Below are 56,322 nucleotides of genomic sequence, written 5' to 3'. Positions count from 1 at the left end.
TTGTCCTGCTCTGTCTCAAGGTGAAGAAGACGACAACGTACCGCGACCTCGTTGATGAGCTCATCGAGATGCCTCGCATCCGTGAGGCCCTCGGCCTTGAGTCGATCCCTGCACCCTCGACGCTCTGCAAAGCGTTCGGCCGCCTGGAGATGGCCGTCTGGCGGGTGTTACTGAACGTCTCGCTCGCGGACTTGCCACTGAACGGGGTCACCGGCATCGATGCATCCGGGTTTGAACGGGCTCATGCTTCAACTCACTACACGAAGCGAACAAACCTCACCATCCAGCAGTTGAAGACAACACTGTTGGTCGATACAAAGACCAACGCCGTTCTCGATATTCACGTGACCACAACGCGGAAGCACGATACGCAAATCGCGCCACAGGTAGTGAAACGGAACAGACAGTCCATCGCGGTGTTGACCGGTGACAAGGGATACGACGACCAGAAACTTCGGCGGCTCGCCCGTGAGCATGATATTCGACCACTAATCAAGCATCGTGAGTTCACCTCACTCCACAAGGCGTGGAATACACGGTTGGACAACGATCTCTACCACAGACGGAACATGAACGAGACAGTCAACGCGGCGATCAAACAGAAATTCGGGGCCTTCGTGCGGTCGCGTCTCTGGTGGAAGCAGTTCCGCGAACTCGTTATCAAGTGCATCGTTCACAATCTGGAGCGAAGCCTCGCTATTTCACACGAGGAGTCCGACTGTCCATAATTTCGAGAGGAAGGGGCTGCTGAATACAGAGGGTAAAGTCAGCAGCGGAGTACCCGTTCCGGAGGTTTCCGTAGCCAGATGAGTGTAGAGACGTTGTACACCGTTAGCATATAACCGTGTGTACATAGGTTTATACTGTGAGGAGGTGTACAGTTGTACAGAGAGCGACCTACCTGGCGGTGGGGTTGTCCTTACGACGGGGGCTGATGCTCTTCACGAATAGTGACTACAATGACAGCAGAAGAACTTACGCCGGGAAACGGGATGAAGCGTCGGAACGTACTGAAGACCGCAGCGGTTATCGGAGGTATCGGGGCGTTCGGAGTACCGGCATTCGCTGGGAGTGCGGCCGCCAGTTCACACGCTACGGTGACCGAGACAATCTATCTCAGCCACTCGGTCGATGCCGAGAACGTCACCAAGCTGTTCAGCGTCGACCTCGATAGCACGGCCGGTGAGGCTGTACTCACCCAGGTGACATCCATCGGCGGGAACTTCCAGAACGTCGACGCCATCGCCGCGACCCCGGACGGCGAGACGGTGATGTTCGTTGACCGGAACACGACCCACCTCGGCGAGTACGACGTCAGTGGCGATTCGTTTTCCGACAAGGGAGCGATTAACGGCCTGCCGACGCTGTCTGTCCTGGCCGCGTACGGCCTCGATGGTAACCTGTACGTCGCGAGTAACAACACGAACAAGCTGTACACGGTTGACGGCAACGTATCGCCGCCCGTGGCGACCGAGGTTGGGACGATCGACGGGGCGACCGTCAACGGGGCGGACATCGTCGTCGACTCGACGGGGACGATGTTCCTCCACACGAACAACAACGACACCCTGTACACCATCGACTACCAGAACCCCGATGGGAACGGGAACATCGCAGCGACCGTCGTCGGGACTGACGCCGGGTCGTCTTTGACCGGGCTGGCAGTCCGCGCTGCTGGGACGGGCGATCTCGTCGGCTCCAGCCGCGCCGACGACGCCATCGTCGTTCTCGACAAGAGCAACGGAAGCCGGACTGCCACGCTCGACATGACGTTCAACGGGAACGCCTACAGCTACACCAACGGCGATATGGCGACCGGCACCATCATCGACGAAACCTGCGACGAATGTACCAGCGACGAACTCCTCGCGAAGTACGAGTTCGCCTGCACCGAAGAAGTGGATGACGAGTGCGTCGACTACGACTTCGTCTTTGAGGACGGGGACGGCAGCCTCGTGACCTACGAGCCGGGGAGCTTCGAGAGCAAAGAGGACGAGGCGTTCGAGCCCGTCTCCGCGACCTTCGGCACGGACTACTGCACCGTCTACGCAGTGGTCAAGGCCGGTCGGGAACTGGCGGTTCAGGAACTAGTCGCCGAGGATGGCGAGGTCACCGCCCAGAACATCGGCAAGTACGCCATCAGCTTCGTGGCCTTCTACTGCACCGAGGAAGCGGCACAGGACGCTGCGGACGCGTTCCCCTCGAACGGCAACGGAAGATAAGCCCGAGGTCAAGGATCGTTCCTCCGCATTTTTGAGTAGACTGGCGAAGGAGGAGGCGCGAACGTACGTAGCGGATTCGCTTCGAACTCGGACAGATACCTAAATTGCTGGAACAGGAGGGACTGGAGATACCGCTCTGAGAGAGACGCGCCCTCTATTCAGCAGGACTGCTGAAACCTATCATCGAATGAGGGTTTCAACAAGGCCAAACGGCGTTACGCGTCGTCTCGATCGACGACGACGGTCCGTCCCGTGAGCCGGTCGGGGGAGAACCGATACAGATCGATGTCGAGGTCGGACTTCCCGTCCGCCCAGATCTCGAAGAGCGGCCGACGCGTCTCGCCGTACTGTGCGATCGTCTCGGGCGTCAGCTCGTCGAGGTCGACCCGGTGAAGCGTGCCGACGCCGACGACGCTGGCGTACTCGTCGCCGTCCTCCTCGTACACCACGACTCGGGCCGTCGGGTCCGACCTGAGGAACTCTCGTTTTTCGCTGTTCGGGGTCGACACCAGCCGGAGGAACGCGTCTCGCGACTCCGTGTCGAAGCCGTACGAGATGGGGATAGCGTAGGGCGTCTCGTCGCGCGCGAGCGAGAGCACGCCGGTCTCGTGTCGGGACAGAAACGCGTCGACCTCCGCGGGGGACATCTCGGCCTCGCTGTTCGTCGCCATACGCACACCTCTGTGTACGTCGGGATAAAGGATACGAGACGCGAGAGACTAGACGACGGCGCGACCTCTGGATGGCGGCACGGCGGCGAAACAGCGGGGCTGCGGGACGACAGCGCGGGGGGAGCGGCCTGCCGAGCCGCCGACGGCTCAGGAGAGGCGGTCGGCCGTCGGCGTACTCGTGGCAGAAGGGTTGTCGATGTCGGCCTCGGTGACGGCCGCGCCGCAGACGACACAGCCCGCGTCGAGCAGCGTCGCCCGCATCGCGCCGTCCACCTCGATCGACCGGCGACACTCCGGGCAGACGAAGGTGTGTCTCTGTGCGTCGGTCATACGTACACATTCGATCCGAACGCTCATCAAGGATGGATCGGATTCCTGTCGGTTCGGAATTCGATCACCCGACGACGCGATCGCGCGGCTGCGGCTCGACCGGGGCGGCGATCGCGGTCATTCGAGCACGGTCGAGAGCAGTTTCCGCTGTGCGGCGGCGACGTGCTCTGAGAACGTCGAACGATCGATGCCGAGGGAGTCGGCGACCTCGCCGGCGTTGGCTCCCTTGGGGTGGTCGAAGTATCCCGCCTCGTACGCGGCGGTGAGCACCTCTCGCTGCCGTTCGGTCAGATCGCTCCGGTCGACGGTGACGAGGTCCGACTCCTCGGGCGTCGAAGACGACTGGAGCAGCTGTAACACCTTCATGTCGGCACACGACTCCTGAAACCCGTCGAGAACCGATCGGAGGGTCGGGAGGTCGGTGGCGTGAAACGTGACGATCAGCCGCCCGTCGCGTATCGTCGTCTCCGAGGCGGGGATCCCGTGGCGGTCGAGCACCGTGAACGGCGAGTCGCCGCGGCACGGCGTCTCGAAGCGATACGCGGCCTTGGTGCCGTAGTCGAACACCACGTCCGCGTCGCCGGAGACCCGGAGGTCGCGGTCCGTGATGAACTCGTACGCGACGGTGTCGGCGTCGCCGTTGGGGCCGCTGCGGGCGACGCTGTAGATCGGCGTCGAGCCGTCGACGACCTCCGCGAACGGCGACGGCGGCGACACCGGAAGCGAGACTTCCGCCCTAATTCCGGACCCCATTCACGTTCGTCCGTGTTCGCCGGCGGTCAAAACGTTGACGACGCGGGGGGTACGTCCGGGGCGAGAGGTTCGAACGCCGAGAGGCTCGAACGTCGACGCTCCGCCCGCCGCCTCCGCGCGATCTTATAAAACACCCCGTATATACAGGGGCGGTGTTGGGGTGTGTGGAAGCGCTATCTACGTACATGAAGCGAAACGCTCCGCACGCGACCGGATCGATCACGGCGACCGAGGGCGACGAGACGCTGGACGAGTCGTTCGACCTCCTCGCGGACCCCGACTGCCGCGCGATCCTCCGCGCCGCCGACACGGCCATGACGACGAGCGAACTCGCGGAGACGTGTGACATCGCGCTCTCGACCGCCTACCGCAAGGTCGAGCGGCTGAGCGACACGCCCCTGTTGGTCGAGGGCGTCCGATTCGATCCGGACGGCGACCACGCGGCGGAGTACACGCGGGGACCGAGCGACGCCACGATCGAGTTCACCGGCGACGGCGTCGCGCTGACGCTCGACCTCCCCGACACGTCCGAGCCGGCCGCCGGCTTCGAGACGACGGGCGTGTCGGCCGACTGAGCGCCGGGCGAGCACGGAGCGTGCAGACGTCGAGCGGCCGTCTCGCGCGTCCGGCTCCGTTTCGTTTCTGATAATTCCGGAAACAGCCTTATTATTACGCACAGACGCGGTTCCGATATGTGTCAGCGGCTGGACCCCGGAACACTCATCGACCTCGCACAGGACAAGGTCGTGGTGCTCGACGCCGACGGGGTCTACCGATACTGCAACGCGGCCGTCGTCGACCTCCTCGGCTTCGATCCCGAGGAGCTGATCGGCGCGGACGCGTTCGATCTCGTCTATCCCGAAGATAGAGAGTGGGTTCGAACCGCCTTCGACGCGATCGTCGCCGGCGAGCGCGAGGCGGACGAGCCGTTCGAATACCGGTACGGCACCGCCGACGGCGGCTGGGTCTGGCTTCGGACGACGGTCCACACGCCCTCGGAGACGGGGATCGACGGCTACGTGTTGACGTCGCGCGACGTCACGAAGGAGGTGGAGTCGCGGCGGCGGCTGGAGACTATCGCCTCGGTGTCGGCGGACGTGTTCTGGATGTTCTCGGCCGACTGGAGCGATCTGCTGTTCGTCAACGGCGCGGTCGAGGAAGTGTACGGCGTGCCCGTGGAGACGCTCGAACGGGAGCCGGAGAGCTTCCTGGATGCGGTCCACCCCGACGACCGGCCGTACGTCGAGCGCGCGATGGACCGCCTCTCGAACGGCGAGTCCACCCACGTCGACTACCGGCTCGGGACCGAGGAGGGAGCGACCACGTGGGTCCGCGTGCCGGGAGAACCTGTCGTCGAACACGGGGAGGTGGTCGCAGTCACCGGGTTCGCGCGCGACGTGACGGAGGAGTATCGGCGGGAGCGACAGCTCGCGGTGATGGACAACCTGTTGCGTCACACGATCCGGAACGACATGAACATCGTCGACGGCACCGCGGCGCAGATCGCCGACCGGGTGGCCGACGCGAGCGAGTCGAGCGACGACGCCGACGGCGACCACGCCCGCGACGCTGCGAGGCCGTTTCCCGTCGACGCCGCCGAGGCCGTCACGGACCACGTCGAGACGATCCGCCGAGTCGCCGACGACCTGCTGACGACCGCGGAGAAGCAGCGCGGGGTGATCGAGATGCTCCGGCAACGCCGGTCGCCGCACCCGGTCTCGCTCTGCCCGGCCGTCAAGGCCGCAGTCGAGATGGCCGCCGACGACGTCCCGGGGCCGGTCGCCGTCGACTGCGAGGAAGCGGCCGACGCGGGCGCGGACGAGACGGGCGTGCCGGGATCGACCGACGGCGGGACCGTCGATCCGTTCGACTCGGGTCCCGGCGAGGCGGGCGACGCCGGAACGGACGCGACCGAGTTCGAGTCGAGCCCCGGCGGCTCCGAGGCGGGCGCGGGCGGCTCCAAGGCGAGCACCGCCGACGAGGAGGTGCCGCGGCTTGCCGCCTCGTGTCCGCCCGACGCGTCCGCGTTCACCCACCCGGAGATCGACTACGCGATCGCCGAGCTTGTCGACAACGCGGTCGAACACGCGGAGTCGACGCCGGCAGTCCGGATCGACGTGTCGGTCGCGGCCGATACCGTCGACATCGCCGTGTGGGACAACTGCGAGCCGATCCCGCCGGAGGAGCGGTTCGCGGTCACCGACCGATGGGAGATGGACGACCTCAATCACACCGACGGGATGGGGCTGTGGCTCGTCTACTGGATCGCCGACAGGTCCGGCGGCGACATCACGTTCGACACCCACGAGGGAGGCAACGTCGTGACCCTCTCGCTGCAGAACGCCGACTGCGACGACGCCGAGGACGCCGCCGATCCGACCGGGGGCGACGGCCTGGGGCCGCCCCAACGGCTGAACGCGGTCTCGAACGACTGACGAGCCCTCTGGGGGACCGACAACGCGGACGCGGCACGCCCGGCGAAGGTGGACGCGGCACGCCCGGCGAAGGCGGACGGCGGGCGGGACGGTGTCTCGGACGGCGTGAGAGAGAATTCGAGACGTCGGGCCGGCGAGTAACTCGGATCGCGAACCCGCTCCCACCGATCTTAAGCCACCGGTTCGCGTAGGCGATCGTTGATGGGTACGCTCAACGAGCTGTTCGACCCGGACCGGGTCGCCGTCGTCGGCGCAACCGCCCGCGAGGGAGCGGTCGGTCGCGCCGTCACGTCGAACCTGCTCGACGACTTCGACGGCGACACCGTCCCGGTCAACCCGAACTACGACGAGGTGCTCGGGACGCCCTGCGTCGACGGGGTCGGCGAGGCCGACGCCGACGTCGCCGTGATCGTCGTGCCGCCGTCTATCGTGTTGGACGCGATCGAGGCGTGCGGCGAGGCCGGCGTCCGCAGCGTCGTCGTGATCACCGCCGGGTTCGGGGAGACCGGGGAGGATGGGGCCGCGAGAGAGCGCCGTCTCGCGGAGCTAGCCGACGAGTACGACCTCAACCTCGTCGGCCCCAACAGCTTGGGGATCATGTCGACCCCCTCGGGGATGAACGCGACGTTCGGTCCGGAGAACGCCTTACCCGGCGGGCTCTCCTTCATGAGTCAGTCGGGGGCGTTCGTCACCGCCGTGCTCGACTGGGCCAACGACAACGGGATCGGCTTCAAAGACGTCGTGTCGCTCGGCAACAAGGCCGTCTTAGACGAGACGGACTTCGTCTCCCACTGGGGGGAAGACGACGAGACCGACGTCATCATCGGCTACCTAGAGGGGATAGAGGACGGCCGCGAGTTCATCGACACCGCCCGAGAGACCACGCAGGAGACGCCGATCGTCGCCGTGAAGTCGGGGCGGACGAGCGCCGGCGCGCAGGCCGCCTCCTCGCACACCGGGACGCTCGCCGGCTCCGAGAAGGCGTACGAGGCCGGGCTCGATCAGGCGGGCGTCATCCGCGCGGAGTCGGTCGACGAGCTGTTCGACGCCGCCGGCATCTTAGGCAGCCAGCCGCTGCCCGACACCGACAGCGTCGCGGTCGTCACGAACGCCGGCGGTCCGGGCGTGATGGCGACCGACGCGGTCGGCGACGCCGACCTCGACATGGCCTCGTTCACCCGCGAGACGAGCGACCGGCTCGCCGACGCGATGCCCGCGGAGGCGAACATCCACAACCCGGTCGACGTGATCGGCGACGCCGACGTGGATCGGTTCCGCGAGGCGCTCGAGATCACCGTAAGCGACGACAACGTCGGGGCCGCGCTCGTGTTGGCCGCGCCGACGGCGACGATCGACTTCGGCGACCTCGCGGACGCGATCGAGGCGGTCAGCGAGGAGATGGACGCCCCCGTGGCCGCCTGCCTGATGGGCGGCGACCGGACCCGCGAGCCGAAACAACAGCTGCAGTCGAAGGGGATCCCCTGTTACTTCGACCCGGCCCGCGCGATCGACAGCCTCGCGACGCTCGCGGAGTACCGCGACATCAGGACGCGCGAGTACGCGGACCCGATGACCTTCGACGTCGACCGCGAGCGCGCCCGCGAGATACTGGAGACGGTGCGGGAGCGCGACGATAACCGCTTAGGCGTCGAGGCGATGGAGCTGCTCGACGCGTACGGGATCGCCACGCCCGCGGGCGAGATCGTCGACTCGCCGGAGCGCGCCCGGGAGGTCGCGGCCGGGATCGAGGGGAACGTCGTGATGAAGATCGTCTCGCCAGACATCCTGCACAAGTCCGACATCGGCGGCGTCGCCGTCGGGGTCGAAGACGCCGACGTCGCGGACACCTACGAGACGCTGATAACCCGCGCGCGAAACTACCAGCCCGACGCGACCCTCCTCGGCGTACAGGTCCAGGAGATGGTCGATCTGGACGGCGGCGTCGAGACGATCGTCGGCATGAACCGCGACCCGCAGTTCGGCCCCCTGTTGATGTTCGGGCTCGGGGGTATCTTCGTGGAGGTGATGGAAGACACCACCTTCCGCGTCGCGCCCGTCTCGGAGCCGGAAGCGAGGGAGATGACAGAGGAGATCCAGTCTGCGCCCCTCTTGCGCGGAGCCCGCGGGCGCGACCCCGTCGACGTCGACGCCGTGATAGAGACGATCGGTCGGCTCTCACAGCTCGTCACCGACTTCCCCGCGGTCCTCGAACTCGACATCAACCCCCTCGTCGCACTGCCCGACGACGACGGCGGTACGAACGCCGCCGCCGTCGACGTGAGACTCACCGTCGACCCGGAGGAACTCGACCCGGAGGAACTCGACTCGGAGGAACCCGACCAATGACAGACACACCCACGACACTCGTAACCGCGACCGGAGAACACGTCGGAAAGACCGCGATCACCGTCGCCCTCGCGCGGCTCGCGGCCGACCGCGACCGCAGCGTCGGCTACATGAAGCCGAAGGGGACTCGGCTCCAGTCCAACGTCGGCAAGACGCTCGATCAGGACCCCATGCTGGCCCGCGAGGTGCTCGGATTAGACGCCGAGATGCACCAGATGGAGCCGGTCGTCTACTCGCCGACGTTCGTCGAGGGCGCGATCCGCGGCACCGAGGACCCGGACGCTCTGCGCGACCGGATCCGAGAGGAGTACGAGGCGCTCGCGGCCGACCGCGACCACATGTTCGTCGAGGGGGGCGGGAGCTGGACCACGGGCGGCGTGGTCGACCTGACCGACGTCGACGTCGCGGACCTGCTCGACGCGCGCGTCGTCCTGGTCGCCGAGTACGCGTCGCCGAACGACCTCGACGACGTCCTCGCGGCCGCCGACGCCTTCGGCGACCGGCTCGCCGGCGTCGTGTTCAACAAGGTCTCAGACGACGCGTTCGACTCGCTCGACCAGGACGGGATCCCGTTTCTGGAGTCGAGGGGGATCACCGTCTTCGGCGCGATCCCGCACGAGAAGGAGCTCGCCGGCGTCACCGTCGGCGAACTCGCCGACGAGCTGGGCGCGGAACTGCTGACCGACGCGCCGACCGACGCGTTCGTGGAGCGGTTCCTCGTGGGTGCGATGGGCGGCGACGAGGCGCTCCGGTACTTCCGGCGCGCGCGCGACGCCGCCGTGATCACCGGCGGCGACCGCGCTGACGTCCAGACCGCGGCACTCGACGCCTCGGGCGTCGCGTGTCTCGTTCTCACTGGGGGCCACCGACCCTCGGGGGCGGTGCTCGGCAAGGCCGCCGACGCCGGCACCCCCGTCCTCGCGGTGAACACCGACACCGTCACCACCATCGACCGGGCGGAGGGCGTCGTCCGCGGCGGCCGAACCCGCGACGCGCGCACCGTCGAGCGGATGGCGACGCTGCTCGACGCGCACGCCGACGTCGACGGGCTCCTCTGAGACGGGGCGGCCGGCCGGTTCCCGACGGAACCCCGGATCCGGACGTCTCCGGAGGATCCCGTCGCCGTCGACCGACACGGGCGAACGTCTGACATACTGTTTTCAGGGAGGACGACGTAGGCCGCGTATGACCAGTCTCTCGGAGGCGTACGGCGGACGGGGACGCTCCGAGGTCGATCCGCGTCGGCTGTACCTCGGCGTGGGCTCGTTCGTCGTCGGTGCGCTCCTGCTCGTCGCCGGAATCCTCGTGGCCGCGGAGGTGCTCCTCCCGAGCGGCTACGGCTCCGGCGCGGCGCGGCGCGTCGGCGGCGTGCTCGGCGGCGTGGGCGTCCCCCTGTTGTTGCTCGGCGTGATGACCGTGCTCCCGGCGAACCGAACCACGCGGGCGACGGCCGTGATCGGGGCCGCAGTCATGTGTCTCGGCGTTGCGCTGTTCGCGTACGCGTACCCGTACCACTGGGTCGGCGGCCCGCGCCCCGAGTTAACTGACCTCACGCTACCGACCGCGGGACTGTACTTCCTCGGCGCGGCGACCACGATGTGGAGCGTGTTCGTCGGCGTCGCGAACTTCAAGACGCGGAACGACCCCGGCGGGACCGTCACGATGGAAGTCACGCACAAGGGCGAAACGAAGGTGATCGAGGTCGGCCGTGACCAGCTCGACGGGATGGGCGGCGTGGGGCTTCTCGGCGGGACTCCGGACGGTAACGTCGAGACGCAGACCAACCGGCCGGACGAGCCCGATCGGTCCGGCGGCGGGTCGGTCACCGAGAGGACGGCCGGGAACGGGGCGGCGAGCGAGAGAGGCCGAGACGCCACCGCCGAGCCGGCTGGCGGGAACACGAGCGACCGGTCGGCGAGCCCCACCGGCGGCGTTCCCGGCACCGGACCCGGCTCCGCCGGCGTCAGCGACGGCGGGAGCAACCCGACCGCGATCAGGTCGCCGCTCGACGACGCGCAAGCCGCCGGACCCGACGGCCCCGACGCCGCGCCGTCACAGCCCGGGGCGACGGGGGAGGCGTCGCCGCGCGACGGGCCGGGTGACACCTACTGCGGGAACTGCGCGCAGTTCGACTACGTCCGGACGGACCAGGGAATGCAGCCGTACTGCGGGCACCACGACGAGCTGATGGACGACATGGACGCGTGCGACGAGTGGACTCCCCGGTAGCGGGAGACCAGCGCCCGGAGCGATCCGGAGACGTCAGGGTCACCGTTCAGGTCGGCTCGGCCGAGGGGAGCTGCGACTCGGCGACCGCGAACGCGAGCGTGCTCAACACGGCCGTGAGCGTGCCAGCCGCGAGCGCCATCGCGAGGTCCGACAGCGTGAGCGCGGTCACGCCCGGGGCGGCGGGGAGGAAGAACCCCGAGACGGCGTACAACACGACCGCGATAGACAGGACGTAGAAGGGCGCGTTGAGGTAGCGCCACCGGAAGCGCCCGGCGAGGTACTCGTCCGTGATCTGGCCGAGGCTGGAGGTGACGCCGGCGACCGCGAGCCACTGCACGAAGCCGTGGACGAACGCGGCCGCGTCGATCCCGACGGTCGTCTGGCCGCCGCGAGCCGCCGTGACGGCGTCGATCGTGTCGAACCCCTGAACCCCGCCAATGACGATCAGCGCGAGCGCGACGACGTATGTCACGAGCGTCACCCGCCCGGTGTAGAGGACGTTTCGGACGGTCGAGGCGGTCCGGTCCACCGAGTCTTCGAGGCCGAGACCGCGGAACAGCGAGTAGAGACCGACGACGCCAGAGAGGATCCCGAGCACGGCCGCGCCGGCGACGTCGAACAGGTTCGCGACGACGACGAGCGGGTAGATCAACAGGAGGACGCCGAGCGGGACCAAGATCGTGCCGCGGGTCTCGGGGTCGGCGAGGACCTGTTTGATCGTGTAGTAGAGCGATTCGAGGTCTTGGGCCTGCCGGACGACGACGCGGCGCATCCCGTCGATCGGCATCCGAGACCGGATCACGGGGAGCACCGACTCGTCTTGTGCGCCGTCGGTGATGACGACCGCGGACACCTCCTCACCGGTCGACAGCTCCGCGAGCACCCGGTCGACCTCCTGTCCGACCGCGCGGTTGGCCTTCACGTCGGAGCCGTCGACGCCGGTGACCGCGGCGACCTCGACGGTCTCGCCCGCGCTGGCGAGTTCGTCGTAGACGTTCACGCCCTGAAACAACACGTTCACGTCGGAGTCCTCCGGATCTGCGGTCGCGAGCGCGACCGCGCCCTCCGTGACTTCGTCGACGCCGACGACCGGGGTCGGGATCCCGGTCTTTCGGCCGAGGTCGTCGTCGAGGTCGACACAGAGGACGAGCAGCATCGGGCGAGGCTACGAGAGGCCCCGGCATATGCTTTCGGCTCGCCGGTGTCCGGACGTCCGGACGGGGACTCGTGACCTCGGCGTCGACCCGGTCGTCCCGGTCACCGCGGCCTCACTCGGTCGGGTGTTCGACGCCGTTCAGCAGCCGCCGCACGTTGTCGCCGTCGCTGATCGCCCGGGGGTACCCGCCGAGACAGATCACGAAGTCGCTCCCGTCCGCGATCGGTTCCGTGACGTGGAGCGTGATATCGATGGTCGCGCCGTCGTCGGCGAGTTCGGCCTCGGCGTCGTAGGTGACAACCGTCGCCTCGCCACCGAGCACGTCCGTGGCGTACTCGGACGCTCGCTGGAGGTTTCGGACGCCGTCGTATCGGTTCTGGACGAGCATCGCCAGCTCCTCGGAGTCCATGTCAGCGACCGGGTTGAACGTCTGTTCGAGCACCTCGACTTGCGGGGTCGAGAGGACCGCGAACACCGCGGCGCGGAACCGCTGTCCGAGCACGTCGATCCCGCGGTCGTACTCGGCGATCCGGTTCGTCACTTCCACCTCGCGGGTCTGTCCGGCGGCCTCGAACTCACGGGTGACGACGTCGTCACTGACGCCCTGCGACTCGTAGCCCGTCTCCTCCAGCGCGGCGTCGGAGACCGTCGCGGCCTCGGCGGCGAACTCGACGGGACCGCCGCCGGTGACGAAGTCGAGGGCGGTGCAGCCGGCGAGGCCGGCGAGTCCGAGCGATCCGGTGGCGGCGAGCGTCCGACGCCGCGTGAGACCACCGACCGCTCCGCCGTCGCGGTCGGACGGGTCGTCTACGCCGTCGCGATCGATCGCCTCCGAGGCTCCCCCATCGCGTTTCATACGTCGGTTCCGAGCGGGCGTCGGTACATACTTTGTGTTCCGTGGCTCGGGCGTCGCGTTCCGTTTTCGGGTTCGGGGTCGAGAGTGAGCGGGACGCTCCGTGTGAACGGCCGTGTTCGCACCGCCGTGCGGACGGCTCACGCCCGCAGCGGCGCTTCGGACGCTTTTTCACGCCGGAGCGAGTATCGAGGTGTAGATGATCTCCAAGGGCTGTGAACAGTGCGCCAAGGGCGGCAAGATGGTGCTTTTCGTCTACGGCTACTGCGACCAGCGGGACTGCTTCTACTGCCCCCTCGGAGAGAACCGGAAGAACGTCACCGACGTGTACGCCAACGAGCGGAAAGTCGAGTCCGACGAGGACGTGATCGAGGAGGCCAAGCGCATGAGCGCGCTCGGCACCTCGATCACGGGCGGCGAGCCCCAGGAGGCGATGTCGAAGACGACGCGGTACCTCGAACTGCTCAAAGACGAGTTCGGCGAGGACCACCACACGCACCTCTACACCGGGATCACGGGCGGCCGCGAGAACATGCGCCGGCTGAGCGAGGCCGGGCTCGACGAGATCCGTTTTCACCCGCCCGTGGAGCTGTGGGGAGACATGCACGGCACCGAGTGGGAAGAGATCCTCTACGTCGCCCGCGAGGAGGGGCTCACCCCGGCGTTCGAGATCCCCGGAATTCGGGCGGAGCCGGAGTTCCTGGAGTTCCTAGACGAGGGCGCGGCGGAGTTCTGTAACATCAACGAGTTCGAGATGAGCGACGGGAACTACCGGCGGATGCAAGAGGAGGGATTCGAGCTGCAGGAGGGCCACATGTCCGCCGTCGAGGGGTCGAAAGACGACGCCATCTTAGAGGAGATGGCGAGCCACGAGAAGGTGTACTTCTGTACGTCCGTGTTCAAAGACGCGGCCCAACACCGCAACCGCCTGAAGCGGATGGCACGGAACATCCGCCGGGAGTTCGACGAGGTGACCGACGACGGCACGCTCGTCTACGGGAAGGCGTTCGCCGACCCCGACCGCTTCGAGGCGCTCGGCGTCCCCGAAGAGTTCTACACCGCGAAATCGAACCACGTCGAGGTGGCGTGGTGGCTCTTAGAGGAGATGGTGGAGGACGGTGACCTCGACGAGGGCGAGATCGTCGAGCAGTACCCGACCGCCGACGGCACCGTCGTCGAGCGGACGCCGGTCGCCTGAACGGGCCGTTTGTATTCTCGTGCCGGCGGACTGTATTCGTGTATGCGTCACCCACAGTGACGACGGTGGCGCGCGCCTGCGAGCGGCCGCCACCGGCGGCCGCGATGAGCCCGCGAGGTCGCCGACGCTACGCGCCGGTTGCCAGGGAATCACTGATTCTCGCTGGACGCGGCGAACGCGAACGGCGAAGCGTGAGCCGCGAGGCTGGGGCGGCGTGAGGTGCGGTCGCGGTGCCGTCTTCGATCACTTTCGGCATCATCCCCGCGCTTCAGGCGGGGTTTTTGCCTCGTAACTCGGATAAACAATCGGCCGGGGTTTACAAATCATCACCGCGAATAGAGCTATCCACGCGCGATTCGTGGTATCTCCTCCCACACTTATGAGGGGTCGGGTCGTATAGCCGCGTATGGCCTCCGACGAACCCGTATTCGCCGACGTGAGCATCGGGCAGACGGTGTACGACGAGGCGGGCGAGGAGATCGGAAGCGTCCGCGGGGTCGACGACGACGGCTTCTACGTCTCCTCGACGTCGGGCACGGGCACGCTGACGCTCACCGACGCCCGCGACGTGTTCGGTACCGCCTACGTGATGTGGCGCTGCTGGGAGTGCGGCGAGATGGGCGAAATCGGCGACCAGCTCCCCGCGAACTGCCCGAACTGCGATGCGCCGCGCGAGGAGCTGTACTACTGGGCCGAAGACTGAACGACCGGTGCGGAGACCGCGCCGCCATCCCAGTCGATTATACTGGCTCTGTTGAAACCCTATTATCTTGACATATTATCGACTGAAACAGACGGTTGCTCATAGGTGCGAACTGATTTGATTGTTGACACTCTCAATAGAAGCGTACACACAGTATGAATCGCAGTACTGTCTTCAGACAAGAAGGTAGCGGCGAGGTGGTCTACGTTATTTGAAAATATCTGGGTGTCTGCTCACTCGCCAGCAGCGATCAATCAGCCGTTACGGGACCGCTAGCGGTCCGGTCGTCGCTCCACGTAAAGTAGCTCGCGAGCGCGGGACCGCTGACGTTGTGCCAGACACTGAACAGCGCGGGAATGAGCGCGGCTGCCGGGTCAAACAGGGACGTGGCGAGCGCCACCGCGAGACCACTGTTCTGGAGGCCGACCTCGAACGTGGTCGTCCGGACGCGGTCCGTGGACATGCCGAACGCGCGGCCGACGCCGTAGCCTGCACCGAGGCCGACGCCGTTGTGGAGGACGACTGCCGCCAGCACGAGCGCACCCGCAGTGAGGATGTTGTCGACGTTCGCACCGACGACCCCCGCAACGATGGCGACGATGGCGGCGACGCTGATCACGGGGAAGACGTCGACGCCGACCTCCGCGGCCTTCGGCGAGTAGCGGTCGAGAACGTACCGAATCCCGAACCCGAGCACGACCGGGATGATGACGATCTGGACGATGCTGGTGAACATCTGCATGAACGTCACGTCGATGCTCTCTCCGAGGATGAACAGCGTCCACGCGGGCATCACGATGGGTGCTGCAAGCGTCGTCACCGTGGTGATGGCAACGGAAAGTGCGACGTCACCGCGGCCGAGGTACGTCATCACGTTCGACGCCGTGCCGCCGGGCGCCGCGCCGACGAGGATGAGCCCGACGCCGATTGCGTCCGGCAGGTCGAAGAGGAGGTAGAGTGCGTACGCCGCCAGCGGCATCACGAGCCACTGCGTGACCGCGCCGATACCGACATCACCGGGGCGCTCGACGAGCCGTTGGAAGTCCTCGGGCTGGAGTGTCAATCCCATCCCGAGCATGATGATTCCAAGCAGGGGGTTGACGTAGTCCAGCACCGGGACAAACGAGGTCGGATAAACGAGCGCGAGGCCCGCAGCCGCGATCACCCAGACGACGAAGTACTTGCTCGCGACCTGTGCCGCCCGCGAAATTCCACCACTGACGCTCATACGAATATCGCGCTGGTCCGCGGATAGAAAGCTTCGCCTACTGGCAGAATTATGGGATATCTCTTCACCCCTATGCAACCATCGACTTCCTCACCCAGCCTGAAAAATTACTATCGACGCTGATCTGCATAGCCGGGTTTGTCGAAAGCCTTGGTCGCTGATAGTTCGTTGAGACCGTGCTGCATACAGGGAATATTCCGATCACCACAATTATTATTTGACACTTCTCTGTAAGCGGTGTGTAATTGAACAGAGCGCAGTGGATTTCATTGAAGGGTGGCAAACAGGAGCGTTCTTAATTATTCTCTCCGTTGTTGTTGGCGCTTTCTCGGTGGTTGGACTTGGCTCCGTTCTGCCTTCATCACCTGTGATACTGAGCGTGTTCTTTGTTGGGACCATACCAGTTTTCGTCAGCCCATCGTTCATCACACAGGGTCGGTGAGCAGCCTTCAGCAACCGGCTGTTTCAGTCGATAATGTGTCTGAAGAAGAGGATTTCAACAGAGCCATTACACTCGATCGCCGTCGTCGCGCTCGTCCGGCCCGTCGTCAACCTGCTCGCGGAGCCGCTCGACCTCCGCCTCCAGCTCCGCGATACGGTCGGCGTCCGCCTCCTCGCCGCCGGAGCGCAGTTTGAGGATAAGTACCACGCCTGCGATGACGGCGACGGGAACGCCGAAGAGGAGGACGAAGATGATCAGGAGGATCAACAGCTCGGGACCGCCGGGGACGCCGCCGAACGCGGGGACCGTGAGGGCCATGGGGCCACTCACTCGGCGGCGCGACTAAAACGCTCGGGGGCGGGCGACGCCTCGCCGCGACCGCCTTCAGCCCGCGTCGACGAAGTCGCCGAGGTTCGCCTGCAGACCGGCCGCCATCGTCGACTTCCGCCGGAGGCGACCGAGCGAGACGGGGAGGTGTTCCGTGACACCGCGGACCGCCTCGCCGAACGTCTCCGCGGTCCCGGACTCGCCGTCGAAGGCGTTGCGGACGGCCTCGCGCACCTGCCAGACGCCGACGGGGCCCCAGTAGTCGTCTGAAACGTGCCGCAACACGAGCGCTTTGGCCTGTCGACCGCGTTCGTCGAGGTGCTCTGCGACGCCCAGTCGGGCCGCGTAGTAGGCACCGGCCGTCTCCTCGACGTAGCCCGTGCGGCCGTCGCGCCCCTCGCTCGCGGCCGCGAGGGAGACGCCCGCCGCGGGGTCGGGGTTCCAGATCGAGCCGGGCGATTTCATCTCGACGAGCTCGTACTCCCACCGGCCCGGCACCAAGATCACCCAGAACGCGTTGCCGAGGTACTCGTTGCGGTGGACCTCGATCCGGTCGACGGTCGGGTCGTCGCGGATCGATCCGCGGAGGTACTGCCCGACGGTGTCGTCGACGGCAGTGATAGACCAGCGCGTGGGGACGAGCCGGCGGTCCTCGCCGCGACCGAGCGCGCCCGCCGAGAGGATCGTGTTGATCTCGTACACGTCGAACCCCCGCCGGTAGAGGTACGTCATCGCCCCCTCGGCGCGCCAGTCGTCGTCTTCGAGCGTCTTCTTCACTGGCCGGGGGACGTGCGGGTTCTCGCCGAGTTCGGCAGAACGAGCGGCAGCGCGGGGGCCGGTCGGCGTTTTGACGTCTTCGGGGCCGACCTCGAAGTCGATCTCCGGCCGGCCGTCCAACCCGATCTCGACGTCGACCGGGCGGTCGGCGATGGCGACCTCGCGCTGGACGCCGAGCCACCCGTCCCACGCGTCGTGGACGGAGGTCGCGGAGGCGTCGCCGGCGCTCGATCCGACTCCGACGCCGCTCGCACCGGCGCTCTCGACGTCGACGCCGCGGGCCGAGTTGAGGAGGCTCGTCCGCCGGTCGAACACGTCTGCGATGGAGACGCCCTCGTCGTACCACGCCGCGGAGGTGCGGAACCGGTCCGCGGCGTCCTCGCGGCCGACGGGAGAGAGCAGTCCGGTCGAGACGTTCGGGTAGTTCGACCGGCCGACGAAGATGGAGGGAGAGACGCTGCCGACCACCGCGTCGTCGGAGACGTGCTGCTCGAAGCGCCGCTCGAAGGAGTCGAGGTGATCGAGGATTCCGTAGTCCTTCTCGGCGGCGAGGCGCCGGCGCTCCGCGCGCTCGTTCGCCTCGAACTCGATGAACTCGTCGAGCCGCATTCTGATCGCGGTTGGGGTCGCGGGCGCTTGAACGTTTCCGGCGGGAGTGAAAACGGAGACGGGAACGGACGCGAAAACGGCGGCGCTAGCTGTGGATGCCCATCGCTTCGATCTGCTCTTGATACCGGTTGCGGATGGTGACCTCCGTCACCTGTGCGACGTCCGCGACCTCGCGTTGGGTCTTCTTCTCGTTACACAGGAGCGACGCGGCGTAGATCGCCGCGGCCGCGTACCCGGTGGGCGACTTGCCGGAGAGTAACCCCTGCTCTGCGGTGGTCTCGATGATCTCGTTGGCCTTCGATTGGACCTCCTCTGAGAGTTCCAGCTCCGAGGAGAACCGGGGGACGTACTTCTTCGGGTCGACCGGACGCATCTCCAAGCCGAGCTCCTGTGAGATGTACCGATACGTCCGGCCTATCTCCTTCCGGTCGACGCGGGAGACGTCGGAGATCTCTTCGAGCGAGCGGGGAATGCCCTCCTTGCGGCAGGCGGCGTAGAGGGCGGCGGTGGAGACGCCTTCGATAGAGCGGCCGCGGATGAGGTCCTCGTTCAGCGCGCGGCGGTAGATCACCGAGGCGACCTCGCGTACCGAGCGCGGCACGCCGAGCGCCGAGGCCATCCGGTCGATCTCCGAGAGCGCGAACTGGAGGTTGCGCTCGCCCGCGTCCTTCGTCCGGATCCGCTCTTGCCACTTGCGCAGCCGGTGCATCTGCGACCGCTTCTTCGAGGAGATGGAGCGGCCGTACGCGTCCTTGTCCTTCCAGTCTATCGTCGTCGTCAGCCCCTTGTCGTGCATCGTCTTCGTCGTCGGGGCTCCGACGCGCGACTTCTCCTGCCGTTCCGAGTGGTTGAACGCCCGCCACTCCGGGCCGGGATCTATCTGTTCTTCTTCGACGATGAGTCCGGTCTCCTCGTGTATCAGTTCGCCGTCGGCCGTCCGAGTGAGGTCCTCGGGATCGAAGTCTTCGGGGTCAAGATCTTCGGGGTCCACCTCTTCTGGGTCGGTCTCGCTCTCCTCGACGTCCTCGTCCCGCACGCGCTGCCGGTCGTGATCCCGTTGCCGGGTGGGCCGTGTCATCGCATTTATATAGTATCCCGACGGATTGACTTAAACGTTCGTGAGGATCCGGCGGTTCCTCGTTCGCGAAACAGCGGATCGAACACACGTGGGCAGGGAGTCGCGTCGAGGTCGGCGGTGCCGCCGGCCTGTGCCATCGTCTGCCGTCAGTATCGGTCCCTACCGCCGTCTACCGTCAGTCGTCGGTCCGCGCCGCCTCGACGACCTGCGTGAACTCGCGGGCCGTCTCCGTGATCGTCTCGTACTCTCCCCGAGCGGCCGCGTCGTAGTCCACGAGCGCTCCGCCAGCGCCGACGGCGAACGCGCCGGCGTCGATGTAGTCGGCGGCGTTGTCGGGACCGACCCCACCGGTCGGCATCATGGGAATCTGCCCGAGGGGGCCCTTCATCGCGCCGATGTGGTCCGGGCCGACCGTCTTCGCCGGGAACACCTTCACGAAGTCCGCGCCGGCCTCGTAGCCGCGGATCGCCTCCGTTGGCGTCATCACGCCGGGCGCGCTCACGGCTCCGTAGCGGTTGCATGTCTCGATCACGTCCTCGTGGAGGCTCGGCGAGACGACGAACTCCGCGCCGGCCAAAAGCGTCGTCCGCGCGGTCTCGCTGTCGAGGACCGTGCCGGTGCCGACGACGACCTCGTCGTCGAACGAACCGGTGACTTCTCCGATCTTCTCGGCCACGTCCGGCGTATCGGCCGTGACCTCGATAGCGGAGACGCCGCCGTCGTGAAGCGCCGCCGCGATCTCGATGAGCTGGTCGGCCGGCACGCCGCGTAACACCGCGACGACGCCGCTGTCGACGATCCGCGAGAGCGTCTCGTTCATGTTCGTCCGTTTCCGAGTAAACACTTAAACCCGCGTGACACCGTCGCGGTTCGCCGACCGGGGGTGCGCGAGCCGCGTACGGCAGCCACACGGGTCGGCGGCGGGGTGTGGTACGTGGCCGCGTACCGATCGTGTGACCTACCGGCACGCGAAAAGCCGCGGATCGGCGTCGATCCGGGCCGATCCACCTCGAAGCGGCCGGAGCGAAACACTACCCTTTTGACCCTGCTGTCGGTACCAACCGGTATAATGGGCCGACGCAAGAAGATCGTTCAAGAGTGCGAGCGGCTGATGGACAATCCGGAGCACATCCGGAACATCGCCATCGCCGCCCACGTCGACCACGGCAAGACGACGCTGTCCGACAACCTGCTCGCGGGTGCCGGCATGATCTCGCAGGACACCGCCGGCGAGCAGCTCGCGATGGACACGAAAGAGGACGAACAGGAGCGGGGGATCACCATCGACGCGGCGAACGTCTCGATGACCCACGAGTACGAGGACACCAACCACCTCATCAACCTCATCGACACCCCGGGCCACGTGGACTTCGGGGGCGACGTCACCCGCGCGATGCGCGCGGTCGACGGCGCCTTAGTGGTCGTCGACGCCGTCGAGGGCGCGATGCCCCAGACGGAGACGGTGCTCAGACAGGCGCTCCGCGAGGGCGTGAAACCGACGCTTTTCATCAACAAGGTCGACCGCCTCATCTCCGAACTGCAGGAGGGGCCACAGGAGATGCAAGAGCGGCTCATGTCCGTCATCGCCGACGTCAACGAGCTCATCCGCGGAATGGCCGAGAACATGGACGACATCCCCGAGGACTGGACCGTCTCCGTCGAGGACGGCACGGTCGGCTTCGGCTCCGCACTCTACAAGTGGGGCGTCTCGATGCCGTCGATGCAGCGGACCGGCATGGACTTCGGCGACATCATGGAGCTCGAACAGAACGACAAGCGCGACGAGCTCCACGAGCGCACGCCGCTGTCGGACGTCGTGCTCGACATGGTCTGTGAGCACTTCCCGAACCCCGTGGACGCCCAGCCGCGTCGTGTCCCGCGCATCTGGCGCGGCGACCCCGACTCCGAGCTGGCCGAGGGGATGCAGCTGGTCGACGAGGACGGCGACGTGGTCTTCATGGTCACCGACATCTCGATGGACCCGCACGCGGGCGAGATCGCGACGGGCCGCGTCTTCTCAGGCACGTTAGAGAAGGGACAGGAGCTGTACGTCTCCGGCACCGCGGGCAAGAACCGCATCCAGAGCGTCGGCCTGTTCATGGGGTCGGAACGCGAGGAAGTGGAGCACGTCCCCGCCGGCAACATTGCGTCGGTCACCGGACTCCGTGACGCCATCGCCGGCTCGACGGTCTCCTCCGTCGAGATGACGCCGTTCGAGTCGATCGAGCACATCTCCGAGCCGGTCATCACGAAGTCCGTCGAGGCCCAGAACATGGACGACCTGCCGAAGCTCATCGAGACGCTCCAGCAGGTCGCAAAGGAGGATCCGACGATCCAGATCGAGATCAACGAGGACACGGGCGAGCACCTCATCAGCGGACAGGGCGAGCTCCACCTCGAAGTGATCACCCAGCGGATCCGCGACAACCAGGGCATTCCGGTCATCACCGGCGAACCGATCGTCGTCTACCGCGAGCAGCCCCAGGAGGCCTCGCGCGAGGTCGAAGGGCAGTCGCCGAACCGCCACAACAAGTTCTACATCACCGTCGAGCCGATGGCCCAGGATATCGTCGACGCCATCCAGCTCGGCGAGGTCTCGATGGACATGCCCGAGCTGGAGCGCCGCGAGGCGCTACAGGAGGCCGGCATGGACAAGGACACCTCCCAGAACGTCGAGGACATCCACCGGACGAACATCCTCATCGACGACACGAAGGGTATCCAGCACCTCAACGAGACGATGGAGCTCGTCTTGGAGGGGCTTCAGGAGGCGCTCGACGACGGGCCGCTCGCCGCCGAGCCGGTACAGGGGTCGCTGTTCCGTCTCCACGACGCGAAGCTCCACGAGGACACGATCCACCGCGGTCCCGCACAGGTCATCCCCGCGGTCCGCGACGCGGTTCACCGCGCGCTGATCGACGGCGAGGTCCGGCTGCTTGAGCCGATCCAGGACGTCCGGATCGACGTGCCCAGCGAACACATGGGTGCCGCCTCCGGCGAGATCCAGGGCCGCCGCGGCCGCGTCGACGACATGTACCAGGAGGGCGACCTGATGGTCGTCGAGGGAATCGCGCCCGTCGAGGAGATGATCGGGTTCTCCTCCGACATCCGCTCTGCGACCGAGGGCCGCGCGTCGTGGAACACCGAGAACGCGGGCTTCCGCGTGCTCGTCGACAACCTCCAGCGCGAGAAGATCATGGAGATCCGCGAGCGCAAGGGAATGAAGCTCGAACTGCCCAGCTCGATCGACTACATCTGACTCGGCCGCGCGGTTCGGTTTCGTTTTTCGTTCTTGTGCACCGTCTCTGACCGGTTCGACGGGTGACTCGTAGCAGACGCCGCGGTGAGGCAACGTCTGCCAGCGCCGAAGGCTTATACCGAATCGTCCGGCTCCGTTGGAGTATGCAGACCGGTACGACTCCCGCTCGCTGCACCGCTCCCGTGACGGGGGTGGTCGCGTGAGCGATCGCCGCGACGGAGAGCCAGAGGACGGAGCACCCGAGGTCGACGGCGGCCACGCCGCCACGACGCCGTCGACTCACACGGTCCGGCTCGAACTCGCCGACGAGCCGGGGCAGCTCCTCGCCGCGCTCCACCCGATCGCGGACAACGGCGGCAACCTCCTCTCGATTTACCACGAACGGGGGAACAAGACGCCCCGCGGACGGATCCCGGTCGAGGTCGATTTCGAGGCGACACAGGATCGCTTCGAGGAGATCGTCGAGGCGCTCCGCAGCGAAGGCGTGAACGTGATGCAGGCGGGGACGGAGCGGTACGCGGAAGAGGTGACGCTGCTCTTGTTCGGTCACCTCATCGACACCGACCTGTCGGACACCCTCTCGCAGATAGAGGGCTGCGAGTCGGCCTCGGTGGCCGACGTGTCGCTCGCGGCTCCGCAGGGGACCGAAGAATCGTCGAGCGCCCGGCTCCGCGTCGAGGCTCGCGCGGGAGAGACGGAGACGGCGCTCGCCGCGGTGCGAGACGTGGCCGGAGCGAAGGGACTGCGAGTGGTCGAGCCGCTCGTGGGGGTGGAGGCGTGAGGCTCGCCGTCGTCGGCGCGGGCGCTGTCGGACGCTCCGTCGTCGAGTTGGCGGGCGAGTACGGCCACGAGGTCGTCGCCGTCGCGGACTCGTCGAGCGCCGTCGTCGCGGACGGGACGGGCGATCGGGTGGCGGGCGTCGACGCCGACGCCGTGGTGGCCCGCAAGGCCGAGCGGGGGATCGTCGGCGACGGAGACCCGGCGGACGTGCTCGCGGCGGAGTACGACGCGCTGGTAGAGGCGACGCCGACGACGCTCGGCGACGCCGAACCCGGGTTCTCGCACGCCCGCGAAGCGCTGGAGCGGGACCGCCACGTCGTGCTCGCGAACAAGGGGCCGGTCGCGGAGCGGTTCGGCGACCTCCGAGCGGCCGAAGCCGACAGCGCGGGCGAGGTGCGCTTCGAGGCCACCGTCGGCGGCGCGATCCCGGCGGTGTCGACCGTCGAGGACATCGAGCCGGGCCACGTCACCGCCGTCCGGGGCGTGCTCAACGGGACCGCGAACTTCATCCTCACGCGCATGGCCGCGGAGGGGCTCGACTACGAGCACGTGCTGGCGGAGGCACAGGACCTGGGCGTCGCCGAGGCGGACCCCGCCTTCGACGTGGACGGCACCGACGCGGCGCTCAAGTGCGTCATCCTCGCGAACGTGCTCTCGTTCGGCGCGGCCGACGACCCCGCCGACGCCCGCGAGTTCACCCTCGACGACGCCGACGTCGAAGGCATCCGCGACGTGCCCGGCTCGGCGCTCCGGCTCGCGGCCGAGGACGGGCAGACGGTGCGGCTGATCGGGGAGGCGACCGGCGGCTCGGTCCGCGTCGCGCCGCGGCTCGTCCCGGAGAACGGCACGCTCGCGGTCTCGGGAACGCAGAACATCGTGCAGATCGAGACGAGCCACGCCGGGCGGCTCAACATCTCCGGGCGGGGTGCCGGCGGCCCCGAAACGGCCAGCGCCGTGCTCGGCGACGTCGGACGGCTGGAGTAGCGCCCGCGTCAGAGCGAGCCCTACGCCCGCAGATCGAGCCGTCGCGGTCCGGACCGATGGGGCGGCGCGTGCGACGCGCTGCCGTGCCCCGCGTTGTCGAGAATCGCCCGACGGCAGCGAGATGGTCTGTGGTACGTATCGAAACCGTTTTAGTGGAATCTACCGAAACCTACTCACAGAGCGCCTTAGCGCGTGATTACCCCATGAGTGACAAACCGCACCAGAACTTGGCCATTATCGGCCACGTCGACCACGGCAAGAGTACGCTCGTGGGTCGCCTCCTCTTCGAGACGGGGAGCGTCCCCGAGCACGTAATCGAGCAGCACCGCGAGGAAGCCGAAGAGAAGGGCAAAGGCGGCTTCGAGTTCGCCTACGTGATGGACAACCTCGCCGAGGAGCGCGAGCGTGGCGTCACGATCGACATCGCCCACCAGGAGTTCGACACGGATTCCTACTACTTCACCATCGTCGACTGCCCGGGCCACCGTGACTTCGTGAAGAACATGATCACGGGTGCCTCGCAGGCCGACAACGCGGTCCTCGTCGTCGCGGCAGACGACGGTGTCGCGCCCCAGACCCGCGAGCACGTGTTCCTGGCCCGCACGCTCGGGATCAACGAGCTCATCATCGGCGTCAACAAGATGGACCTGGTCGACTACCAGGAGTCCTCGTACAACGAGGTCATCGAGGAGGTCAAGAACCTGCTCAATCAGGTCCGCTTCGCGACCGACGACACGACGTTCGTGCCGATCTCGGCGTTCGAGGGCGACAACATCGCCGAGGAGTCCGAGAACACGCCGTGGTACGACGGCCCCACCCTGCTGGAGTCGCTCAACGACCTGCCGGAGTCCGAGCCGCCGACGGACGCGCCGCTCCGACTTCCCATCCAGGACGTCTACACCATCTCCGGTATCGGGACCGTCCCCGTGGGACGCGTCGAGACCGGGATCCTCAACACCGGCGACAACGTCTCCTTCCAGCCGTCCGACGTGGGCGGCGAGGTGAAGACGGTCGAGATGCACCACGAGGAAGTGCCCAAGGCCGAGCCCGGTGACAACGTCGGGTTCAACGTCCGCGGCATCGGCAAGGACGACATCCGTCGCGGCGACGTCTGTGGCCCCGCCGACGACCCGCCGAGCGTCGCCGAGACGTTCAAGGCACAGGTCGTCGTCATGCAGCACCCGTCGGTCATCACGGCCGGCTACACCCCGGTCTTCCACGCCCACACGGCGCAGGTCGCCTGTACGATCGAGTCCATCGATCAGAAGATCGACCCCTCGTCCGGTGAGGTCGCCGAGGAGAACCCGGACTTCATCAAGTCCGGCGACGCCGCGGTCGTCACCGTGCGCCCGCAAAAGCCGCTCAGCATCGAGCCGTCCGGCGAGATTCCGGAACTCGGCAGCTTCGCCATCCGCGACATGGGTCAGACCATCGCGGCCGGCAAGGTGCTCGAAGTTAACGAGCGATAATCGATGCAGCAGGCACGCGTCCGCCTCGCCGGCACGAGCCCCGAGGACCTCGACGACATCTGCGACGACGTCCGCGAGATCGCGGACTCGACGGGGGTCGCCCTGTCGGGCCCGATCCCGCTGCCGACGAAGACGCTCGAGATCCCGTCGCGTAAGTCCCCGGACGGTGAGGGGACGGCGACGTGGGAGCACTGGGAGATGCGCGTCCACAAGCGTCTGATCGACATCGACGCAGACGAGCGCGCGCTCCGCCAGCTCATGCGCGTCCAAGTGCCCAACGACGTCAGCATCGAGATCGTTCTCGAAGACTAAGCGCTAGGGCGTCCGTTTCGCTCTCTTCGTTTTCTTCACACCCGATAGCGACGCTGCCGTCGAGTCGGTTCGTCTCGTTCGGCGACCCGCGATCACTGCGCGTCGAGGAGTCCGATCCGTCCGGCGACGAGCCCGCAGAACGCGCCGGCGGCGTGTGCGATGAGCGCGACGCCGGGTGCGGCGGTCATCGCGGTGAGCGCGAGCGCGGCGAGACCGAACAGCGCGAGCTGTGCGCGAACTGAGAGCCGGAGCCGGTCGAAAAGCGTCGCGCTGGCGACGTTGCCCGCGAGGAGGTAGCCGCCGAGCGCGAACACCGCGCCGCTCAGTCCCAGCACTGCCGGCGAGGGACCGAGCAGGCCGCCGAGCGTCACCTGCGCGGTCCCGGCGATGGCTCCGGTCGTCACGACGAAGGCGTGAAACCGGAGCCGCGTCGTTCGGCGCTCGACGAGCGGGCCGACGATGAGCAGCGCGACCGCGTTGGCGATCAGATGGCCGACGGAGGCGTGCGCGTACACGCCGGTGACGAGCGTCCACGGCGCGACCGACAGCGGCGTCGACAGCGCGAGTGCGCCGACGACCCCGACGGCTCTGAGCGCGAACTGCGCGAGACCGACGAGAACCGCGACCGCGAGGGTTTCGAGCGTCGCGCGCATTGGGGGGTCGTTCGAGCCGGACGGGCTTAAACGCGGCCGCGACGGTCAGATCACGTCGTCCGGATCGTGGGAGCGGGCCATTCGATCGGCCTCGGCCGCGTACCGTTCGCGATCGGCCGGGTCGTCAACGCGCCCGACGTTATCGGGGTCGGGCGTGACGGCTGCCGTCGTGTCGCGCACGTCCGAAAAGGAGGTGAGCGCACGCTCCTTGCGGAAGTATCGCTCGCCGTCTTCGGTGGCGTAGGTGAGGATCACCATGTTCTGTTCGTCGTCGGAGTACGTCCGCTCGACGAGCCACATGCGGCGGGAGTCGGCGTTAGACACGGTCATGTATAGTATTTCGAAGAGTGTGAACAAATAAGTTGCCGACGAAGTCGGGTGAGCGGGCGGAGAGCCGGAGAACCGCCAGCGTTATATGTTTTAGGTCGCCCTAAACAGTCGTATGACGAGCCGGTCCGACTCCGCCCGACTCCGGGATCGCTTCACACGCGGGCGTCTCACGCTCGTGGGAACGGCGCTCGTGCTCGCCGTCGGCGGATGGTTCGTGACGCGGTACGTCGACGTGGACGCGATCGTCGCGACCGCGGCGGCCGCTGACCCGGCGCTTCTCGCCGTCGCGGTCGTCGCCTACGCGCTCTCGTGGCCTATCCGGGGGCGGCGGTACGGCGACGTGCTCGCGGCAATGAGCACTCGGCTCCGGACCGGCTTTCTCACCGCGGCCGTGTTCGCGAGTCAGACCGCGAACCTGATCGTCCCGGCGCGGGCCGGCGACGGGGTCCGCGCGTACCTGCTGAAGCGCAAGCGCGACGTCCCGTACCCCACCGGCGTCGCCTCGTTGGCGGTGGAGCGCGCCTTCGACCTCGTGGCGATCGCGACGCTCGGTGCGCTCGCGCTCGGCGCGCTCGCCGCGGGAGATCGATCGGTCGACACGACGGGTGGGGTGACGCCGCTCGCCGCCGCCGCCGGACTCGCCGCCGTCGCCGTCGCGCTCGGGGTCGCGACGGTCGCGTTCGCCCGGAGCGACCGACGCGTCGGCCCCGCGCTTCGCGATCGGGCCGCCGAGACGCGACTCGCCCGGCCGGTCGACGCCGCGGTTCGGTTCGGTGCCGCGGTTCGGGTCGTCGCCGCCCAACCGCGCCGTCTCGCGGCCGTGTTCGGGTGGAGCCTCCTCGTCTGGGGGGTCGACGTCGCGACCGCCGTCCTCGTGTTGGCCGCGCTGCTCGGCGGGTTCGACGGCGGCGTCGTCGCGCTCCCGGTCTTACTCGCCGTCTGCACGCTCGCGGTCAGCGCGGGCAACCTCGCGAAGGTGTTACCGCTCTCACAGGGCGGAGTCGGGCTGTACGAGGCCGCGTTCACCGGGCTGGTCGTCGGTACGACCGCGATCCCGGTCGAGACGGCGATCGCGGCCGCCGTCCTCGATCACGCGCTGAAAAACGCCGTCACGCTCGCCGGCGGCGCCGCGGCGGCCGTCGGACTCAACGTCTCGCCGACCCGTTCCGCCGACGAGGCACCCCCGAGCGCGGGCGCGACCGACGAGCACGCCGAATCAGCAGATTTTTAGGTTCACCTAAAAAATGGCGTGTATGGACGAACGCCGCCCACGACGTGACGAGTCCGACATCTGCGTCATCGTGCCGACGATCCGCGAGTACGAGTGCCTCCGCGCGTACGTCGCGAACGCCCGCGAGTACGGGTTCGATGTCTCGCGTCTGCACTTCGTGTTGGTCACCGAGGACTTCTGTGACGTCGGGGAGATGCGGGCGATGCTCGACGACCTGAACGTCTCGGGAGAGGTGTTCGACGGGACCGGACGCGAGGAGTGGTACGAGGACAACGACGTCGCGGAGTACGGGCACGTCGTGCCGGCCGCGAGCCACGCCGAGACGAGCTTCGGACTCCTCTACATGTGGGCGAACCCGTCGTTCGAGTACGGGATCTTCATCGACGACGACACGCTCCCGCACGACGACGCGGACTACTTCGGCCGCCACATGGAGAACCTCGCGTTCGGTGGCGAGATCGAGCGCGTCAGCTCGGACGAGAGCTGGGTGAACGTCCTCTATCAGAACGCCGACGAGCACGGCCTCTACCCGCGCGGGTATCCGTACTCGGCGATGGACGAGACGGTCGAGACCGACTCGGTCGAGGTCGACTCCGGCGAGGTCGTCGCCTCGCAGGGGCTGTGGACGAACGTCCCCGACCTCGACGCGGTCCGGATCCTGATGGACGGCGACTTAGAGGGGCAGGCGCAGACCCGGACGACCGCCGACGACTTCGGCGAGGACTTCGTCGCCGCCCGCGGCAACTACCTCACCGTCTGCTCGATGAACCTCGCGTTCCGCCGCGAGGTTATCCCCGCGTTCTACCAGCTCCCGATGGACGACAACGAGTGGGACGTCGGGCGGTTCGACGACATCTGGTCGGGCCTCTTCCTGAAGCGCGCCGCCGACGAGCTCGGGGTGCGCATCTACAACGGCGGACCGCTGTGCGAGCACAACAAGGCCGCGCGCTCGACGTTCGACGACCTCGCGAACGAGGTGGCGGGGTTAGAGCTGAACGAGCACGTCTGGGAGGTGCTCGACGACGTGGGTGACGACGCGGATACCTTCGAGGCGGTGTTCGCGGAGATGGCCGACGCGCTCGCTGAGGGCGACTTCTCCGAGTGGAACAACGGCGCGTTCCTCAACTACTGTGGCGAACACATGCGCGACTGGCTCGACTGCCTCGACGCGCTCTCCCGGACGCGGGCGCTCGCGGACGACTGAACCGACACGACTAAGTTTATTTAGGTTAGCCTAAAACACATGACGAGACACGAATCCGATGGACGGAACGGACGCAACGTTCGACGACGGCGGTTCCTCGCGGCGGCCGGCGCGGTCGGAACCGTCGGGATAGCCGGCTGTACGGGCGGCGGAGACGGCGGCGACGGCGAGGACGGTAGCGACGGCGGCGACGGCGGCGACGCGGAGTCGTCGATCGGCCAGATCGGCTCGGGCCGCGAGGGTCGGGGGGCACCCGGCGGGACGCCGATGGCGGAGATGCCGGCGCTGGAGGGCGAGCTCACCGTCTACTCCGGGCGGGGCGAGTTCCTCGTCGGCGAGCTCGTCAGCTACATCGACGACCTCTACGACGACTTAGATCTGACCGTTCGGTACGCCGGATCCACCGACCACGTGAACGCGATCGTCAACGAGGGCGAGGGGTCGCCGGCCGACGTCTTCTACTCGGTCAACGCCGGGGCGCTCGGCGCGCTCGCCGACGCCGGGCGCACGCAGGCGCTCCCGGACGACGTGGCCGAGAAGGTCCGTTCGGAGTTCCGCACCGAGCAGTGGGTGGGCACCTCCGGCCGAGCCCGGACGGTCCCGTACAACACCGACGAGTTCGACGAGAGCGACCTGCCCGACGACATCATGGCGTACCCGGAGGAGTTCCCGGGCGACCTCGGCTGGGCCCCCTCGTACGGCTCCTGTCAGGCGTTCGTGACCGCGATGCGGCTGCTCGAAGGCGAGGAGGCAACCCGCGAGTGGCTCGAAGCGATGGTCGAGTCCGGTGCGACGGCGTACCCGGACGAGTTCCGCACCTGTCAGGAGATCGCGGACGGGGCGATCGACGCGGCGTTCACGAACCACTACTACATCCAGCGCGTCCTCGACGGGAACCCGAACGCGCCGATCGCTACCGCGTTCACCGAGGGGGACGCGGGCGCGATGTTCAACGTCGCCGGTGCCGCGGTCGTCGACACCGCGAGCGACGCCGACCTCGCCGCCAACTTCGTCCGCCACCTGCTGTCGGCGGAGGCGCAGGACTACTTCGCGCGCTCGACGTTCGAATACCCGCTCATCCCCGAGGTGGAGCCCATCGGCGACCTCCCGACGATCGACGAACTCGACGTGCCTGACATCGACTTAGCGGAACTGTCGAACCTCGAACCGACGATCGACCTCATGCGCGACGCCGGCATCCAGATCTGAGGCCGCACCACCGCTCACCGTTCGTGTCACTTCTCTCACCGTCCGTCCACCCCCGCCGGGTCGCGAGCCGCCTCCGAGAGCGGCTCGCTCGCGCCGATCGGGTGACGCTCGCCGCGGCCGTGGTCTCTCTCGCTGCCGGCCTCCTGACGTTCGCGGTCGCCGCCACGGTCTTCTCACACCACTCCGCGAACCACGACGAGGGGGTCTACCTCGCGCAGGCCGCGCTGCTTCTGGGCGGACAACTGGAGTTCCACGCCGGCCCGCTGGCGGACGCCGTCCACCCGTGGTTCTTCATCGAGGACGGCGGCCGGCTCTACCCGAAGTACAACCCGGTCCCGGCGGCGCTTTTCTCCGTCTCGATGGGGCTGTTCGGCGAGCCGCGCGTGACGCTGGCGGCGGTCGCCGCCGGCAACGCCGCCCTGGTGTACCTGCTCGGATCGCTCGCTGTCGGTCGGCGGGCGGGCCTCGCCGCCGCCGTCCTCTTCGCGGCCTCGCCGATGGCGATCGCGACGAGCGCGGCGTTCCTCCCGTACGCGCCGACGACGCTCTTCAACCTGATCTTCGCGGTGGCGTACCTCCGGAGCGTCCGGGACGACTCGCTCCGAGACGCCGGGATCGCGGGGATCGCGGTCGGGATCGCCTTCTTCTCGCGGCCGTACACCGCGGTGTTGTTCGCCTCGCCGTTCATCCTGCATGCGCTGTGGCGGGTGGGATCGGGGCTCAAGGGCTTCTCCGCCGACTCCGCGGCGTCGACGCCGCGCGCACTCGCGGCCGCCGGCCTCCGGGGGCTCCCCGGTCCGGTCCGTCGCCACGGGCTCACGGCGCTTTTCGGCACCTTGTTCGTCGGCGTCACGCTCGCGTACAACGTCCGGATGACCGGTTCCCCCCTCGTCTTCCCCTATCAGGAGTTCGCGCCGATGGACGGCCCCGGGTTCGGCGAGCGCCGCATCCTCGGCCACTCGGTCGAGTACACCCCGGCGCTGGCGCTGGAGTCGAACCGATACGCCGTACAGGAGATCGCGACTCGGTGGCTCGCCGGCGGACCGCTCGGGACCGCGCTGGCCGCGCTCGGCGGCGCGGTCGTGGTCTGGAGCTGGCGCGCGAGCGGGGACCCCGGCGGTATCAGCGCGGCCGACCACTCGTCGCTCGCCGGCGACGCGCCCGGAACGCCCGGGTTCCGGCGGACTGCAGGGGTTCTCCTCGCCGGCGTCGGGGTCTCGGTCGTCGTCGGTAACCTGTTCTTCTGGGGCACGCACAACGCGCTGGCCGACCTCGCGGACCCGACCGACGGGCTCGCGTCGCTTTTCGGCCCGTTCTACCACTTCGATCTCCTCGTGCCGCTGTCGATATTCGGCGGGGTCGGCGTCGTCGCCGGGTGGCGGGCGCTCCGCCTCGTACGCGATCGGCTCGCGAATCGCGGGGTCTCTCCCGCGGTCACCCGCGTCGCGCTCGCGGTCGCCGTCGCGGGCGCAGTCGTCGTCGCGGGGGTCGCCGCCGTGGACGCGGCCTCGGAGCCGATAGAGCGGAACGCGGAGATCGACGCGAAACACGAGGCGGCGTACGCGCCCTTCGACGAGGCCGAGTTCGAGGACGGGCTGGTGTTCGTGCCGACGCCGTACGGCGAGTGGCAGAACCACCCGTTCCAGTACCTTCGGAACGGACCCGGGCTCGACGGCGACGTGGTGTACGCGCTCGACCGGGATCCGGTGGAGAACTTCGCGGTGCTCGACGCCTATCCGGAGCGGACGCTGTACCGCTACGGCTACCACGGCGTCTGGACCGCGGACCCCGACGCCCACGTCACGCCGAAGCTGGAGCCGCTCGACCGGCGGTCCGGAGACCGGGTCGACGCCGAGACGACGGTGGGCGTTCCTGAGCGCGTCGCCCGAGCGCAGGTGCGGGTCGACCCGCGACGGGGGGGCGCCGGCGGCCCGGACCGAGCCACCTACACCGTGGCCGACCCGAACGGCTCGCTCGCGGTCGACTGGGCGGTGACGCCGGAGGGGGTGCGGCTGTCCGGGGCGGGAGGTGCGACGGCAGACACGGCCGACGGCTCGGCCGAGCCGGTCCCCTTCGATCCCGAGGGCGACGTGGTCGCCGTGACGGTGACGCTCGTCGACCCCGCGGGCGCGACGTATACCTACCGACAGGAGGTGACGGTGCGGGTGACGGAGGGCGGCGAAGCGGGCGTCGGCGACGAGCGCGTCGAGGTCGTCTGGCCGCCCGAACGCTCGACCTGTCGGCTCGTCACGGAGTGCGGCAACGAGGGGACGTACCTCCCAGACGAGCCGCAGACCCACTCCGAGTGGGTCGTCTTCGAGACGGCCGCCGAGGCGAGCGACTAGCATGCTGATGACTCGGGTGCCGCCGTTGTCGGGCTGACGACTTCAACCACCATCTGATCGATGCGACGCCGTTGGCTGTATCGGAACCACGGCTAAAGCCCCGACTCTGGAGTCCCATCCGACCGCGACCGCTCCTCACGCCTCCCCAGCTCGCGGTTCGTGGTTTCACCGCTCTCCGTCCCTAGGAGGCGCACCGATTGCAGGCTCTCGATCATGCTGCAGGGATTTTCCCTGAAAGCATCAGTATGTGAAATTTTTTACTGGATAGGTAGTGACGTGGCTTGTATGGCCAGTTCAGATAGGGCGGATTACTCGTTAATCGGGGACGTTCTGTACTGGTTGGGTTATGACCGACTTGAAGACAGGTTTTCGTTTATGCCACACCCAGTGATTTTCTACGGTTTGGTGGTTGTCTTTGCTGGGGTTGTCGCTGTTCAGGGTTCGAGAATGTTGATGGGTTACAAGATAGTTTATTTTACTAATCCGTCAGCACTCATAAATCCCTCATTGAGTTTAGTCACACCTTTCGTGATCGTTTATCTTCATAGGCGTTACCGGCAGGTTTTGGAGCATATCGATGTAGAGTCTCGTACTTCTAAGCCTGAGGCCTTCGACAACTTGGCCCCTAAATGGCTTCAACTTGGGCTATACTCAGCCTTCTTAATAAACGCAATCTATCAGTTCGGAATAAACCAAGGAATAAACAGGGTTCTCCAGACGGGCGGGATGCCTGAACTGTTCGGAGTATTTATACTTCTTCCCTTGGGTCACGGCGTAATCATCTCCGAATTCCTAGCGACCTATGCCGGAATACTTCTGTTCTTCCCACACAAAATCAGAAAAACCGATTTTAAGATCAATTTCCTCGATCCTGAAGGACTAGGCGGTTTAAGGCCTGTAGGAGAGCTGATGAAATCTGCCTACTATTTCTTAATGCTTGGACTGATTGCCTCCGCAATAGCACTGTATGGTCCGAGTATCGTTAGCGGTGTGTCGAGTATTCAGTACGGTATCGGATTCGTACAGCAATTGTTGTTTACTCTTGCCTGGTTGCTGGCTATCGGTTTGGTGGGTTACGGGTTAGCTCAGATTCACTGGTTTATGAAGAGAGAGAAGAGAAAGGAGCTGACCAAACTGGATAGAAAAGCCCGTAAAATGGTCGATAAACCGTTTGAAATACAAAATTTAGAAATAACTGACGAAGAAAAATATGATGAACTTAGGATGAGAATGAACTACATAAACAACACTAGAGAATACCCGACCACCTTCACAATGTGGGCACAGCTCTCGATAGGAGTAATACTTCCAAAAGCGATTCAAATGCTTCTCTCAACGGTCTAAATATTCAGCACGGCTCCAAGAACGTATCACCATTTGAGGATTTCAACGGAGCCGATTATTTATAAATAGACGATCGCTGTCGCTCTCGGTCGTAGAAAACGTCGCCGGCGGCGGTCCACTGTGCCCACAGTGTACGTCCGGACCGCCGTCCGGCGACCGAGTCGGGGGGGCGAAGCGCCCCTAGAACCGCCGGAGCTGCTCTTCGAGACAGACGGTGACGATCGACTTCGCGATGGCCGCGCCGCCGCCGATCGGGTCGAGCTTCGTCTCGCCGAGACGCTCGGCGTAGGCGATCGGTCGCTCGCGCACGTCGTGGCCGCGCATCAGCGGGCGAATGAGAAGCTCGGCGGAGAGCCCGGTGTTCTCCGTCCAGCCGATCTCCTCGATTATCTCGCGGCGGTACGCCCGCATCCCGGTGGTCGTGTCGTGGACGCGCTCGCCCATGAGCAGGCTCGCGACCCCCGCGAACGCGTGGTTTCCGAGACGGTTGAACGCCGGCATCGCCTTCGCGCCGTGGTAGAGCCGGTCGCCGCTCACCACGTCCGCGCCGTCGTTGATCTCGGCGAGGAACTCGGGGAGCGCCTCCATCGGGTAGGTGTCGTCGCAGTCGGTCGTGACGACCACGGGGCGGTCCGGCGTCAAGATCGCCTCGCGGACCGCGACGCCGTACCCCTGCGGCTCCTGCTCGATGACGCGCGCGCCGTGCTCGCGGGCGATCTCCGGCGTCCGGTCGGAAGAGCCGTCGACGCAGACGACCTCCGCGCGTCCGTCCGTGACCTCGTCGATGTCGGAGAGGACCGTCCCGATGGCCTCCTCCTCGTTGTACGTCCCCATCACGACGCTCAGGTCGTCGAAGGTGTAGGCGTCGGCCGCGTCGTCGTCGCGGGCCGCGTTCTCGCCGGCGGCCGCATCGTCGTGCCGGTCGGTCGCCCCGTCCACGGTGATGTCGTCGCTCGCCTCGTCGTCGGTCGATTCCGCGTCCACGGCGCTCGCGGCCCCGTTCGTCGAGTGCACTGAGTCGCTCATTACCCGCACCTCACGTCGCACCCACTTGAATTTTTAGGTTTGCCTAAAGTAGGTGCGACAGCGCGTCACGTAGTAGAGAGTCGCGCGTCGACGTCGTCGGCGACGCGGAGCGCGAGCGCGGCGATGGTGAGCGTGGGGTTCATCGCGCCGCTGGTGGGGAACACGGAACTCGAAGCGATCCAGCAGTTCTCTAGGTCGTGGGTCCGGCAGTCGGGGTCGACGACGCCCCGCTCGGGGTCGGCGCTCATCCGGGTCGTCCCCATGTGGTGGTAAGCGGGGCCGGTCGCGTCGGGGCCGGCGACCCACTCCACGTCCGCGCCGAGTTCCTCTAAGATCTCGACTTGGATCTCGTTCGCGCGCTCGATGGTGTCGAGCGCGCGGTCGCCCACGCTCCACTCGATCTGCGGGACCGGGCTGCCGTGGTCGTCGGTGCGGTCGTCGGCGAGGGTGATCCGGCTGTCGGCGTCGGGGAGCTGCTCGACGAGCCCGCCCATCGCGACGTGGTTCCCGTACCCGTCTCGCAGCCGTTCCAGGAGCGGGTCGCCCCAGTCCTCTCCCGACAGCGCCATCTCGACCGGGGAGGGGCCGGCGTAGTTGAAGAACTCCAGCTTGAACGGGGCGCGCGTCTCGTCGGCCTCGTCGTAGAACTGGTCGCAGGCGCTCGTGTAGAAGCCGACGTGGTTCTGGCGGGTGGGTTCATCGAGCGTGCCGCCCGCGCCCGCGAAGAGGTGGTCCATGAAGAACTCGCCGACGTGGCCGCTCCCGTTCGCGAGCCCGTCGGGATAGCGGTCCGAGGCGGACAGCAGGAGGAGGCGCGGCGTCTCCACGCCGCCGGCGGCGACGACGAACGCGTCGGCCGTCTGTCTGTGCTCCTCGCCCTCGGGCGTCGCGTAGACGGCGGCGGTCACGCGGTCGTCGGCGTCGTGCTCCAGCGACTGCACGCTCGCGCGGTCGATGACCGTTGCACCCCGTTCTTCGGCGCGCTCGACGTGGACGGTCGCGTCGTACTTCGCGCCGCTCGGGCAGACCGGCTGGCAGGTGCCGTAGCCGACGCAGGGCGACCGATCGTCGTACGGCTCGGAGTTGCGCGCGTTCGGCACGGAGTGCATGTCGATCCCCAGCGCCTCGCAGGCCTCGGCGAAAAGCGAGTCGCTGTAGGAGGGTTCGAACGCCGGCATCGGGTGGGGTTCCTCGCGGGGCGGCGCGTAGGGGTTGTCCGACGCGCCCGCGACGCCCAGTTCCCGCTCGGCCTCCGCGTAGTAGGGCCGCAGGTCCGCGTAGTCGATCGGCCAGTCCGGCCCCACCCCCCGCTCGGTCCCGGAGTTGAAGTCGTCCTCGTGGAGGCGCATCACCATCCCCTGCCAGTGGAGCGTCGACCCGCCGACGCCCTTCACGCGGGCGTGGTTCAGCGGGTAGAGCCGGTCGCCGGCGTTCTCGTGGGCGTCGCGTTCGCCGCCGACGTCCCACACGTCCGGGCGATCGTAGAACGGGCGGATCGCCCGCTCCTGTCTCGCGAGCCGGTCCGCGGGGTCGAACCGCGGCCCCGCGTCCAGCACCACGACCTCGTGATCGGAAGCCAGCCTGTCGGCGACGAGCGCGCCCGCCGGTCCCGCGCCGACGACGCAGACGTCCGCGTCCGGGACGGGGGTGCGGTCGACCGCCTCGGCGTCAGCGTGCTCGTCTCCGAGGCTCTCCGCGCCGCTCACGGCGGCCCCCGGGTGTAGCTTTCGGCACCGCCCGCGTACCCCTGCGGGTTCTCGATGCCGACCAGTTCGCCGCCCGTCGGCGAGGAGTACAGCGCCAAGAGCAGTTCGTTGACGACGTAGTACCGGACGCGCTCGGCCGTCGTTCCGTGCGGGTCCTCCTCGGCCGTGTCCACGCCGAGTTCGTGGAGCACCGCCTCCCGGTCCGACGCGGGGAGGTCGGCTATCGAGGCGTCGTACCACGACCGCGCCGCCGACTCGGCGTCGGCGACCGCCGCCCGGATCCCCTCACCGTGTGCCGATCCGTCGAGGCGACCGTCGAGGAAGCCGTCGACGAACGCGTCGACCCCCGACACCGCCTCGGGGTAGACGACGGCGGCGACCGCACGCATCGACTCGCGGACCGCCTCGTCCGGCAGGCCCTCGCCGGCCGCCTCGTCGCTCGGCGCACCGCGTTCGCCCGCTTCGCCGGTCCCCGGCCGACGGACGCCGAGCGCGACCCCGCCGGTCGCGCCGAGCGCGGCCAGCGCGGCCGCCGCGTCGCGTCGCGTCAGTTCCATGGAAGGTTTTAGGTTCCCCTAAACTAATATATCCGTCGGAGCGCGCTCGCGACGGGAATCGGAACTGCTAACGGCGGGCGCGCTCTCGCTCGAATCGAGCGATTCGTTCCCGGACAATGAGCTTGAGACACCGGATCCGCGACGTGTTGACCGACGGCGAGGGGCGGTTGCCCCTCGGGCTGACGCTGCTCTGTGCGGCGATCGCCGCGACGCTCGTCTTCCCCCTGGCGTGGCTCGTCATCGAGGCGACGACCGTCGAGCGCGGTCGGGCGCTGGACCTCCTCTTCAGCGTCGACACCGCGGACATCCTCCTCAACAGCCTGCTGTTGATGGGCGGCGTCACGGCCGCCTCGATCGCGATCGGCGTGCCGCTCGCGTACCTCACCGTCCGGACAGACCTGCCGTTTCGGCGGTTCTGGTCCGTCGCGGCCGCCCTCCCGCTCGTCGTGCCGAGCTACGTCGGTGCCTTCTCGTTCGCCTCCGCGTTCGGGCGACGCGGCGAGTTCCACGACGTGCTCGCGCCGCTCGGGGTCGAGCGAGTCCCGGAGATACACGGTCTTTCCGGGTCGATCCTCGTCATCACGCTGTACACGTACCCGTACGTCTACCTGACGACCCGCGCCGCGCTGCTGTCGTTCGACACGACCCTCCTGGAGGCGGCGCGGACGTTGAACCACGGACGGCTCGCGGCGTTCCGGCGCGTGACGCTTCCGACGATCCGTCCCGCGGTCGCAGCGGGCTCCCTGCTCGCGGCGCTGTACGCCGTCTCCGACTTCGGCACCCCCTCCATCATGCGGCTCCCGGTGTTCACCCAGCAGATCTACGTCGAGTACAGGTCCTTCGGCAGCGACTACGCCGCGCTGCTCTCCATGCAACTTCTCGTCGTCGTGCTCGTCGTACTCGCGCTGGAGTGGGCGGTCCGGTCCGAGCGGGCGGGCGGCGGCGACGACGCGGGACAGACGACGAACCGGGTGTCGCTCGGGCGGCTGCGCTGGCCGGCGACGCTTCTTCCGGCCGCCGTGTCCGGATTCGCGCTGCTCGTGCCGCTGTGGATCCTCGGGCTCTGGCTGGTCCGCTCGGAGGCCGGCCGGCGGCCGTCGATGGCGTTCGAGCCGGTGCAGGTGCTGAACTCGGTGTCGGTCTCCGCGGCCGCAGCGCTCGCCGCGGCGCTCGCCGCGATCCCCATCGCGTACTTCGCCGCGAACCACGAGTCGCCGCTCGCGACGATCTTCGAGCGAGCGACGTACGTCGGGTTCGCGGTCCCCGGGATCGTGTTGGCGCTCGCGCTCGTCTACTTCGGATCGGGGTACCTGCCGTGGATCTACCAGACGCTTCCGCTCCTCGTGTTCGCGTACGTCGTCCGCTTCCTGCCGCAGGCGGTCGGGTCGAGCCGGACCGCGATCCTGCAGGTCGACCAACGGCTCGTCGAGGCCGGGCGCACCCTCGGCGAGTCGCCGAGCGGGGCGTTCAAGCGCGTGACGCTCCCGCTCACGCGCTCGGGGATCGTCGCCGGTGCCGCGCTCGTGTTCCTCACGACGATGAAGGAGCTGCCCGTCACCCTCGTCCTCCGCCCCACCGGGTTCGAGACGATCGTGACCCAGATCTGGCGGGCGCAGGCGACCGCGCTGTATCAGTACGCGGTCGTCCCCACGCTCATCCTGCTCGTCATCTCCGGCCTCTCGATGATCGTCATCCTCACGCAGGAGGGCGGTAAAGAGGGGCTGTGAGGGGTCGGAAAGCGATCTCCCACGCGGTGGCGCGCCTCCGGGCGGGCCGTCGGCCCGCGATGAGCCCGCGAGGTCGCCGGCGCGTAGCGCCGGCTGCCAGAGAATCCCCGTTCCGATTCCACACGTACTTATTCGACACCGCCGCACGGACGCCTATGGACCTGGCCGACTCGAACGTGCTCGTCACGGGCGGCGCGGGGCTCGTCGGGAGCCACCTCGCCGCCAGCCTTCTCGACCGCGGCGCGACCGTCCGCGTCGCCGACGACCTCTCGAAGGGCACCCGCGACCGGGTGCCAGACGGGGCCGACTTCGTCGAGGCCGACATGACCGACGCGGACGACGTCGCCGAGGCGGTCACCGCAGACCTCGACGTCGTCTTCCACTTCGCCGCGTACACGGACACGAACTACGACGACGACCGCGCCCTCTTCGAGGAGAACTCCGAGATGACCTACAACGTCTTGGATCGGATGCGCGAGGTCGGCGTCGACCGGCTCGCGTTCACCTCCTCGTCGACCGTCTACGGCGAGGCACCGCGGCCGACGCCCGAAGACTACGGCCCGCTCGAACCCATCTCCATCTACGGCTCCTCGAAGCTCGCCGACGAGGCGCTCATCTCCACGCACGCGCACTCCTACGGGATCCGGTCGTGGGTGTTCCGCTTCGCGAACATCGTCGGCCCGCGCCAGCGCGGCAACGTGGTCCCCGACTTCATCGAGAAGTTGGACGCGGACCCCACCGAACTGGAGATCCTCGGCGATGGCCGCCAGGAGAAGTCGTACATGCACGTCACGGAGTGCGTCGACGCGATGGAGTTCGTCGTCGAGCACGCCGACGACGACCTCAACATCTACAATCTCGGGACGCGGACCACGACCTCGGTCACGGACATCGCCGACATCGTCAGCGACGAACTCGGCGTCGACCCCGAGTACGGCTACACCGGCGGCGACCGCGGCTGGACCGGGGACGTGCCGAAGATGCGCCTCTCGATCGAGAAGCTGGCCGCCCTCGGCTGGGAGCCGTCCGTCGAGAGCGACGCCGCCGTCCGTCGGAGCGCGCGAGAGCTGATCGACGAAATCGTCGGGTGAGAAGACGCAGACGGCCGGCTTCTCGATCGGCCCGGCTCCTCACTCGAAGCGAACGCCGAGGTCGTGGAGCCCGTCGTTGTTCGAGGCGACGTTGATAAGAAGCGGCGTGAGCCCCTCGATCTCGGGAGCGTTGGCGGTCCCGCCGGCGTCGAGCGCGCGCAGTCCGTCGATCCCCTCGGCGACGTCGATCACCGTCTCTTTCGCGTCGTCGTCGTCGCCGATCACGAGCGTGTCGATCCCGAGGTCGGCGTCGAGGTTCGCGAGCCGCGCGGCCGCGAGGTTGTGAAATGCGCCGACGACGTCGACGCCGTCGGGCGCGGCGTCGGCGACGATCCTCGTCACCGAACCGGCACCGGGCTTGTGGTAGTGGAACCCCTCGTCGTCGCGTTTCATGCCGGTCGCCGGGGAAACGAGCACGTCGCCGGGGTCGAGGGCGTCCGCGATCGCCTCCACGGTGTCACCGACGTGGTACGGCGGCACAGCGAGGACGATCACGCGCGCGTCGGCGGCCGCTGCCGCGTTCTCCGCTCCCGCGACCGCGGCGTCGAGCCCGCGACTGTCGAGTTCGGTCGTGTACTCCTCCGCTTTCGTCTCGGCTCTCCCCGCCTCGCGCGAGCCGACGGTGACCTTGTGAGACGTGTCGGCCGCGAGCCGGAGCGCGAGCCCCTGCCCGATGTCGCCGGTGCCGCCGAGTATCGCGATGTGCATACCGATCGTGGGGTCGCTCCGTTCTTAGGGGTTCCGTGACCGGCCGTCCTCGCCACGGTCGAACACGAGCGTGGCGAAGAGTGCCGCGAGCGATTCAGGCGGCCGCGTCGATCGCCGACTCCAGCGACGCCCGATCCTGTGCGCCGACGAGGCGTTCGGTCGGTTCGCCGTTCGCGAAGACGAGGAGCGTCGGGATGCTGCGCGCCCCCACCTGTTGGGCGATCTGCGGGTTCGCGTCGACGTCGACCTTCGCCACCGCGGCGTCGCTCTCTCGCGCGAGCGCCTCGATCGTCGGCTCCATCATCTGACACGGCCCGCACCAGTCCGCATAACAGTCGACGAGCACCACGTCGTACTCGTCTACCGTGCGCTGAAGCGCTGCCGGCCCGTCGATGTCGATCGGGTGGTTCGGCGTCTCTGATCCGGGTTCCTCGTCGATGTCATCGTCCGATCTCCGCTCGCGGAGCTCCCGCAGCTTCCGTTCGCGGATACGCTCTCGCTCGCTCAGTTCCCCGTCACCGTCTCCCGCATCTGCACTGTCGCTCATGCCACAGTATTGGACGTTATAGACAATATACCTTCCGGAGGCGAATCGGCCGGTCACGGTCACCCGAGATCGATCCCCGCGGCGGCGAGGTCGACGTGCTCGGAGACGAGGTCCGCGGCGCGGTCGTACGGGCTCCGCGCGTCGGCGGAGCCGGCGTTAGGGCCGGACGGACGCGACCGTCCCGCCGCGTCGAAGACGGCCTCGACGAACGCGTTCCGGACGTTCGCGTTCTCGAAGAGACCGTGGAGGTACGTGCCGAGGACTCGGGCCGTCGCCGCGCTCTCCGGGCCGAGCGGTCGCGCGACCGCCCCCGTCGGCGACGACCGACCCATGTGGATCTCATAGCCGGTCGCGGTGCCGGTCGCGCCCGCTATCGGACCCGTCCCCCCCGTGTCGACGTCACGAGTCACCCGCTCGACGCGCTTGTCGGTCGAAAAGCGCGTCTCGATCGGAAGGACGCCGACGCCGTCGACCGCCGTGACCGCTCCGGTCCCCTCGATCTCCGCGTTCGTCAACCGCTCGCCGAGCATCTGGTACCCGCCACAGAGGCCAACTATCGGCCCCGAGAACTGTCGGATCGCCTCGTCCATGCCGGCGTCCCGAAGCGCGATCAGGTCGTCGACGGTGTTCTTCGAGCCGGGGATCACGACGGCGTCGGCGTCGGCGAACGGCGACGGAGCGTCGACGTCGGAGGGCGACGCCGTGTCGGCGGTCAGGGACGCCGGGGTGTCAGTCGAGGTCGTCGCGGCGTCGACCGGGACGTACGCGACTCGGACACCCGGCTCGCGTGCCAACGGCTCCAGATCGGTGAAGTTCGAGATGTGGGGGAGCCGCGGGACGGCGATCCGGACCGCCTCGGCGTCGGGAACGCCGTCGTCGTCTCCTCGGACGGCACCGGCGACTCCGTCACCGCTTCCGGTATCCGCCTCGTCCGGCAGCGAGAGGCTGTCCTCGGCGGGAAGGCCGGGGTCGTCGTGGGGAACGACGCCGACGACCGGGACGCCAGTTCGCGATTCGATCTCGTCGATTCCGGACTCCAGCAGGGCGGGGTCGCCGCGGAACTTCGTTATCACCGCGCCGGCGACGCGCTCGCGGACGTCCTCGGGCAGCAGTTCGAGCGTGCCGTAGAGGCTCGCGAACGCGCCGCCGCGCTCGATGTCGACCGCGATCAGGACGTCGGCGTCGGCGAACCGCGCGCACTCGACGTTCGCGAGGTCGCGGTCGTGGAGGTTGATCTCGGCGATGCTGCCCGCGCCCTCCGCGACGATCACGTCGTGGTCGGCCGCCAGCCGACGGTGCGCGTCGACCGCCGCCGCCCGCGCGCGCTCCCAGTGGTCGTCGTAGTACGCGCCGGCGGCGACGGTCGCGACCGCCTCGCCGTCGATCACGATCTGGCTCTCGCCGTCGCCGCGGGGCTTGAGCAGCACGGGGTTCATGTCGGTGGTCGCCGGGACTCGTGCGGCCCGGGCCTGCACGTACTGTGAGACGCCGACCTCGCCCCACTCGCCGTCCGGCGCGAGCGCGACGCGGGCGTTGTTGCTCATGTTCTGCGCTTTGAACGGCGCGACAGAGACGCCCCGACGCGCGAGGTGCCGGCAAACTCCGGCAGCGAGCGTGCTCTTGCCGGCGTGGCTCGCCGTGCCGGCGACGAGGACGGTTCGGGCGTCGGGATCGGGGTCGGACATCAGCGGGTCACCGTCGGTCAGAACTCCGTGCCCCGGCGCGCGCGCTGGCCGTCGTCGAACGGGTGCGCCACCTTCCGGACGTTCGTGATCAGGTCGGCGACGCCGTCGAGGTACGTCGGCTCGTCGTGGCTACCGGTCACGACGAGTTCGAGCCCGTCGGGCTTCGATTCGACGAGGTCTACGACTGCGTCGGCGTCGACGAGCCCGCGGTCGGCCGCGTACAGGATCTCGTCGAGGATCAGCAGGTGGACGCCCGCGTCGGGGTCGCCGTCGAGCGGGAACGGAGTCGAGAGGTCGGCCTCGCGCGCGCCGGCGACGAGCGTCTCCGCCCGCTCGAATGCGGCCCGCGCTTTCGCCTCGTGCTCGCCGTCCGCGGAGCCGTCGAGTAATCCGTGCCAGCCGTAGTGGCCGGCGTTCTCATAGGAGAAGCCCGGCATCGCGGCGATGGCGTTGTACTCGCCGCGGACGGCGTCGACGCTGTCCGCCCCGCCCTTCATGAACTGGAGCATGTGAACGCGGTAGCCGTGTCCGGCCGCCCGGAACCCCATCCCCATCGCCGCCGTCGTCTTCCCCTTTCCGTCGCCCCACCACGCCTGCACGAGGCCGAACTCTTCGGGCGCGGCCGGCGAGATCGGCTCCGGCTCCGGAGCCGCGCCGCCGCCGGGGGACTGGGCGTCGGGGCGTTCGTCGTCGGTACCGTCGTCGTGTGTGTCTGTCGTCATGGGTGGAAAACCTCCGCTCGGCCGTCGGCGACGACGCCGTGTTCGGCGTCGGCCGGCGGCCCGGGAAACTCGTCGTCCGGATACCGCGACCGCAGGCTCGCGCGGACCGCGTCGCGGACGCAGACGCGGGCCGCCGCGCCGACCGGCGTCGCGCTGCCCGAGAAGGATGCCAGATCGCCGGCCGGGTCGTCAGCGACGACCACGGCGTCGCTCGTCGTCCCCGGCACGCCGGCCGTCGCCAGCAGCGTCGCCGCCTTCGCCTCGGCCGCGACGGCGACGAGATTCGCCGCGGCACCGGGCGCGAGCCGTCTCGTCGTCCCGACGATCAGGTTGACCGTTCCGGGTCGGTGCGAGGGGGACTCGGCCGCGTCGGCCGAGGGGGACGGGTCGGCCGCGGTCGTACGGACGGCCTCGGTGGTCGCGTCGTCTCCGGGAGCCATCAGCAGCGTCGCCGGGTTCGAGAGCCCGGCGGTCGCGTACGCGACGACCGGACCGCGGCGCGCGCCGCGGGCGTGTTCCATCGCCACGCCGGTGAACAGCGTGGGCGGGGCGGCGCGGTCGGCGCGGTCGGCGCGGTCAGCGCGATCGGCAGTGGCGTCGCGATCATCGTCGTGGTCGGCGTCGCGGTTGCTCGCCTTCCCGCCGAACCCCGCTCGCGCCAGCCGATCGTCGCGGTACGCCGCGAGGTCGGTCCGGTCGAACCCCTCGGGCACCGAGACGTTGTAGGCCGCGTCCCCCCGGGATCGTCCCCCGGCCCAGCCGGTCGAGAGCCAGCGCGTCCCCGGCCGACGCAGCCGGAGGACGCCCTCGCTGACGGTCGCGTCAAACACCGTCGTCCACCTCCCGAGACGGGGTGTCGCCGCGGTCGACGAGGGCGGCGTCGCGATCATCGTCGTAGTCGGCGTCGACCCCGAGCGCCGCGAGCAGCCGGTCGTTCTCTGCCGGGCGGCGGACCGCGACGCGGACGTGCGAGTCGAGCCCGCGGAAGGTGGTCGCGTCGCGGACCGCGACGCCGCGCTCCCGGGCCGTCGCGACGACCTCGGCGACGGAGCGGTCGGCGGCGTCGCCGTCATCGCCGCCACCTCCCACGTCGACGAGCAGGAACGGGGCGTTCGAGGGCGCGACCGCGTACCGCGTCCGGAGGGCGTCGCGAAGCCGCTCGCGCTCGGTCCGCACGCGGTCGCGGGTCTCTCGGACGAACTCGTCTCGTCGCATGCAGTGCGCTCCGGTCGCGAGCGCCGGCGCGCTTACGTTCCACGCGCGCCGCGCGCCGCGCAGCGCCGCGCCGAGGTCGCCGGTCGCGACGGCGAAACCCGCCCTGATCCCGGGGAGCCCGAACAGCTTCGTGAGCGAACGGGCGACGATCACGCCGTCGGTCCCCGCGAGCGAGGGGCGGTCGGTGAACCCGCGGAACGCCTCGTCGACGAGAAGTGGAGTGTCGGCCGCCCGACAGCGCGCCGCGAACCGCTCCAGCGAGTCGGGGTCGTAGTCCGTTCCCGTGGGGTTGTTCGGCGCGCAGACGACGGCGAGCGCGTGGTCCCCGGGGTCGGCGTCGAGGATCGACTCCGGGGAGACGAAGGCGGGGTCACCGCCCTGCAGCCGGATCTCGCGTGCGTACTCGCCGAAGCTCGGCGCGGGCACGAGGGCGGTGTCGCCGTCGTCGACCGCGAGCGACACGGCGAGCCGGATCGCCGCGAGCCCGCCGGGAGTCGGCACCACCGCGTCCGGATCGCAGTCGACGTACGCGGCCGCCGCCCGCCGGAAGTCTGCGGGCGGCTCCGGCGGATAGGTTCGCGCCGCGTCGAACGCCTCGCGGTAGACGGCCTCGACGCCGTCGGGAACCAGCGGGTTCGTGTTCGCCGAGAAGTCGATCAGGTCGGGGTCGTCGCTGCTCCCGTGGGGCGCGCGGTCGAGGTCGGCGGCTCGGTCGAAGTGCATGGCGTGGGTGGTGAGTCAGTCGGTGGAAACGGCGTGTCAGCGAGTCGTCTGCCCCTCCGCGAGGAGCGCCTCGGCGATCCGGACGTCCGACGGGTAGTTGACGTTGACGGCGAGCCGGCGATCGTCGGTGAGGTGGACGGCGTCGTCGAGGGGGTCGTCGCCGGGCGCGTCCGCGCCGTCGCCAGCGACGCCACGGAGGCCGCCCACGACGTTGATCCCCGCCGGGATAACGGCGCGGCCCTCGACTTCGAACGGGTCGTCCGCGCTGACGCCGAGGTCGCGCTTTCGAGCCGCGGGCACGCAGACCGTAAGCGAGGGCGACGCGGCCGATTCGGCGGCGTCGAGCACGCGGTCGACCGCCTCGCCGTCGAGAAGCGGGAGGTCCGCGGCGACGGTGAGCACTGGGGGATCGGCGGTGTCGATATCGGCGTCGGCGGCGGCGGCGGCCGTCTTGGCGTCTGCGGCCGTCTCGGCGTCGGCGGCGTCGCCCACGCCAAGCGCGTACCGGAGGTCGGGGACGTACCCGTCGCCCGGAGCGTCGACGATCCGGAGGTCGGTATCCGAGTCTCCGCGCGCCGCGGCGCGCTCCGCGAGGTGCGACCGCGTCGCGGTCGCGTGCGGCGAGACCACGGCGTGTACCCGCTCGATCCGGCTCTCGGCCAGCGCCGCGAGCACGCGGCCGACCATCGGCCGCCCCGCGACCGTGACAAGCGGCTTCTCCGCGTCGCCGCCGAGACGCGTCCCGCGGCCGCCACACATCAGAAGCGCGTCCACGCGATCACCCCCGCGTGTAACGCGGCGACGCGCGCCAGCTCGGTCGTCGCGCCCAGCACGTCGCCGGAGATCCCGCCGAGCCGCCGCGCGCTCCACCGACAGAGCGCGGCGGCCACCCCGAACGCGGCGACGAACGCGACGGCGACGAGAGCCACGGCCGAGGAACCGACGGCCGCCCACGCGAGGGCCGCTGCGGGGGTCGCGACGACGAGGACGGCGAGCGCGTCGCGGGGGGCGACCCCGTCGGCGAGCGCCGATCCGAGCCCCTCGTGGGCGGCGTCGCCGACGCAGACGAGCGTCGCCGTCGCGGCCTTCGCTCCCACCTCGGCGAGGACGACGATCGCGACCGCGGCGGCCGGGGCGGCCGAGGGGGCGGGCGACGACCCGGCGACCGGGGTGACGGGAGACGATCCGGCGATCCGCGCTAGCGACAGCCCGGCGGTCGCGAGTCCGAGGAGGACGAGCGTGAGCGCGACGGTGCCGCCGACGCCGAGCGCGGCGTCTTTCAACACCTCACGGCGCGCGTCGGCGTCGCCGTGGACGACCGCGGCGTCTCCGAGGTCCGCCACCCCGTCGAGGTGGGTGATCCCCGTCAGCGCGTAGACGCCGACGACGAACCCGAGCGCCGCCGTCGGCGCGGGCACGGGAGCGAGGAGCGGCAGGGCGACGAGCGCGCCGACGAGGTAGCCGACGGCCGGGAGGCTCCACGGCGACCGCGAGAACGCCTCCCACGCGGCCGCGTCGCTGCCGACCGGGATCCGGGTGAGGAAGCCGAGCGCGCCCCGGAGCGCGGCGGGGGCGTCTCGCAGGGCGGCGGCGAGAGCGGCGATCAGAGCCACGCCGTCACCCCCGAGAGCGCGAGCAGCCACCCGGCCGCGACCGCGACCGCGACGCCGCCGCCCACCGCGACGAGCCGCGCCGCGCGCTCGGCGTCGGCCGGGGTCGGTGGGTCGACGGCGGGGTTGAGCGCGTAGTTCCCGGGTTTTTCGAGCCGCACGCCGAGAGCGGCCGCGCCGGTCGCCATCGGCCAGCCCGAGTTCGGCGAGGCGGGCTCGCGGGCCCACGGGCGGGCGCGCCGGAGGACGCCGATGGGGGAGCCGCCGACCGAGAGCGCGGCGACGGCGAGACACCCGGCGCTCGCGCGGGCGGGGAGGTACATGGCGAGGTCGTCGAGCCGCGCGCTCGCCCCGCCGACCGGCTTCGTCCGGTAGCCGAGCATGGAGTCGAGCGTGTTCACCCCCTTGACCCAGACCGCGGCGGAGACTCCGAGCGGGAGGACGAGCGAGGTCGAGAGCGCGGCTCCGGTCGGCGCGGCGAACGCGTCGAGAACCGCGCCGACCGCCGCGCCGACCGCGAACCACCACAGCGGAGCGACGAACCCGTCTGCGAGGTTCTCCGTCGCGCTCTCGACGGCCGCGCTCCGGATCTCGGCCGGCGAGAGCGCCGACGGGTCGCGGCCCACGAGCGCCCGGACCGACTCGCGGGCGGCGGCCGGGTCCGTCTCGGTCGCGGCGACCACGTCCGTCGTGACGTCGAGCAGCATCCGGAGGCTCACGCTCGCGGAGAGGACGACGGCCGCGACGGCGATGGCGAGGACCGAACTCCCGGCCGCCCGAGGGCCGAACTCCGCCGCGACCGCGACGAGGCCGCCGAGGGTCGCGGCGGCCGCGAGCGGGAGCGCGACCGCGACCGCGACGCCGACGAGGCGAGGGCGACTCCACTCGCGGTCGACGCGGCCGACGAGCGAGCCGAACCACGCGACCGGGTGGAGACGGCTCGGAGGCTCTCCGGCCGCGAGGTCGGCCGCGACGGCGAGCGCGAGCGCGGCGATCGCGGGGGCGACCGAAGCGAGGGCAGAGGCGGGAGGGGCGAGCGCGGGGCCGAGATCGGAGGCGGGCGACATCGTCACAGCCCGTCGAGGAACGCGTCGAACGCCCCGCTCTCGGGGTGGAGGTGGCAGTACGTCCCGAGCGTTCGGCCTTCGATCAGCCCGTCGTGTTCGCCGTCGATGCCGGTCCCGCGCTCGACGTCGAAGGCGAACCGCGCATCGGAGTCGACCTCGGCCGACGAGTAGTGGAACTCGTGGCCGCGGCGCGTCTCGCCCGACGCGGCGGTCGGCGCGTCCCGGGTCGCGAGCAGGTCGACGTGGTCGAGCGCCTGATACCGCTCGCGCATCGTCACGTCGGCCGGGAGCGCGCCCGCCATTCGGTGCGTGTCGCCGTCGACGGTCGTCAGCGACTCGGCGAGCGTCATCAGCCCGCCGCACTCGCCGAGTACCGGCGTCCCGTCCGCGGCCGCGTCGGCGACGTCGGAGAGCCCCGGGGCCTCAGCCAGCGCCGCGGCGTGGTTCTCCGGGTAGCCGCCGGGGAGGTAGACGCCGTCGCAGGCGGGAAGCGGGTCGCCCGCGGTCGGCTCGAAGGTGATCACGGTCGCGCGCTCGCGCAGCCGTTCGACGGTAGCCGGGTAGACGAACCGGAAGGCGTCGTCGCGGGCGAGCGCGACGCGCGGGCGGTCGCCGGCGGCCGCCTGCGCGTCGGAGGTCGCAGCCGCGTCGGGGGAGTCGGCGACCGGCGTCGGTTCCCGGGCGGCTTCGACGAGCCGCTCGGTCCGGATCCCCTCGGCGGCCGCGTCGAGCGCGTCCTCTGAGAGGGGCGACTCCTCGCCCATGTGGAGCCCGAGGTGTCGCTCCGGGATCTCCAGGTCGTCGCGCGGCGGTATCCGGCCGAAGTACGTCATCTCGTCCGGGAGCGCCTCGCGAATCCCCCGGGCGTGCCGGCCGCCGTGGGCGCGCTGGGCGATCACGCCGACGACGTCGACGTCGCGGCCGGCGCGCTCCGCGTACGTCCGAAAGCCGAGCGCGGTCGCGGCGACGCTCTCCATGCCCGCGCTCGCGTCGACGACGAGCACCACCGGGAGGTCGAGCGCCTCGGCGACGGCGGCCGTGCTCGACTTGTCGCCGTCGTACAGTCCCATGACGCCCTCGACGACGCAGATGTCTCCCTCACCGCGGGCGTAGTTCCGGCGGAGCCCCGCCTCGCCCTGCAGCCACAGGTCGAGCGTGCGCGAGGGCCGCCCCGTCACCTGCGCGTGGTGGCTCGGGTCGATGAAGTCCGGCCCCGCCTTCGCCGGCTGGACCGCGTGGCCGGCGTCGGAGAGCGCGCGGATCGCCGCGAGCGCGGCGACGGTCTTGCCCACGCCCGAGCTGACGCCGCCGAGGACGACTCCCCTCATCGCGTGCCCCCGACCGCGTCCGCGGCCTCGCGCTCGGCCAGCAGCCGGTCGGTGATCGCCGCGACGCGGTCTCGCACGGCCGCAGTCGAGACGTCCGCGCGGTCGGCGAGCGCCAGCGCGCCGCCCATGCCGACGCCCTCCTTCGCCTCTCCGCGGGCGTACGCCGCCATCGCTGGATGGTCGCTCGACCCGAACTCGGGGTCGGTGGCGGTAACGGAGAGATCGAGGTCGCCGGCGAGTTCCGCCACGTCCGCGGTCGGATCGTCCGCGACGAACGCCGTCGTCGCGAGCGGTAGCCGGCGGTCGACGCCGGCGTGGCGCGCCAGCGCCGCGACCGCGGCCAGCTGGGTGCCGCCCGCGAGCGTCACGTCCCTCCCGGCGTCGAGCGCGCCGACGACCAGTCCGGCGGCGGCGGCGAGCACCGGATCACCCATCAGCCGCACCGCGTCGAGGGGATCGCCGGCGGCGTCGCCGGGGGCGAGACCGCTCGCCGCGAGCCCCTCCTCGACGACCGCGCGCTTCCGTTCGAGCGGGTTGGCCGCGAGCGACGAGGAGACGACCGGACGCTCGCCGAGCGCGGTCAACACGCCGAGCGCGGTGGTCGTGCCGCCCGGGATCGTCTCGGCGACGAGGAGCTCGTCGGACGCTCCCGGGCCGTCCTCGTCGGCGACGATCTCGGGAGCCGTTTCTCGTGCGTTCTCGAAGACTGCGGCGGCGTCCGGAACCGGCTCGGGGTCGCGCACGTCGCCGCCGGGAGAAGCACCGACGCCGCGGACCGGCGCGTCGGTCGGGACCGCGAGTCCGGCGTCGACGCCGACGACGTCGAACCCGACGCGCTCTCTGACCGCCCGGGTTATCACCGCCGGGGTCGGGCAGCCGGACGGGCTGACGGGGACCGGCGAGTCGGGCGCGGGACGACCGTCGGCGACGATCTCGAGGTCGGCGCTCGGCGTGTGCGTCCGCAGTTCCGGGTCGGCGCCGGCGGCGCTTATCCCGTCGATCGCGGCCGTCTCAGTGGTCCCGGCGACGACGACGAGCGTCACGTCGGACACGCCGCACCTCCGCCTCGCCCCTCGGGGCGGCCGCGGTCGCATGTCCGGTGTCGGCGGCCGTCGCCTGCGGTCGGGTCGAACATATCCACTAGCGGTTGGTTAGCACAAGCGGACTTTAATCGATCGGGTCGCGGGCTCGGCGGTCGCGTCGGCGGGAGGACCGCAGTTCGGCTCGTCACGCGTTCGAACGGCGAGCACCGGTCGCGAACCGACGGGAGTCAAACGACGAGGTACTCTTCGAGCCGCTCGCGGTCGCGGACGCCGTCGGCGTCGATCTCGTCGACGATCGTCCCGTGGTCGATCGCGTAACACCGCTCCGAGAGACCCTGGATCACGGAGAGGTTCTGTTCGACGAACAGTATCGTCGTCCCGAACTCCTCGTTTATCCGTTCGAGGTCCGACGTGATCGACTGGACGATCGACGGCTGGACCCCTTCGGAGGGCTCGTCGACGACCAGCAGGTCGGGGTCGCCGACGAGCGCGCGCCCGATGGCGAGCATCTGCTGTTGTCCGCCGCTCATCGTCCCGGCGTCCTGGTCCGCGCGCTCTTCGAGGATCGGGAAGTAGTCGTACACCTGCTCGTAGCGAGTCTCGTCGCTGTCGCCGATCCCCTCGCCGATCGTGAGATTCTGCTCCACGGTCAGCCCCGGGAACACGTCGCGGCCCTGCGGCACGTAGCCGATGCCGCTGCGGGCGTGGACGTCCGCGGGCTCGTGGGTGAGGTCGGTCCCGTCGACGCGGACGGTCCCGGCCTCGGGGTCGAGAAGCCCCATGATCGCCTTCAGCAGCGTCGTCTTACCGACGCCGTTCCGACCGACGATACCGACGATCTCGCCGTCGTTCACGGTGAGGTCGACGTCCCGGAGGATCGGCGTGCCGCCGTATCCGGCGTCGAGGCCGGCCACCTCGAGCGTCACGCGTTCTCACCCAGGTAGATCCGGCGGACGTCCTCGTCGGCTTCGATCTCCTCTATCGGTCCCTCCCGGAAGATCTCGCCCTGATTCAACACCGTGACGCGGTCCGAGATCTGACGGACGAAGTCCATGTCGTGTTCGACGACGAGGAAGGTCATCCCGTCGTCGTGCAGCGAGCGGATCAGCGAGGCGATGTCGGCCGTCTCGTCGACCGACATGCCCGCGACGGGCTCGTCGAGGAGCATGAGCGTCGGGTCGAGCGTCACCGCCATGCCGATCTCCAGCCGCTGTTTCTCGCCGTGAGAGAGGTCGCTCGCCGGTTCCCCTCGCTTGTCCGCGAGCGCGATCCGGTCGAGGGTCTCGGCCAACACCTGCGCGGTGTCGCGGTCCGTCCGCTGGAGCGGCACCTGGAGGTTCTCTTCGACGGAGAGGTTCTCGTAGACGTGCGGCGACTGGAACTTGACGCTGATCCCGGTGTCGATCCGGTTGTGCGTGTCCATGTCGGTGAGGTCCGTCCCGTCGAAGTAGATGTCCCCCCCGCTGGGCGAGAGCTGGCCCGTGATCAGTTCGAGCAGGGTGCTCTTGCCCGCGCCGTTCGGTCCGATCAGACACCGCACCTCACCTTCCTCGACCGAGAAGTCGACGCTGTCGACCGCGGTCAGTCCGCCGAAGTTCTTGGTGAGTCGCTTGGTGGCCAGTACCGTGCTCGTCGCGCCGCCGGTCGCGGCGACCGCCGGCTTCTGTCTGACGTTGATGTCCTGTGGTGTGCTCATTCGGTTGGTTCCTCCGTCGCCGCGGTCGACTGCGACCGCTCGGAGCGTTTCTCGCGCAGTTCGTCCGTGAGGTCGGCGAGCCTCGGCACGACGCCGGCCGGTAAGAAGAGGATGACGCCGAGCAGGAGCCCGCCGACGATCACGAGCGCCCACTCGGAGCCGATCGGGCCGATCCCGCTCGACAGCCCGGTCCGCATGCGCTCTATCGCGAGCGTCGCGCCGATCGCCCCGAGCAGCGACTCCCGGCCGCCGACGCTGACCCAGACGACGGGAAGGGCGGCGAAGGCGATCCCGAAGACGCTCGGGTCGATGTAGTTGCCCCAACTGGCGTAGAAGACGCCGCCGACGGCGGCCAGCGCGCCGCCGATCGTGAACACGACGAGCTTCACGAACGGCACGTCGTAACCGAACGTCGTGGTCCGCGCCTCGTCCTCGCGGACGGCGACCATCGTCATCCCGAACTGCCCGTTGACGAGGACGCGGAGCCCGAGGTACGACGCGACGAGCGCGACGAGCAGCGCGTAGTAGAGCCCGACGCCCTCCAACACCAGCGCGGTCTCGCCGACGCCGAGCGTGAGGCTCGGAATGTCCGTCATGCCGTTGAACCCGCCGAGCTGCGCCGCGCCGACGGCCCACTCGCTGCCCGCGGTCTGGGCCATGAACGTGTTCAACACCAGCGCGACGACGAGCGTCATGATCGTGACGTACGTCTCCCGCACGCCGCCGTAGAACATGAAGTAGCCGAGCAGCGCCGCGCTCAGCGTCCCGGCGAGCACCGCCCCGACGATGGCGACTCCGACGCCCACGGTCGACGAGAGGTTGATCCCGATGATGCCGAACGCGTAGGCCGCGATGCCGAAGAAGGCGACCTGCCCGAAGCTCAACACGCCCGCGTACCCCCAGATGAAACAGAGGCTTAAGGCGAGAAACGAGAGCGCGAGGTAGCGCGAGCTCTGGATGATCGTGTACGGATCGGTCGTGAACGGGTAGACGGCGAGCGCCGCGACCGCGACCGCGAAGCCGACCCAGAACGCGGGCGAGTCGCCGATCGTGTTCGGCCCTTCGAGCCGGTCGCGAACGCGTCCGAGCAGCGACGTCGAGCCGCCGTCGAGGGAGCCGCTCATTCCTCGGCCCTCCGGCGCTGTTGCCAGTCATCGAGGTATCCGGAGATCCCGTTCGGAAGCGCGCGCAGGGCGACGATGGCGACGAGTAACAGCAGCATCTGTCCGATGAACGTCCCGAACAGGAAGCTCCCGGTCGCGTTGAAGACGCTGAGGACGCCGGCGGCCGACAGGGTGCCGACGATGACCGACGGCCCGCCGACGACGACCGCGACGAACGCCTCGACCAGGAACGTGCTCCCCCGGTTCGGCGTGATCGATCCCAGCGCGGGCGCGTAGAGCGCGCCGGTTAGCCCGGCGAGCGCGGAGCCGATGGCGAACGTGACCGTGTACATCCGGTCCGTGTCGATCCCCATCGCTCGGGCGGTCTCGGGGTCCTCGATCGTGGCCCGCGCTTTGATCCCGAACTCGGTTCGAGTGAACAGCGCGTAGAGCCCGACGAGGACCGCGACCGCGACGAGCGGCAGGAAGACGCTCCGGTAGATCGACGACGAGAACGGCCCGTACGCCACGCTGCCCATCGGGGCCGAGATGCTGTCGAGACTCGACCCGAACACGATCAACAGCAGCTGTGAGACGACGAGCGCAAGCCCCCAAGTCGCGACCATGGAGTCGAGCAGTCTGTCGTAAAACCGGTTGACTATCGTGCGCTCGACGAGGACGCCGAACACCGTCGCGGCGACGACGCCGCCGATCATCGCGACCGGGAGCGGCACGCCCGCGTGGAACGGCAGCGCGGTGCCGTAGACGCCGATCAGGATGAACTCGCCGTGCGCGAGGTTGATCACGCCCATCATCCCGAAGATGATCGCCAGCCCGACGGTCGCGAGGACGATGAATCCGAAGCTGTTCAGAAACTGGAACAGCAGCGCGATCAGGCTGTACGCCGAGAACGTCAGCGGGGCGGCCGTCGCCGCGATCACGGCGTCCCTCCGGGGCGTGGGCCCACGCTAGTTCCGTGCCGACGGTTCGAGTCGCCGGTGTTCGCGACGCGCTCAGACATCGTAAACATCGCTCGGAACGTACTGGGTCGTTTTGTCTTCCTCGCGGAGGTCACAGCCGTCGCCGCCTTCGACCTCCTCGCGGAGGAAGCTCGGCCCGATGCGCTCGTTGTTGGCGAACGAGATGTCGTGGTTCTCGTCGGCGCGGGCGACCCGCATCTCGTGTTCCATGTGGTGCGTCGCACCGTCCAGCGTGAGATCGCCCGAGGGGGCGCTGATGTCGCGGCCCTCTTCGAGCACGCTGATGACCTCCTGTTGGTCGAAGGTGCCGGCCTCCTCGACGGCCTGCGCCCACAGGTACACCGAGAAGTAGTTGTTCTGGGCCTCCTGGTTGAGGTAGTTCGCGTCCGGCCACCGCTCGTAGAAGTCCTCGACGAAGTTCTCGCCCTCGCGGAGGTCGCCCAGCTCCTCCATGTAGCTCACGCCGGCGTAGACGTTCGTGAGCGCCGGCGGGTCGTACCGGATGTGCTCGTGGCCCTGCGCCATCGCGGTCGAGGTGCCGATCGGGATCGATTCGAGGTTGTTGGTCGCCCGCTGGGCGTAGAAGTTCTCGTGGTTCGCTCCCACGAGCATCGACATGATGAAGTCCGGCTCCTCGTCCTGAATGCGGTTGATGACGGACGAGAAGTCGGTCTCGTCGAGCGGGATGTACTCCTCGCCGACGATGTTGTAGTCGTTCTCCTGTGCGAGGACGTTCACCCAGTCGCCCGACAGCTGGCCGAAGTTGTAGTCGGCCGCGATGATGTAGATGTCCTCGCCGAACTCCTCGGCGAGGTACGGCGTCACGATCCCGAGCTGCTGGCGCGCGGTCGCGCCGACCGGGAAGATCGTGTTGTCGCAGACGCCGCCCTCGTACTGGGTCGTGTAGAAGTACAGCTGCTCGTTCTCGTTTATGATCGGGCGGATGGCCTCGCGAGTCGCAGAGGAGTAGCCGGCCCAGAGCGCGTCGACCTCGTCCTGTAAGATGAGCCGCTCCGTGAGCTCCTGGTACCGCGAGTTGTCTGACTGCGGGTCGGGGTCGACGATCTCGATCTGCTCGCCGAGGAGCCCGCCGTTCTCGTTTATCTCCTCGATCGCGAGCCGGGTCGCCTGCCACTTCGAGGTCCCGTTGAGCTGGAAGTTCCCGGACCGGTCTTCGAGGATGCCCACGGTCGGTCCGCCACCGCCGCCACCGCCGCCACCGCCGCCAGAACAGCCCGCGAGCGAGACGCCGAGCGCGGTCGCGCCGGACGCCAACACCGAACGCCGCGACAGCGATTCGTGCGTCATTCG

The 56,322-nt window shown here is 68.6% G+C and carries 53 protein-coding genes (1 of these 53 cut by a window edge); 22 read left to right on the top strand and 31 right to left on the bottom strand.

Features of this window, described 5'->3' with window-relative positions:
* On the top strand, window positions 1–728 hold the 3' portion of the coding sequence (locus tag NO930_RS06330; protein ID WP_256403152.1) for an IS5 family transposase. It extends 124 nt beyond the left edge of the window; the window shows 728 of its 852 coding nt (coding positions 125–852); its start codon lies beyond the left edge, outside the window; it ends in the stop codon at window positions 726–728.
* A gap of 369 nt (window positions 729–1,097) precedes the next feature.
* A complete protein-coding gene (locus NO930_RS06325; protein ID WP_256402877.1) occupies window positions 1,098–2,222 on the top strand; it encodes an NHL repeat-containing protein in 1,125 nt (374 codons plus the stop codon).
* 215 nt (window positions 2,223–2,437) lie between these two features.
* On the opposite strand, the gene NO930_RS06320 is transcribed toward NO930_RS06325, so the two are convergent.
* The 3 genes from NO930_RS06320 to NO930_RS06310 form a co-directional block, all read right to left on the bottom strand.
* Window positions 2,438–2,893: a pyridoxamine 5'-phosphate oxidase family protein gene (locus NO930_RS06320; protein ID WP_137783521.1), complete on the bottom strand. Its 456-nt coding sequence runs from the start codon at window positions 2,891–2,893 to the stop codon at window positions 2,438–2,440.
* Window positions 2,894–3,040: 147 nt separating this feature from the next.
* Window positions 3,041–3,223, bottom strand: coding sequence for a DUF7560 family zinc ribbon protein (locus NO930_RS06315; RefSeq protein WP_256402876.1), 183 nt, complete (start codon window positions 3,221–3,223; stop codon window positions 3,041–3,043).
* 117 nt (window positions 3,224–3,340) lie between these two features.
* Window positions 3,341–3,976, bottom strand: a complete 636-nt coding sequence (locus NO930_RS06310) for a helix-turn-helix domain-containing protein (RefSeq protein WP_137783523.1) — start codon at window positions 3,974–3,976, stop codon at window positions 3,341–3,343.
* A gap of 185 nt (window positions 3,977–4,161) precedes the next feature.
* On the opposite strand from NO930_RS06310, the gene NO930_RS06305 reads away from it, so the two are divergent.
* From NO930_RS06305 to NO930_RS06285, 5 genes are all read left to right on the top strand, one after another.
* Window positions 4,162–4,551 (top strand): winged helix-turn-helix domain-containing protein, encoded by a 390-nt coding sequence (locus NO930_RS06305; protein WP_137783524.1) that lies wholly within the window; start codon window positions 4,162–4,164, stop codon window positions 4,549–4,551.
* 117 nt (window positions 4,552–4,668) lie between these two features.
* Window positions 4,669–6,411 carry a PAS domain-containing protein gene (locus NO930_RS06300; protein ID WP_256402875.1) on the top strand — a complete coding sequence of 581 codons (1,743 nt, stop codon included), beginning with the start codon at window positions 4,669–4,671 and terminating at the stop codon, window positions 6,409–6,411.
* A gap of 201 nt (window positions 6,412–6,612) precedes the next feature.
* Window positions 6,613–8,757 carry an acetate--CoA ligase family protein gene (locus NO930_RS06295; protein WP_256402874.1) on the top strand — a complete coding sequence of 715 codons (2,145 nt, stop codon included), beginning with the start codon at window positions 6,613–6,615 and terminating at the stop codon, window positions 8,755–8,757.
* Window positions 8,754–9,815, top strand: a complete 1,062-nt coding sequence (locus NO930_RS06290; RefSeq protein WP_137783687.1) for a phosphotransacetylase family protein — start codon at window positions 8,754–8,756, stop codon at window positions 9,813–9,815. The genes NO930_RS06295 and NO930_RS06290 overlap by 4 nt, the downstream gene beginning before the upstream one ends.
* A gap of 127 nt (window positions 9,816–9,942) precedes the next feature.
* Window positions 9,943–10,986 carry a cell division protein CdpA domain-containing protein gene (locus NO930_RS06285; protein ID WP_256402873.1) on the top strand — a complete coding sequence of 348 codons (1,044 nt, stop codon included), beginning with the start codon at window positions 9,943–9,945 and terminating at the stop codon, window positions 10,984–10,986.
* A gap of 46 nt (window positions 10,987–11,032) precedes the next feature.
* Here the strand turns inward: NO930_RS06285 and NO930_RS06280 are convergent, their stop codons facing one another.
* Both NO930_RS06280 and NO930_RS06275 read right to left on the bottom strand, forming a co-directional pair.
* The gene (locus tag NO930_RS06280; protein WP_137784074.1) at window positions 11,033–12,142 is read right to left on the bottom strand and encodes a DUF373 family protein; all 1,110 of its coding nucleotides are present in this window, start codon (window positions 12,140–12,142) and stop codon (window positions 11,033–11,035) included.
* Window positions 12,143–12,254: 112 nt separating this feature from the next.
* Window positions 12,255–12,998 (bottom strand): DUF6517 family protein, encoded by a 744-nt coding sequence (locus tag NO930_RS06275; protein ID WP_256402872.1) that lies wholly within the window; start codon window positions 12,996–12,998, stop codon window positions 12,255–12,257.
* A 196-nt stretch (window positions 12,999–13,194) separates the two neighbouring features.
* Between NO930_RS06275 and NO930_RS06270 the strand changes: the two genes are divergently transcribed.
* Window positions 13,195–14,193, top strand: coding sequence for a radical SAM protein (locus NO930_RS06270; protein WP_256402871.1), 999 nt, complete (start codon window positions 13,195–13,197; stop codon window positions 14,191–14,193).
* A gap of 406 nt (window positions 14,194–14,599) precedes the next feature.
* Window positions 14,600–14,896 carry a DUF7130 family rubredoxin-like protein gene (locus tag NO930_RS06265; RefSeq protein WP_256402870.1) on the top strand — a complete coding sequence of 99 codons (297 nt, stop codon included), beginning with the start codon at window positions 14,600–14,602 and terminating at the stop codon, window positions 14,894–14,896.
* 250 nt (window positions 14,897–15,146) lie between these two features.
* On the opposite strand, the gene NO930_RS06260 is transcribed toward NO930_RS06265, so the two are convergent.
* Window positions 15,147–16,124, bottom strand: coding sequence for a bile acid:sodium symporter family protein (locus tag NO930_RS06260; protein ID WP_256402869.1), 978 nt, complete (start codon window positions 16,122–16,124; stop codon window positions 15,147–15,149).
* 259 nt (window positions 16,125–16,383) lie between these two features.
* Between NO930_RS06260 and NO930_RS14180 the strand changes: the two genes are divergently transcribed.
* Entirely contained in the window at window positions 16,384–16,566 is a 183-nt protein-coding gene (locus NO930_RS14180) for a DUF8144 family membrane protein (protein ID WP_486607752.1), read from the top strand.
* 66 nt (window positions 16,567–16,632) lie between these two features.
* Here the strand turns inward: NO930_RS14180 and NO930_RS06255 are convergent, their stop codons facing one another.
* From NO930_RS06255 to NO930_RS06240, 4 genes are all read right to left on the bottom strand, one after another.
* Window positions 16,633–16,884, bottom strand: coding sequence for a preprotein translocase subunit TatA (locus NO930_RS06255; RefSeq protein WP_137784047.1), 252 nt, complete (start codon window positions 16,882–16,884; stop codon window positions 16,633–16,635).
* Between the two features lie 66 nt (window positions 16,885–16,950).
* Window positions 16,951–18,279, bottom strand: coding sequence for a DNA repair protein NreA (gene nreA, locus NO930_RS06250; protein ID WP_256402868.1), 1,329 nt, complete (start codon window positions 18,277–18,279; stop codon window positions 16,951–16,953).
* Between the two features lie 85 nt (window positions 18,280–18,364).
* Complete coding sequence (locus NO930_RS06245; protein ID WP_256402867.1) at window positions 18,365–19,357, bottom strand: transcription initiation factor IIB; 993 nt, start codon at window positions 19,355–19,357, stop codon at window positions 18,365–18,367.
* A 175-nt stretch (window positions 19,358–19,532) separates the two neighbouring features.
* On the bottom strand, window positions 19,533–20,177 hold the full coding sequence (locus tag NO930_RS06240; protein WP_256402866.1) for a bifunctional 4-hydroxy-2-oxoglutarate aldolase/2-dehydro-3-deoxy-phosphogluconate aldolase: 645 nt from the start codon (window positions 20,175–20,177) through the stop codon (window positions 19,533–19,535).
* Between the two features lie 249 nt (window positions 20,178–20,426).
* On the opposite strand from NO930_RS06240, the gene NO930_RS06235 reads away from it, so the two are divergent.
* The 5 genes from NO930_RS06235 to rpsJ all read left to right on the top strand — a co-directional run bounded on the left by NO930_RS06235 (window position 20,427) and on the right by rpsJ (window position 26,161).
* A complete protein-coding gene (locus NO930_RS06235) occupies window positions 20,427–22,616 on the top strand; it encodes an elongation factor EF-2 (RefSeq protein ID WP_256402865.1) in 2,190 nt (729 codons plus the stop codon).
* A gap of 199 nt (window positions 22,617–22,815) precedes the next feature.
* Window positions 22,816–23,397, top strand: a complete 582-nt coding sequence (locus NO930_RS06230; RefSeq protein ID WP_137783909.1) for an amino acid-binding protein — start codon at window positions 22,816–22,818, stop codon at window positions 23,395–23,397.
* Entirely contained in the window at window positions 23,394–24,380 is a 987-nt protein-coding gene (locus NO930_RS06225; protein WP_256402864.1) for a homoserine dehydrogenase, read from the top strand. The genes NO930_RS06230 and NO930_RS06225 overlap by 4 nt, the downstream gene beginning before the upstream one ends.
* A gap of 203 nt (window positions 24,381–24,583) precedes the next feature.
* Window positions 24,584–25,849 carry a translation elongation factor EF-1 subunit alpha gene (tuf, locus tag NO930_RS06220; RefSeq protein ID WP_256402863.1) on the top strand — a complete coding sequence of 422 codons (1,266 nt, stop codon included), beginning with the start codon at window positions 24,584–24,586 and terminating at the stop codon, window positions 25,847–25,849.
* A 3-nt stretch (window positions 25,850–25,852) separates the two neighbouring features.
* Window positions 25,853–26,161, top strand: coding sequence for a 30S ribosomal protein S10 (rpsJ, locus tag NO930_RS06215; RefSeq protein WP_004048854.1), 309 nt, complete (start codon window positions 25,853–25,855; stop codon window positions 26,159–26,161).
* Between the two features lie 92 nt (window positions 26,162–26,253).
* Here rpsJ and NO930_RS06210 read toward each other — a convergent pair whose 3' ends face one another.
* On the bottom strand, window positions 26,254–26,814 hold the full coding sequence (locus NO930_RS06210) for a rhomboid family intramembrane serine protease (RefSeq protein WP_256402862.1): 561 nt from the start codon (window positions 26,812–26,814) through the stop codon (window positions 26,254–26,256).
* 45 nt (window positions 26,815–26,859) lie between these two features.
* On the bottom strand, window positions 26,860–27,144 hold the full coding sequence (locus NO930_RS06205; protein ID WP_137784533.1) for a DUF7967 family protein: 285 nt from the start codon (window positions 27,142–27,144) through the stop codon (window positions 26,860–26,862).
* Between the two features lie 112 nt (window positions 27,145–27,256).
* Here NO930_RS06205 and NO930_RS06200 point away from each other — a divergent pair, with 112 nt between their 5' ends.
* The 5 genes from NO930_RS06200 to NO930_RS06180 all read left to right on the top strand — a co-directional run bounded on the left by NO930_RS06200 (window position 27,257) and on the right by NO930_RS06180 (window position 34,477).
* Complete coding sequence (locus NO930_RS06200; protein ID WP_256402861.1) at window positions 27,257–28,375, top strand: lysylphosphatidylglycerol synthase transmembrane domain-containing protein; 1,119 nt, start codon at window positions 27,257–27,259, stop codon at window positions 28,373–28,375.
* Between the two features lie 22 nt (window positions 28,376–28,397).
* On the top strand, window positions 28,398–29,579 hold the full coding sequence (locus NO930_RS06195; protein WP_256402860.1) for an alpha-1 4-glucan-protein synthase: 1,182 nt from the start codon (window positions 28,398–28,400) through the stop codon (window positions 29,577–29,579).
* A gap of 39 nt (window positions 29,580–29,618) precedes the next feature.
* The gene (locus NO930_RS06190; protein WP_256402859.1) at window positions 29,619–30,788 is read left to right on the top strand and encodes an extracellular solute-binding protein; all 1,170 of its coding nucleotides are present in this window, start codon (window positions 29,619–29,621) and stop codon (window positions 30,786–30,788) included.
* Window positions 30,789–30,811: 23 nt separating this feature from the next.
* Window positions 30,812–33,133 (top strand): DUF7846 domain-containing protein, encoded by a 2,322-nt coding sequence (locus tag NO930_RS06185; protein WP_256402858.1) that lies wholly within the window; start codon window positions 30,812–30,814, stop codon window positions 33,131–33,133.
* A 285-nt stretch (window positions 33,134–33,418) separates the two neighbouring features.
* A complete protein-coding gene (locus NO930_RS06180; RefSeq protein WP_137783971.1) occupies window positions 33,419–34,477 on the top strand; it encodes a hypothetical protein in 1,059 nt (352 codons plus the stop codon).
* 180 nt (window positions 34,478–34,657) lie between these two features.
* Here the strand turns inward: NO930_RS06180 and NO930_RS06175 are convergent, their stop codons facing one another.
* The 3 genes from NO930_RS06175 to NO930_RS06165 form a co-directional block, all read right to left on the bottom strand.
* Complete coding sequence (locus tag NO930_RS06175) at window positions 34,658–35,311, bottom strand: dolichyl-phosphate hexose transferase (protein WP_241997008.1); 654 nt, start codon at window positions 35,309–35,311, stop codon at window positions 34,658–34,660.
* A 257-nt stretch (window positions 35,312–35,568) separates the two neighbouring features.
* A complete protein-coding gene (locus tag NO930_RS06170) occupies window positions 35,569–37,209 on the bottom strand; it encodes a GMC family oxidoreductase (protein WP_256402857.1) in 1,641 nt (546 codons plus the stop codon).
* A complete protein-coding gene (locus NO930_RS06165) occupies window positions 37,206–37,766 on the bottom strand; it encodes a gluconate 2-dehydrogenase subunit 3 family protein (protein WP_137784438.1) in 561 nt (186 codons plus the stop codon). The genes NO930_RS06170 and NO930_RS06165 overlap by 4 nt, the downstream gene beginning before the upstream one ends.
* Before the next feature lie 116 nt (window positions 37,767–37,882).
* Here NO930_RS06165 and NO930_RS06160 point away from each other — a divergent pair, with 116 nt between their 5' ends.
* Both NO930_RS06160 and NO930_RS06155 read left to right on the top strand, forming a co-directional pair.
* Complete coding sequence (locus NO930_RS06160; RefSeq protein ID WP_256402856.1) at window positions 37,883–39,493, top strand: ABC transporter permease; 1,611 nt, start codon at window positions 37,883–37,885, stop codon at window positions 39,491–39,493.
* Between the two features lie 155 nt (window positions 39,494–39,648).
* On the top strand, window positions 39,649–40,584 hold the full coding sequence (locus tag NO930_RS06155) for an NAD-dependent epimerase/dehydratase family protein (RefSeq protein WP_256402855.1): 936 nt from the start codon (window positions 39,649–39,651) through the stop codon (window positions 40,582–40,584).
* A 39-nt stretch (window positions 40,585–40,623) separates the two neighbouring features.
* On the opposite strand, the gene npdG is transcribed toward NO930_RS06155, so the two are convergent.
* The 16 genes from npdG to NO930_RS06075 all read right to left on the bottom strand — a co-directional run bounded on the left by npdG (window position 40,624) and on the right by NO930_RS06075 (window position 56,319).
* Window positions 40,624–41,292 carry an NADPH-dependent F420 reductase gene (gene npdG / locus NO930_RS06150; RefSeq protein WP_256402854.1) on the bottom strand — a complete coding sequence of 223 codons (669 nt, stop codon included), beginning with the start codon at window positions 41,290–41,292 and terminating at the stop codon, window positions 40,624–40,626.
* A 94-nt stretch (window positions 41,293–41,386) separates the two neighbouring features.
* Window positions 41,387–41,839: a thioredoxin gene (gene trxA, locus NO930_RS06145; protein WP_256402853.1), complete on the bottom strand. Its 453-nt coding sequence runs from the start codon at window positions 41,837–41,839 to the stop codon at window positions 41,387–41,389.
* Window positions 41,840–41,898: 59 nt separating this feature from the next.
* The gene (locus NO930_RS06140; protein ID WP_256402852.1) at window positions 41,899–43,524 is read right to left on the bottom strand and encodes a cobyric acid synthase; all 1,626 of its coding nucleotides are present in this window, start codon (window positions 43,522–43,524) and stop codon (window positions 41,899–41,901) included.
* A 17-nt stretch (window positions 43,525–43,541) separates the two neighbouring features.
* The gene (locus NO930_RS06135; protein WP_256402851.1) at window positions 43,542–44,246 is read right to left on the bottom strand and encodes a cob(I)yrinic acid a,c-diamide adenosyltransferase; all 705 of its coding nucleotides are present in this window, start codon (window positions 44,244–44,246) and stop codon (window positions 43,542–43,544) included.
* Entirely contained in the window at window positions 44,243–45,076 is an 834-nt protein-coding gene (locus NO930_RS06130) for an adenosylcobinamide amidohydrolase (protein ID WP_256402850.1), read from the bottom strand. The genes NO930_RS06135 and NO930_RS06130 overlap by 4 nt, the downstream gene beginning before the upstream one ends.
* Entirely contained in the window at window positions 45,069–46,184 is a 1,116-nt protein-coding gene (locus NO930_RS06125) for an aminotransferase class I/II-fold pyridoxal phosphate-dependent enzyme (RefSeq protein ID WP_256402849.1), read from the bottom strand. The genes NO930_RS06130 and NO930_RS06125 overlap by 8 nt, the downstream gene beginning before the upstream one ends.
* A gap of 36 nt (window positions 46,185–46,220) precedes the next feature.
* On the bottom strand, window positions 46,221–46,943 hold the full coding sequence (locus tag NO930_RS06120; RefSeq protein ID WP_137784675.1) for an NTP transferase domain-containing protein: 723 nt from the start codon (window positions 46,941–46,943) through the stop codon (window positions 46,221–46,223).
* Entirely contained in the window at window positions 46,943–47,797 is an 855-nt protein-coding gene (locus NO930_RS06115; RefSeq protein WP_256402848.1) for an adenosylcobinamide-GDP ribazoletransferase, read from the bottom strand. Before NO930_RS06115 ends, NO930_RS06120 begins: the two co-directional genes overlap by 1 nt.
* Window positions 47,788–48,861, bottom strand: coding sequence for a CobD/CbiB family cobalamin biosynthesis protein (locus tag NO930_RS06110; protein ID WP_256402847.1), 1,074 nt, complete (start codon window positions 48,859–48,861; stop codon window positions 47,788–47,790). Before NO930_RS06110 ends, NO930_RS06115 begins: the two co-directional genes overlap by 10 nt.
* Before the next feature lie 2 nt (window positions 48,862–48,863).
* Window positions 48,864–50,189 (bottom strand): cobyrinic acid a,c-diamide synthase, encoded by a 1,326-nt coding sequence (locus NO930_RS06105; protein WP_256402846.1) that lies wholly within the window; start codon window positions 50,187–50,189, stop codon window positions 48,864–48,866.
* Window positions 50,186–51,241, bottom strand: coding sequence for a nicotinate-nucleotide--dimethylbenzimidazole phosphoribosyltransferase (locus tag NO930_RS06100; RefSeq protein ID WP_256402845.1), 1,056 nt, complete (start codon window positions 51,239–51,241; stop codon window positions 50,186–50,188). The genes NO930_RS06105 and NO930_RS06100 overlap by 4 nt, the downstream gene beginning before the upstream one ends.
* A 218-nt stretch (window positions 51,242–51,459) precedes the next feature.
* On the bottom strand, window positions 51,460–52,158 hold the full coding sequence (locus NO930_RS06095; protein WP_137783362.1) for an ABC transporter ATP-binding protein: 699 nt from the start codon (window positions 52,156–52,158) through the stop codon (window positions 51,460–51,462).
* Window positions 52,155–52,928, bottom strand: coding sequence for an ABC transporter ATP-binding protein (locus tag NO930_RS06090; protein WP_137783361.1), 774 nt, complete (start codon window positions 52,926–52,928; stop codon window positions 52,155–52,157). The genes NO930_RS06095 and NO930_RS06090 overlap by 4 nt, the downstream gene beginning before the upstream one ends.
* Window positions 52,925–54,052, bottom strand: coding sequence for an ABC transporter permease subunit (locus NO930_RS06085; protein ID WP_137783360.1), 1,128 nt, complete (start codon window positions 54,050–54,052; stop codon window positions 52,925–52,927). Before NO930_RS06085 ends, NO930_RS06090 begins: the two co-directional genes overlap by 4 nt.
* Window positions 54,049–54,972, bottom strand: a complete 924-nt coding sequence (gene urtB, locus NO930_RS06080; RefSeq protein WP_241996885.1) for an urea ABC transporter, permease protein UrtB — start codon at window positions 54,970–54,972, stop codon at window positions 54,049–54,051. The genes NO930_RS06085 and urtB overlap by 4 nt, the downstream gene beginning before the upstream one ends.
* A gap of 72 nt (window positions 54,973–55,044) precedes the next feature.
* Window positions 55,045–56,319 (bottom strand): urea ABC transporter substrate-binding protein, encoded by a 1,275-nt coding sequence (locus tag NO930_RS06075; RefSeq protein ID WP_256402844.1) that lies wholly within the window; start codon window positions 56,317–56,319, stop codon window positions 55,045–55,047.
* Between the last annotated feature and the right edge of the window lie 3 nt (window positions 56,320–56,322).

It is taken from the genome of Halorubrum salinum, assembly GCF_024494575.1.
Lineage (GTDB): Archaea > Halobacteriota > Halobacteria > Halobacteriales > Haloferacaceae > Halorubrum > Halorubrum salinum.
This window is presented reverse-complemented; position numbering and strand designations above follow the sequence as displayed.

What these genes read in the sequence shown, in the direction of transcription:
- NO930_RS06320 (WP_137783521.1), bottom strand. Translation starts at nt 2,893, where the DNA reads ATGGCGACGAACAGCGAGGCCGAGATGTCCCCCGCGGAGGTCGACGCG.
- NO930_RS06315 (WP_256402876.1), bottom strand. Translation starts at nt 3,223, where the DNA reads ATGACCGACGCACAGAGACACACCTTCGTCTGCCCGGAGTGTCGCCGG.
- NO930_RS06310 (WP_137783523.1), bottom strand. Translation starts at nt 3,976, where the DNA reads ATGGGGTCCGGAATTAGGGCGGAAGTCTCGCTTCCGGTGTCGCCGCCG.
- NO930_RS06305 (WP_137783524.1), top strand. Translation starts at nt 4,162, where the DNA reads ATGAAGCGAAACGCTCCGCACGCGACCGGATCGATCACGGCGACCGAG.
- NO930_RS06300 (WP_256402875.1), top strand. Translation starts at nt 4,669, where the DNA reads ATGTGTCAGCGGCTGGACCCCGGAACACTCATCGACCTCGCACAGGAC.
- NO930_RS06295 (WP_256402874.1), top strand. Translation starts at nt 6,613, where the DNA reads ATGGGTACGCTCAACGAGCTGTTCGACCCGGACCGGGTCGCCGTCGTC.
- NO930_RS06290 (WP_137783687.1), top strand. Translation starts at nt 8,754, where the DNA reads ATGACAGACACACCCACGACACTCGTAACCGCGACCGGAGAACACGTC.
- NO930_RS06285 (WP_256402873.1), top strand. Translation starts at nt 9,943, where the DNA reads ATGACCAGTCTCTCGGAGGCGTACGGCGGACGGGGACGCTCCGAGGTC.
- NO930_RS06280 (WP_137784074.1), bottom strand. Translation starts at nt 12,142, where the DNA reads ATGCTGCTCGTCCTCTGTGTCGACCTCGACGACGACCTCGGCCGAAAG.
- NO930_RS06275 (WP_256402872.1), bottom strand. Translation starts at nt 12,998, where the DNA reads ATGAAACGCGATGGGGGAGCCTCGGAGGCGATCGATCGCGACGGCGTA.
- NO930_RS06270 (WP_256402871.1), top strand. Translation starts at nt 13,195, where the DNA reads ATGATCTCCAAGGGCTGTGAACAGTGCGCCAAGGGCGGCAAGATGGTG.
- NO930_RS06265 (WP_256402870.1), top strand. Translation starts at nt 14,600, where the DNA reads ATGGCCTCCGACGAACCCGTATTCGCCGACGTGAGCATCGGGCAGACG.
- NO930_RS06260 (WP_256402869.1), bottom strand. Translation starts at nt 16,124, where the DNA reads ATGAGCGTCAGTGGTGGAATTTCGCGGGCGGCACAGGTCGCGAGCAAG.
- NO930_RS06255 (WP_137784047.1), bottom strand. Translation starts at nt 16,884, where the DNA reads ATGGCCCTCACGGTCCCCGCGTTCGGCGGCGTCCCCGGCGGTCCCGAG.
- nreA (WP_256402868.1), bottom strand. Translation starts at nt 18,279, where the DNA reads ATGCGGCTCGACGAGTTCATCGAGTTCGAGGCGAACGAGCGCGCGGAG.
- NO930_RS06245 (WP_256402867.1), bottom strand. Translation starts at nt 19,357, where the DNA reads ATGACACGGCCCACCCGGCAACGGGATCACGACCGGCAGCGCGTGCGG.
- NO930_RS06240 (WP_256402866.1), bottom strand. Translation starts at nt 20,177, where the DNA reads ATGAACGAGACGCTCTCGCGGATCGTCGACAGCGGCGTCGTCGCGGTG.
- NO930_RS06235 (WP_256402865.1), top strand. Translation starts at nt 20,427, where the DNA reads ATGGGCCGACGCAAGAAGATCGTTCAAGAGTGCGAGCGGCTGATGGAC.
- tuf (WP_256402863.1), top strand. Translation starts at nt 24,584, where the DNA reads ATGAGTGACAAACCGCACCAGAACTTGGCCATTATCGGCCACGTCGAC.
- rpsJ (WP_004048854.1), top strand. Translation starts at nt 25,853, where the DNA reads ATGCAGCAGGCACGCGTCCGCCTCGCCGGCACGAGCCCCGAGGACCTC.
- NO930_RS06210 (WP_256402862.1), bottom strand. Translation starts at nt 26,814, where the DNA reads ATGCGCGCGACGCTCGAAACCCTCGCGGTCGCGGTTCTCGTCGGTCTC.
- NO930_RS06205 (WP_137784533.1), bottom strand. Translation starts at nt 27,144, where the DNA reads ATGACCGTGTCTAACGCCGACTCCCGCCGCATGTGGCTCGTCGAGCGG.
- NO930_RS06200 (WP_256402861.1), top strand. Translation starts at nt 27,257, where the DNA reads ATGACGAGCCGGTCCGACTCCGCCCGACTCCGGGATCGCTTCACACGC.
- NO930_RS06195 (WP_256402860.1), top strand. Translation starts at nt 28,398, where the DNA reads ATGGACGAACGCCGCCCACGACGTGACGAGTCCGACATCTGCGTCATC.
- NO930_RS06190 (WP_256402859.1), top strand. Translation starts at nt 29,619, where the DNA reads ATGACGAGACACGAATCCGATGGACGGAACGGACGCAACGTTCGACGA.
- NO930_RS06180 (WP_137783971.1), top strand. Translation starts at nt 33,419, where the DNA reads ATGGCCAGTTCAGATAGGGCGGATTACTCGTTAATCGGGGACGTTCTG.
- NO930_RS06175 (WP_241997008.1), bottom strand. Translation starts at nt 35,311, where the DNA reads ATGGGGACGTACAACGAGGAGGAGGCCATCGGGACGGTCCTCTCCGAC.
- NO930_RS06165 (WP_137784438.1), bottom strand. Translation starts at nt 37,766, where the DNA reads ATGGAACTGACGCGACGCGACGCGGCGGCCGCGCTGGCCGCGCTCGGC.
- NO930_RS06160 (WP_256402856.1), top strand. Translation starts at nt 37,883, where the DNA reads ATGAGCTTGAGACACCGGATCCGCGACGTGTTGACCGACGGCGAGGGG.
- NO930_RS06155 (WP_256402855.1), top strand. Translation starts at nt 39,649, where the DNA reads ATGGACCTGGCCGACTCGAACGTGCTCGTCACGGGCGGCGCGGGGCTC.
- npdG (WP_256402854.1), bottom strand. Translation starts at nt 41,292, where the DNA reads ATGCACATCGCGATACTCGGCGGCACCGGCGACATCGGGCAGGGGCTC.
- trxA (WP_256402853.1), bottom strand. Translation starts at nt 41,839, where the DNA reads ATGAGCGACAGTGCAGATGCGGGAGACGGTGACGGGGAACTGAGCGAG.
- NO930_RS06140 (WP_256402852.1), bottom strand. Translation starts at nt 43,524, where the DNA reads ATGTCCGACCCCGATCCCGACGCCCGAACCGTCCTCGTCGCCGGCACG.
- NO930_RS06135 (WP_256402851.1), bottom strand. Translation starts at nt 44,246, where the DNA reads ATGACGACAGACACACACGACGACGGTACCGACGACGAACGCCCCGAC.
- NO930_RS06125 (WP_256402849.1), bottom strand. Translation starts at nt 46,184, where the DNA reads ATGCACTTCGACCGAGCCGCCGACCTCGACCGCGCGCCCCACGGGAGC.
- NO930_RS06120 (WP_137784675.1), bottom strand. Translation starts at nt 46,943, where the DNA reads ATGTGTGGCGGCCGCGGGACGCGTCTCGGCGGCGACGCGGAGAAGCCG.
- NO930_RS06110 (WP_256402847.1), bottom strand. Translation starts at nt 48,861, where the DNA reads ATGTCGCCCGCCTCCGATCTCGGCCCCGCGCTCGCCCCTCCCGCCTCT.
- NO930_RS06105 (WP_256402846.1), bottom strand. Translation starts at nt 50,189, where the DNA reads ATGAGGGGAGTCGTCCTCGGCGGCGTCAGCTCGGGCGTGGGCAAGACC.
- NO930_RS06090 (WP_137783361.1), bottom strand. Translation starts at nt 52,928, where the DNA reads ATGAGCACACCACAGGACATCAACGTCAGACAGAAGCCGGCGGTCGCC.
- NO930_RS06085 (WP_137783360.1), bottom strand. Translation starts at nt 54,052, where the DNA reads ATGAGCGGCTCCCTCGACGGCGGCTCGACGTCGCTGCTCGGACGCGTT.
- NO930_RS06075 (WP_256402844.1), bottom strand. Translation starts at nt 56,319, where the DNA reads ATGACGCACGAATCGCTGTCGCGGCGTTCGGTGTTGGCGTCCGGCGCG.